Origin of the sequence: Cellulophaga sp. RHA19 (assembly GCF_002813425.1) — a bacterium.
In the GTDB taxonomy this organism is placed as follows: Bacteria; Bacteroidota; Bacteroidia; order Flavobacteriales; family Flavobacteriaceae; genus Cellulophaga.
On the sequence record NZ_PHUL01000001.1, the window covers coordinates 692060 to 749730 of the forward strand.

At 31.0% G+C, this 57671-nt stretch carries 60 protein-coding genes (1 of these 60 cut by a window edge); 43 read left to right on the forward strand and 17 right to left on the reverse strand.

Going from position 1 to position 57671, the window contains the following annotated elements:
• The 14 genes from AX016_RS03015 to AX016_RS03085 all read left to right on the forward strand — a co-directional run.
• A protein-coding gene (locus AX016_RS03015; RefSeq protein ID WP_100894202.1) for a VPS10 domain-containing protein crosses the window boundary here: on the forward strand, window positions 1–2959 show its 3' portion. The gene continues 176 nt to the left of window position 1, outside the view; 2959 of the gene's 3135 nt are visible here — the last part of the coding sequence; the start codon falls outside the window, past its left edge; its stop codon occupies window positions 2957–2959.
• A gap of 291 nt (window positions 2960–3250) precedes the next feature.
• Entirely contained in the window at window positions 3251–3898 is a 648-nt protein-coding gene (locus tag AX016_RS03020) for a DUF5710 domain-containing protein (RefSeq protein ID WP_100894203.1), read from the forward strand.
• 211 nt (window positions 3899–4109) lie between these two features.
• On the forward strand, window positions 4110–4940 hold the full coding sequence (locus AX016_RS03025) for a hypothetical protein (protein ID WP_157811068.1): 831 nt from the start codon (window positions 4110–4112) through the stop codon (window positions 4938–4940).
• Between the two features lie 203 nt (window positions 4941–5143).
• Entirely contained in the window at window positions 5144–5941 is a 798-nt protein-coding gene (locus AX016_RS03035) for a hypothetical protein (protein ID WP_100894206.1), read from the forward strand.
• Window positions 5942–6245: 304 nt separating this feature from the next.
• Entirely contained in the window at window positions 6246–6863 is a 618-nt protein-coding gene (locus AX016_RS03040; RefSeq protein ID WP_157811069.1) for a hypothetical protein, read from the forward strand.
• A 524-nt stretch (window positions 6864–7387) separates the two neighbouring features.
• Window positions 7388–7936 (forward strand): hypothetical protein, encoded by a 549-nt coding sequence (locus tag AX016_RS03045; RefSeq protein WP_157811070.1) that lies wholly within the window; start codon window positions 7388–7390, stop codon window positions 7934–7936.
• A gap of 156 nt (window positions 7937–8092) precedes the next feature.
• Window positions 8093–8944 carry a hypothetical protein gene (locus tag AX016_RS03050; protein WP_100894209.1) on the forward strand — a complete coding sequence of 284 codons (852 nt, stop codon included), beginning with the start codon at window positions 8093–8095 and terminating at the stop codon, window positions 8942–8944.
• A gap of 177 nt (window positions 8945–9121) precedes the next feature.
• Window positions 9122–9958 carry an SH3 domain-containing protein gene (locus AX016_RS03055; RefSeq protein WP_100894210.1) on the forward strand — a complete coding sequence of 279 codons (837 nt, stop codon included), beginning with the start codon at window positions 9122–9124 and terminating at the stop codon, window positions 9956–9958.
• Between the two features lie 45 nt (window positions 9959–10003).
• Entirely contained in the window at window positions 10004–10909 is a 906-nt protein-coding gene (locus AX016_RS03060; RefSeq protein ID WP_100894211.1) for a hypothetical protein, read from the forward strand.
• An 84-nt stretch (window positions 10910–10993) separates the two neighbouring features.
• Window positions 10994–11647 carry a hypothetical protein gene (locus tag AX016_RS03065; RefSeq protein ID WP_157811071.1) on the forward strand — a complete coding sequence of 218 codons (654 nt, stop codon included), beginning with the start codon at window positions 10994–10996 and terminating at the stop codon, window positions 11645–11647.
• Window positions 11648–11790: 143 nt separating this feature from the next.
• A complete protein-coding gene (locus tag AX016_RS03070; protein ID WP_100894213.1) occupies window positions 11791–12045 on the forward strand; it encodes a hypothetical protein in 255 nt (84 codons plus the stop codon).
• Window positions 12046–12130: 85 nt separating this feature from the next.
• A complete protein-coding gene (locus AX016_RS03075; protein ID WP_100894214.1) occupies window positions 12131–12682 on the forward strand; it encodes a hypothetical protein in 552 nt (183 codons plus the stop codon).
• Window positions 12679–13248, forward strand: coding sequence for a pentapeptide repeat-containing protein (locus tag AX016_RS03080; RefSeq protein WP_100894215.1), 570 nt, complete (start codon window positions 12679–12681; stop codon window positions 13246–13248). The genes AX016_RS03075 and AX016_RS03080 overlap by 4 nt, the downstream gene beginning before the upstream one ends.
• 65 nt (window positions 13249–13313) lie before the next feature.
• A complete protein-coding gene (locus AX016_RS03085; RefSeq protein WP_100894216.1) occupies window positions 13314–13664 on the forward strand; it encodes a hypothetical protein in 351 nt (116 codons plus the stop codon).
• A gap of 79 nt (window positions 13665–13743) precedes the next feature.
• On the opposite strand, the gene AX016_RS03090 is transcribed toward AX016_RS03085, so the two are convergent.
• From AX016_RS03090 to AX016_RS03110, 5 genes are all read right to left on the reverse strand, one after another.
• Complete coding sequence (locus AX016_RS03090) at window positions 13744–15174, reverse strand: DUF3526 domain-containing protein (RefSeq protein ID WP_100894217.1); 1431 nt, start codon at window positions 15172–15174, stop codon at window positions 13744–13746.
• Window position 15175: 1 nt separating this feature from the next.
• The gene (locus AX016_RS03095; protein ID WP_100894218.1) at window positions 15176–16579 is read right to left on the reverse strand and encodes a DUF3526 domain-containing protein; all 1404 of its coding nucleotides are present in this window, start codon (window positions 16577–16579) and stop codon (window positions 15176–15178) included.
• A gap of 5 nt (window positions 16580–16584) precedes the next feature.
• Window positions 16585–17292 (reverse strand): ABC transporter ATP-binding protein, encoded by a 708-nt coding sequence (locus AX016_RS03100; RefSeq protein ID WP_100894219.1) that lies wholly within the window; start codon window positions 17290–17292, stop codon window positions 16585–16587.
• A gap of 186 nt (window positions 17293–17478) precedes the next feature.
• A complete protein-coding gene (locus tag AX016_RS03105; protein WP_157811072.1) occupies window positions 17479–17853 on the reverse strand; it encodes a hypothetical protein in 375 nt (124 codons plus the stop codon).
• A gap of 262 nt (window positions 17854–18115) precedes the next feature.
• Complete coding sequence (locus AX016_RS03110) at window positions 18116–18580, reverse strand: CBS domain-containing protein (protein WP_100896789.1); 465 nt, start codon at window positions 18578–18580, stop codon at window positions 18116–18118.
• Between the two features lie 120 nt (window positions 18581–18700).
• Between AX016_RS03110 and AX016_RS03115 the strand changes: the two genes are divergently transcribed.
• The 3 genes from AX016_RS03115 (at window position 18701) to AX016_RS03125 (ending at window position 22290) form a co-directional block, all read left to right on the forward strand.
• Window positions 18701–20980: a M28 family peptidase gene (locus AX016_RS03115; RefSeq protein WP_100894221.1), complete on the forward strand. Its 2280-nt coding sequence runs from the start codon at window positions 18701–18703 to the stop codon at window positions 20978–20980.
• Complete coding sequence (locus AX016_RS03120; RefSeq protein WP_100894222.1) at window positions 20977–21780, forward strand: NAD(P)H-binding protein; 804 nt, start codon at window positions 20977–20979, stop codon at window positions 21778–21780. Before AX016_RS03115 ends, AX016_RS03120 begins: the two co-directional genes overlap by 4 nt.
• A 129-nt stretch (window positions 21781–21909) precedes the next feature.
• Window positions 21910–22290: a hypothetical protein gene (locus AX016_RS03125; RefSeq protein ID WP_100894223.1), complete on the forward strand. Its 381-nt coding sequence runs from the start codon at window positions 21910–21912 to the stop codon at window positions 22288–22290.
• 57 nt (window positions 22291–22347) lie between these two features.
• Here the strand turns inward: AX016_RS03125 and AX016_RS03130 are convergent, their stop codons facing one another.
• The 9 genes from AX016_RS03130 to AX016_RS03170 all read right to left on the reverse strand — a co-directional run bounded on the left by AX016_RS03130 (window position 22348) and on the right by AX016_RS03170 (window position 30109).
• Complete coding sequence (locus AX016_RS03130; protein ID WP_100894224.1) at window positions 22348–23274, reverse strand: DUF3078 domain-containing protein; 927 nt, start codon at window positions 23272–23274, stop codon at window positions 22348–22350.
• Window positions 23275–23343: 69 nt separating this feature from the next.
• Window positions 23344–23856: a DUF2480 family protein gene (locus AX016_RS03135; RefSeq protein WP_100894225.1), complete on the reverse strand. Its 513-nt coding sequence runs from the start codon at window positions 23854–23856 to the stop codon at window positions 23344–23346.
• A 36-nt stretch (window positions 23857–23892) separates the two neighbouring features.
• Window positions 23893–24216 carry a DUF59 domain-containing protein gene (locus AX016_RS03140; RefSeq protein ID WP_100894226.1) on the reverse strand — a complete coding sequence of 108 codons (324 nt, stop codon included), beginning with the start codon at window positions 24214–24216 and terminating at the stop codon, window positions 23893–23895.
• Window positions 24217–24239: 23 nt separating this feature from the next.
• Window positions 24240–24662, reverse strand: a complete 423-nt coding sequence (locus tag AX016_RS03145) for a SufE family protein (protein WP_100894227.1) — start codon at window positions 24660–24662, stop codon at window positions 24240–24242.
• Window positions 24663–24759: 97 nt separating this feature from the next.
• Entirely contained in the window at window positions 24760–25986 is a 1227-nt protein-coding gene (locus AX016_RS03150; RefSeq protein WP_100894228.1) for an aminotransferase class V-fold PLP-dependent enzyme, read from the reverse strand.
• 25 nt (window positions 25987–26011) lie between these two features.
• Window positions 26012–27328, reverse strand: a complete 1317-nt coding sequence (gene sufD, locus AX016_RS03155; RefSeq protein WP_100894229.1) for a Fe-S cluster assembly protein SufD — start codon at window positions 27326–27328, stop codon at window positions 26012–26014.
• Window positions 27329–27402: 74 nt separating this feature from the next.
• Entirely contained in the window at window positions 27403–28155 is a 753-nt protein-coding gene (sufC, locus tag AX016_RS03160; RefSeq protein WP_100894230.1) for a Fe-S cluster assembly ATPase SufC, read from the reverse strand.
• 100 nt (window positions 28156–28255) lie between these two features.
• The gene (gene sufB / locus AX016_RS03165; protein WP_100894231.1) at window positions 28256–29701 is read right to left on the reverse strand and encodes a Fe-S cluster assembly protein SufB; all 1446 of its coding nucleotides are present in this window, start codon (window positions 29699–29701) and stop codon (window positions 28256–28258) included.
• 78 nt (window positions 29702–29779) lie between these two features.
• Window positions 29780–30109, reverse strand: coding sequence for a HesB/IscA family protein (locus AX016_RS03170; RefSeq protein ID WP_100894232.1), 330 nt, complete (start codon window positions 30107–30109; stop codon window positions 29780–29782).
• A 222-nt stretch (window positions 30110–30331) separates the two neighbouring features.
• Here AX016_RS03170 and thiL point away from each other — a divergent pair, with 222 nt between their 5' ends.
• Complete coding sequence (gene thiL / locus AX016_RS03175) at window positions 30332–31384, forward strand: thiamine-phosphate kinase (protein WP_100894233.1); 1053 nt, start codon at window positions 30332–30334, stop codon at window positions 31382–31384.
• A 2-nt stretch (window positions 31385–31386) separates the two neighbouring features.
• On the opposite strand, the gene AX016_RS03180 is transcribed toward thiL, so the two are convergent.
• On the reverse strand, window positions 31387–31641 hold the full coding sequence (locus AX016_RS03180; RefSeq protein ID WP_100894234.1) for a hypothetical protein: 255 nt from the start codon (window positions 31639–31641) through the stop codon (window positions 31387–31389).
• A gap of 252 nt (window positions 31642–31893) precedes the next feature.
• Between AX016_RS03180 and brnQ the strand changes: the two genes are divergently transcribed.
• The 4 genes from brnQ to AX016_RS03200 all read left to right on the forward strand — a co-directional run bounded on the left by brnQ (window position 31894) and on the right by AX016_RS03200 (window position 36255).
• A complete protein-coding gene (gene brnQ / locus AX016_RS03185) occupies window positions 31894–33174 on the forward strand; it encodes a branched-chain amino acid transport system II carrier protein (protein ID WP_100894235.1) in 1281 nt (426 codons plus the stop codon).
• 74 nt (window positions 33175–33248) lie between these two features.
• Window positions 33249–34220, forward strand: coding sequence for a tetratricopeptide repeat protein (locus AX016_RS03190; RefSeq protein WP_100894236.1), 972 nt, complete (start codon window positions 33249–33251; stop codon window positions 34218–34220).
• A gap of 3 nt (window positions 34221–34223) precedes the next feature.
• The gene (locus AX016_RS03195; protein WP_100894237.1) at window positions 34224–35012 is read left to right on the forward strand and encodes a DUF4292 domain-containing protein; all 789 of its coding nucleotides are present in this window, start codon (window positions 34224–34226) and stop codon (window positions 35010–35012) included.
• A gap of 13 nt (window positions 35013–35025) precedes the next feature.
• On the forward strand, window positions 35026–36255 hold the full coding sequence (locus tag AX016_RS03200) for a murein hydrolase activator EnvC family protein (RefSeq protein WP_100894238.1): 1230 nt from the start codon (window positions 35026–35028) through the stop codon (window positions 36253–36255).
• A gap of 48 nt (window positions 36256–36303) precedes the next feature.
• Here the strand turns inward: AX016_RS03200 and AX016_RS03205 are convergent, their stop codons facing one another.
• Window positions 36304–36711 carry a hypothetical protein gene (locus tag AX016_RS03205; protein WP_100894239.1) on the reverse strand — a complete coding sequence of 136 codons (408 nt, stop codon included), beginning with the start codon at window positions 36709–36711 and terminating at the stop codon, window positions 36304–36306.
• Window positions 36712–36793: 82 nt separating this feature from the next.
• Here AX016_RS03205 and AX016_RS17260 point away from each other — a divergent pair, with 82 nt between their 5' ends.
• The 3 genes from AX016_RS17260 to AX016_RS03215 all read left to right on the forward strand — a co-directional run bounded on the left by AX016_RS17260 (window position 36794) and on the right by AX016_RS03215 (window position 39002).
• On the forward strand, window positions 36794–37222 hold the full coding sequence (locus AX016_RS17260; RefSeq protein WP_198519399.1) for a phage integrase N-terminal SAM-like domain-containing protein: 429 nt from the start codon (window positions 36794–36796) through the stop codon (window positions 37220–37222).
• Window positions 37219–37680, forward strand: a complete 462-nt coding sequence (locus tag AX016_RS17265) for a tyrosine-type recombinase/integrase (RefSeq protein WP_198519400.1) — start codon at window positions 37219–37221, stop codon at window positions 37678–37680. Before AX016_RS17260 ends, AX016_RS17265 begins: the two co-directional genes overlap by 4 nt.
• Before the next feature lie 407 nt (window positions 37681–38087).
• Window positions 38088–39002, forward strand: coding sequence for a hypothetical protein (locus AX016_RS03215; RefSeq protein WP_100896790.1), 915 nt, complete (start codon window positions 38088–38090; stop codon window positions 39000–39002).
• A gap of 72 nt (window positions 39003–39074) precedes the next feature.
• Here the strand turns inward: AX016_RS03215 and AX016_RS03220 are convergent, their stop codons facing one another.
• Entirely contained in the window at window positions 39075–40046 is a 972-nt protein-coding gene (locus tag AX016_RS03220) for an IS110 family transposase (protein WP_100894240.1), read from the reverse strand.
• Window positions 40047–40556: 510 nt separating this feature from the next.
• Between AX016_RS03220 and AX016_RS03225 the strand changes: the two genes are divergently transcribed.
• The 18 genes from AX016_RS03225 to AX016_RS03315 all read left to right on the forward strand — a co-directional run bounded on the left by AX016_RS03225 (window position 40557) and on the right by AX016_RS03315 (window position 57605).
• Window positions 40557–41186 carry a hypothetical protein gene (locus AX016_RS03225; RefSeq protein WP_100894241.1) on the forward strand — a complete coding sequence of 210 codons (630 nt, stop codon included), beginning with the start codon at window positions 40557–40559 and terminating at the stop codon, window positions 41184–41186.
• A 152-nt stretch (window positions 41187–41338) separates the two neighbouring features.
• On the forward strand, window positions 41339–41905 hold the full coding sequence (locus AX016_RS03230) for a hypothetical protein (RefSeq protein ID WP_100894242.1): 567 nt from the start codon (window positions 41339–41341) through the stop codon (window positions 41903–41905).
• Between the two features lie 540 nt (window positions 41906–42445).
• Window positions 42446–42922, forward strand: coding sequence for a hypothetical protein (locus AX016_RS03235; RefSeq protein ID WP_157811073.1), 477 nt, complete (start codon window positions 42446–42448; stop codon window positions 42920–42922).
• Between the two features lie 268 nt (window positions 42923–43190).
• Window positions 43191–43895 carry a DUF6985 domain-containing protein gene (locus tag AX016_RS03240; protein ID WP_157811074.1) on the forward strand — a complete coding sequence of 235 codons (705 nt, stop codon included), beginning with the start codon at window positions 43191–43193 and terminating at the stop codon, window positions 43893–43895.
• 228 nt (window positions 43896–44123) lie between these two features.
• The gene (locus tag AX016_RS03245) at window positions 44124–44990 is read left to right on the forward strand and encodes a hypothetical protein (protein ID WP_100894245.1); all 867 of its coding nucleotides are present in this window, start codon (window positions 44124–44126) and stop codon (window positions 44988–44990) included.
• 235 nt (window positions 44991–45225) lie between these two features.
• Window positions 45226–45810: a hypothetical protein gene (locus AX016_RS03250; RefSeq protein WP_100894246.1), complete on the forward strand. Its 585-nt coding sequence runs from the start codon at window positions 45226–45228 to the stop codon at window positions 45808–45810.
• Between the two features lie 229 nt (window positions 45811–46039).
• Window positions 46040–46483 (forward strand): hypothetical protein, encoded by a 444-nt coding sequence (locus tag AX016_RS03255; RefSeq protein WP_100894247.1) that lies wholly within the window; start codon window positions 46040–46042, stop codon window positions 46481–46483.
• Window positions 46484–46638: 155 nt separating this feature from the next.
• Window positions 46639–47259: a hypothetical protein gene (locus AX016_RS03260; RefSeq protein ID WP_100894248.1), complete on the forward strand. Its 621-nt coding sequence runs from the start codon at window positions 46639–46641 to the stop codon at window positions 47257–47259.
• A 206-nt stretch (window positions 47260–47465) separates the two neighbouring features.
• Complete coding sequence (locus AX016_RS03265) at window positions 47466–48983, forward strand: hypothetical protein (RefSeq protein WP_100894249.1); 1518 nt, start codon at window positions 47466–47468, stop codon at window positions 48981–48983.
• Window positions 48984–49214: 231 nt separating this feature from the next.
• A complete protein-coding gene (locus AX016_RS03270) occupies window positions 49215–49853 on the forward strand; it encodes a hypothetical protein (protein WP_100894250.1) in 639 nt (212 codons plus the stop codon).
• A 151-nt stretch (window positions 49854–50004) separates the two neighbouring features.
• A complete protein-coding gene (locus AX016_RS03280) occupies window positions 50005–50586 on the forward strand; it encodes a hypothetical protein (RefSeq protein WP_157811075.1) in 582 nt (193 codons plus the stop codon).
• Between the two features lie 149 nt (window positions 50587–50735).
• Window positions 50736–51725 (forward strand): hypothetical protein, encoded by a 990-nt coding sequence (locus AX016_RS03285; RefSeq protein WP_100894253.1) that lies wholly within the window; start codon window positions 50736–50738, stop codon window positions 51723–51725.
• A gap of 230 nt (window positions 51726–51955) precedes the next feature.
• Window positions 51956–52552, forward strand: coding sequence for an RDD family protein (locus AX016_RS03290; RefSeq protein ID WP_100894254.1), 597 nt, complete (start codon window positions 51956–51958; stop codon window positions 52550–52552).
• A 166-nt stretch (window positions 52553–52718) separates the two neighbouring features.
• Window positions 52719–53759: a serine hydrolase domain-containing protein gene (locus tag AX016_RS03295; protein WP_100894255.1), complete on the forward strand. Its 1041-nt coding sequence runs from the start codon at window positions 52719–52721 to the stop codon at window positions 53757–53759.
• Window positions 53760–53944: 185 nt separating this feature from the next.
• Window positions 53945–54322: a hypothetical protein gene (locus AX016_RS03300; RefSeq protein WP_100894256.1), complete on the forward strand. Its 378-nt coding sequence runs from the start codon at window positions 53945–53947 to the stop codon at window positions 54320–54322.
• Between the two features lie 144 nt (window positions 54323–54466).
• Window positions 54467–55123, forward strand: coding sequence for a hypothetical protein (locus AX016_RS03305; RefSeq protein ID WP_100894257.1), 657 nt, complete (start codon window positions 54467–54469; stop codon window positions 55121–55123).
• A gap of 229 nt (window positions 55124–55352) precedes the next feature.
• Entirely contained in the window at window positions 55353–56954 is a 1602-nt protein-coding gene (locus tag AX016_RS03310) for a hypothetical protein (RefSeq protein ID WP_100894258.1), read from the forward strand.
• A 153-nt stretch (window positions 56955–57107) separates the two neighbouring features.
• A complete protein-coding gene (locus tag AX016_RS03315; RefSeq protein WP_100894259.1) occupies window positions 57108–57605 on the forward strand; it encodes a hypothetical protein in 498 nt (165 codons plus the stop codon).
• Window positions 57606–57671: the final 66 nt, after the last annotated feature.

A 57671-nucleotide genomic window follows, 5' to 3' on the forward strand; every position in this document is an offset into this window, starting at 1 on the left:
TGTAACTGGTGTACCAAATAAACCAAACTTATTTTATTTTGGTGCCACAGGTGGTGGTGTTTGGAAAACCGAAGATGGTGGCAGAAGCTGGGGCAATATCTCTGACGGATTTTTTGGTGGTAGTATTGGCGCTATAGAAGTTGCACAAAGTGATCCTAATATTATTTACGTAGGTGGTGGCGAAAAAACATTACGCGGTAATGTATCTTCAGGTTATGGTGTTTGGAAAACCGAAGACGGCGGTAAAACTTGGAGCTCTGCTGGCTTAAGTAAAAGTAGGCATATACCACGTATAAAAATTCACCCTAAAGACCCTAACATTGTTTACGCAGCAGTTTTAGGTAACATATACAAACCTACAGAAGAACGTGGTGTTTACAAAAGTACAGATGGCGGTAAAACTTGGCGCAAAACCCTATTTGTTAATAGCAATGCAGGCGCAGTAGATTTAACGCTAGATCCTAATAACCCACGTGTTTTGTACGCATCTACGTGGCGTGCAAAAAGAACACCATATAGCTTAAGCAGTGGCGGAGATGGTTCTGCTTTATGGAAAAGTACAGATAGCGGAGAAAGCTGGACAGAGATCTCTAAAAACGAAGGTTTTCCAAAAGACACATTAGGTATTATTGGTGTTACTGTTTCACCTAAAAACTCAGAACGTGTATGGGCAATTGTAGAAAACAAAAATAAAGGTGGCCTGTACCGTAGTGATGATGGTGGCAAAAAATGGACTCAGGTAAATGCTGAGCGTAAATTACGCCAACGTGCTTGGTATTATACGCGTTTGTATGCAGACACAGAAGATGTAAACACTGTTTATGTACTAAATGTACAATACCACAAATCTACAAATGGCGGTAAAACATTTAGCACTTTTAATGCACCACACGGAGACCATCATGATTTATGGATAGCTCCAGAAAACCCAAAGAGAATGATTATTGGTGATGATGGTGGTGCGCAAATTACTTATGATGGTGGCGCTACTTGGAGCACATACAGCAACCAACCTACTGCACAGTTTTACAGAGTAACTACAGATAATGCTTTTCCGTACAGAATTTATGCTGCCCAGCAAGACAATTCTACTATACGTATAAACCACAGAAGTGACGGGCGTTCTATTAGTGATAACGACTGGGAGGAAACCGCTGGTGGCGAGTCTGCACATATTGCGGTAGACCCAACAAATAATGATATTGTTTATGGTGGTAGTTATGGCGGATTTTTAACTAGAAAAAACCATAAAACAGGTACTACAAGAGCTATAAATGTATGGCCAGACAACCCAATGGGTTATGGTGCAGATGGTATGAAATATCGTTTTCAATGGAACTTTCCTATACTATTTAGCAGACACAACCCTAAAAAACTATACACCTTCTCTAACCACGTACACGTTACAGAAAATGAAGGTCAGTCTTGGAAATTATTAAGTGATGATTTAACTCGTAATGATGCTGATAAGCTAGTTTCTAGTGGCGGACCAATTACACAAGACAATACAAGTGTAGAATACTACTGTACTATTTTTGCAGCTAATGAGAGTCCGCTTAAAGAAGGTTTGCTTTGGGTTGGTAGTGATGATGGTTTAATACACGTATCTAAAAACGGAGGTGAAACTTGGGAGAATGTTACACCTAAAAATATGCCCGAATGGTCTATGGTAAACAGTATAGAACCTTCTGCTTTTAATGAAGGTACCTGTTATGTAGCTGCTACAAAATATAAGTTGGGCGACTTTGCACCTTACCTATACAAAACTACAGATTATGGACAAACTTGGACAAAAATTACCAACGGTATAAATAATGAGCATTTTACACGTGTGGTGCGCGAAGATCCTAAACAAAAAGGATTATTGTACGCTGGTACAGAAACAGGAATGTATATTTCTTTTAATGATGGCGGCAGTTGGAAACCTTTTCAGTTAAACCTACCAATTGTACCAATAACAGATTTAACAATTAAAAACAACAATTTAATTGTTGCTACACAAGGTAGAAGTTTATGGATTTTAGATGATTTGTCTGTATTGCATCAATTAAATGAAAATGCAAAAAATGCAACATCAATATTATACAAACCAAAAGATACTTATAGAACAAAAGGTGGTAGCAGTAGCAGATCTTCTAAATTAGCCGGAAGCAACCATCCAAACGGTGTAATTACACATTTTTACTTAAATAAAGTAGAAGAAAAAGACAGTGTTAAGCTTATCTACTTTAATAAAAAAGGAGATACTTTAGCTACGTATAGCAACAAAGCCAAAGAAAAAAACAAAAAACTAAAAGTTAAAGAAGGTGGCAATACATTTGTTTGGGATACTCGTGGTAAAGGTGCAGAAAAATTAAAAGGAATGATATTTTGGTGGGCTAGTTTTAACGGGCCAAAAGCAGTACCTGGAGATTACAACGTACAATTAGTGGTTAATGGCGCTACACAAAGCAAAGATTTTACTATTGTGCCAGACCCAAGAGCAGAAGCTAGTGTTGCAGATATGCAAAAACAATACAATTTTATAACTGAAGTAAATGAAACGGTAAATAAAGCACATACTTCTATTAAAAAAATGCGCAAAATTACGGCACAACTTGCTGCTTTTGAAAAACAATACAAAGATACTGAAGTAACAAAAGAACTGGTAAAAAAAGCCAAGGCAATGCGAGAAAAGTTAGAAAATATAGAGAAAAAGCTGTACCAAACAAAAAACAGAAGTAACCAAGATCCACTTAATTTTCCTATAAAACTCACCAACAAATTAGCGCACATAAATAGTTTAATTGGTTTGGACGATTTTCCGCCAACAGACCAAGATATTGCTGTTAAAAATGAACTAACAGCAAAAATAAACACACAACTAACTGCTTTTAACAAGGTGTTAGATGATGAAATTACTGCTTTTAATACTGCCTTTAACAACCTAAAATTAAATTATTTGTTTGTTGAAGAGTAATGCGTTGTAAGAACAATTTAAAAATTATGAACCTAAACGAATAACCCACAATAGAGAATAATAAGTAATATAAAGAAGCCTCTTTTTAGAGGCTTTTTTTTGGTTATAGATTTGTTTAATAAAAATTAGAAATTAGACAAATACGTATTTCTGTAATTATAGTACAAAAAATGTTTTTATATTGTAAGAAAAATAGTAGCCCAAAATGCAAAACGTGCGTTTATACCACCAATATGGCCGAATAAACGCAATAAATTGCGTTTATTAACTAGTTATGCAAAATTAAAATCAATGCCTTTAAAAATCAATGTTTCATATAGCGAAAAAGAAGAAGCTAAATCCAAAGGAGCTTTTTGGGATACGGATTCTAAAACTTGGTATGTACCAAAGCATAAAAACTATAATGATTTTATACAGTGGATTGACAATGAAAAATTCTCAATTATTGCAAAAAAACCATTTCATATAGCTCTTAATAAGCGAGGTTGCTGGAAATGTAATGAAATAACAGATGTAGTTGCATTAGCTTCTAATAATTTTTATGAGTTTGATTACATAAATGAAGATGATGACGATAATATGACTAAAGAATGGTTGAAACAGGATTACTTCACCTTTTTTAGTATACCAGAATATATAGACAAAGAAATTATTGATTTGATACAAGAAAGATTTCCCTTTTACAAATATGGATATTCAAAAACAATCGATGGAAAATATTGGGCAAATCATTGTCAAAATTGTAATGCTCTTCAAGGTGATTTTTTTAATCATAATGAACCCGGAGGTGCTTTTTCTCCAATGTCAATTGAGGAGTGTAAAGAAATAACACTTATTGAGGTTCCTTCAAAATTTGATTTAACCCTTAGCGCGGGTACTGGTTGGAGCAGTATTGAGGATATGATTCTGAAGTATTGTAAAAAGAAAGAGTGGAAATAAACTTTGCATAACAGTACCTATACGTAATGCGGGTTTTGGCTTAATCGTAAGGTCGTTTTGTATTTGGTTTGTCGCCAAAGATTTAAATTTAGTATTTTAGAAAAAATAAACACAAAACATAAACTTTGGCTAAGTGCTAGTTCGGAAAATCAGTTCCTTTTAATCCCGCACTACGCATAGCTAAACGTTACCACACATTAAAACCAACTAATTGAAATTTTTTAATTCATCAAGACTAAGAGAAAGAAAAGAAGGACTCGAACTACTGAACGAGTTGCTTAAAGAAAAAGTAAAGTGTAATGTAATACATTACTCTTGCGAATCTTTTGTTACGAATCACGGAAGAACACCTAGAGTAACATCAATTTGCGTGATGAATTTAAGGACTGCTCAAACTAAATCTTTTTCAATTCATCTCCAGGCACAAATTACAGGACTTGACTTCAACAATTTGACAGATTCTGAATATGATGATTTAGAAAAAGAAATGCTAAATGATTTCTCTTCTTTCGTTTCTCAAAATGGAACACATAAGTGGATACATTGGAATATGCGCGACTCAAACTATGGATTTGAAGCAATTAACAATAGAATCAAAATCTTAAAAGGAACTACTTTTCAAATTCCAGATGATTTTAAATACGATTTCCCACGAATCCTAGGTCGAATTTACACTTATGGTTATGAAAAAAATAAACCTAGTGGAAGGTTACTAAATTTAGCAAATAGAAATAATATTTCGACTGTTAATGCAATGACTGGAAAAGAAGAAGCTGATGCGTTTGATAACAAAGAATATTTGAAATTACATATGTCTACTTTACGAAAAGTCGATATAATTGAAAGCATAATACATCGGGTTGAGAACCAAGAATTAAAGGTAAATGCAAAGAAAAAGCATATTTACGGATTGACATTTAATGGAATTATTGCAATAATAAGGGAAACACCTTGGCTACTGTTAATTATGTCAATAATTGGATATTTAATAGGTAGTGCTCTCGAACCAATCGTTCAAAATTTATTTGGAACAAACGGATAAAAAAACGTGTATAAAACATAGCTAATAAGTGATATACCGAAAATTTTGTGTATACTTACTAAGTCCGCCAAATTTTCAATTTGGCTTTTAAAAAGAGAAAAATTAAAAACAAAATATAAAAATTCGGCTCTGTGTTTAACCGAAAAGTTAGTGCCTTTTTGCACGCTACGTTCCATACACAAGTCCGTTGTAAAAAATTAAAAATGAAATCAATAAACATAATAATCTTATTTTTAATCATTTTATTTTTTTCTTGTAATCAAGATAAGACTGAGAAAGATAATTTAATAAACAAGTTACACAAACAAACGCTTACTAATGACTCATTGGTAAGTGTACTAAAAGAAAGAGAAAAGAAAAGAATTATTCTTGAAGAAAAAAATGAGTATTTATCTATGTTATCTGGGCAATTTTCAGACTATTTCCCCAATAAAATAACTCTTTTTGAATTTATTTTCAATCGATTAACAAAAGACGAAGACACATATCGTTCTATTGCTTCTAATAGAGATTTATTACTTAGAGATGCTTCGTTTGATATTAGTAATTATAATTTTGGATTTAAAACTTATACCAAAGAAAAGGCTTTTACTCATATTTTCAAAACGATGAGAAGAGATCCTGAATTTTTAAAAAACTTACTCTCGCCAGAAGAAAAAAAACAGATATTTAAAACAATTAAAAGTAGTGATTGGTATAAAACCTCTGACTTAGATAAATTTCTCAAAACACTTATATTATCTTATGAAGACATAGAACGACAAAATGTAAATGGTGAAATTTATGATTCTATAGCAAAACCTAATTATGACATTTGGGCTGTAGCAAGTGATGAAGTGCAAAGCCTTTTAGAATTTGACAATGGTAAAGGACATACATTTTGTTGTGGTGACATTTTACCTTATTCTCACTCTTTTTGGTTTAGAAGAAACTCCGAGGGAAATAAAGAGGTAGTATATGAACTTTTAAATCAATTAAATGATTTTGTAATTACTGAATAACCACAATCGCAGATAAACTTTTTACAACAATATATTCATTATTGAGAATATTAAAACACCTTACAACCTCATACTTTTCTACAATAGAAAAAAATTGCTAACAAGGTTTATAAAACATAGCTAGTAAGTGCTAAACCGAAAGGTTAAAACTTATTTACAAAGAACGCCAAATTTTTAAATTTGGCTTTTAGAATAGAAAAATTAAAAACAAAATATAAAAATTCGGTTCTGTGTTTATCCGAAAAATTAGTGTCTTTTTGCACGCTACGTTTCATACACAAAACCGTTATAGCACATTTGAGAAATGAAGAAGCGAAGTCCATATTTCACCTACATTCTGATAATTGGGATAGTCTTTTTAATGACATTTATTGACAGAATTGAATTCTTGAAACCATTAAAAAATATTGTATTTCTGATTTGGATTCCATTCATTATTTGGGATATAATAGAAAGACTAAAATACAGAAACGGAAAAAAAACGAACATCTTAAGAATAAGAACAAACAACGATGATTACAACCGAATATTCCCTTTTATTTTCGGAACTATTTTAATTGTTGCCAGCTACTTTGGTTTAAAAAATATTGAATCTGAAAAAATTCTTTCATACTCAATACTTATCACTGGAATTCTATATTTAATAACCGGGTTTCTGTTTGTTCCGACTGGAATAATTGAATATAAAAATGATAAATTAAGTTTCGCGAATGGAAATAATAAACACACTATCGGAATTGATAATATTGAAAGTATTGAATTAAAAGCAAGTGACATAATAATAGCGGACAGAAACCAAAAGAAATATAATGTGAATTTTATGAATTTAATTGAATCTGATTATCAAGAAATATCTGAATTTATAAAAAATAGAATAGGAAATAATATAGAAATAAAAAACGTACCACAACAAATTATATAATTTATTGCTAGGTTTAGTCTACTTACCAAAGTACTTGCGGACTCTTTTGGCTGGTAATTATTTACTAAATTGAGTGCTTAAACACACCACTAACCATATACATACACGTTGCGCTTAATTCTAAGTATAGTAACCAAAAAGAACTAAATGATGAAAATTGGAATAAAATCAATACTTATGTTTCTGTAAGAATTTTCATTTTTAAAAACCAATGGACAAAATATAATTGAAGAATATCTAAAGGTTAAAAAAGACAGTATAAGAATCAGAAAACCGGACAGTGATTTTCTAAAGTATATTGAAAAAGGGTATACACATACGAAACCAGTGACGGCTTAAAACACATAACAGAGAAAAACTTTAGAAGATATTTAACAAACGCTATAAAGGCAAAATATCAAAGTAAACCTTATTTAAGTTCTAGCCAAAAAAAATGAAATGTTCAATAGATATGAGAGACTCACAGGGAAGACTTTGTTTTGGGTGCCAAGTTTCCAAACCGTTATCGAAAAAAAATAATTATAATGTATAAATACGCTTTTGTTCTATTAATACTCATTCTTGGGTGTAAATCAAATAAAAACAGCATAGAGATAAAAAGTAATGAATTGATATATTATGAATACACACAGAAATATGTTCAGCAAGTTAAGACGCATTTATTAAGTAATATTGCCTTTAACATTAAAATAAAAAATAATAGTGATAGTACCATTATCATAGGAAACAAAAATAGTTTTGAATATTACAATAATGAAGCAAATAATGATTTTCTTGCTATAAATGATACCTTATTTGAATTAACTCCTTACAAAAGAGACTATATTAAATCGTTTAAACAATCCTATCATATTTTGCCTAAACACTCAATGAATATTTCATTTAGTATGGACATTCCGTTAATTCCTGGAAATATTAATAGAATAAAAAAATACTTAAAAAATAAGGGAGGAATTTTAAAAATATCATCCTTAATAATTAATAAAAAAGACACAATACTAAATATCCCCTTTAGGATAAATAATCTAAAAGAAGTTTTTATTAAAAACAATGAATTGATAGAAACAAGATAAACACAAAGTTCAGTTACCAAAATCGGATAAAACAATGCGTAATTTAGTGCTTAATCAAAGGTTAGTGCAATTTTGTAACGTCTAAATTTCCTTCAGAAATTCCTTGCATACAAACCCGTACTGTTCATACACAAAACCGTTAGCAAAAATTATAAAATGACTCTAAAAAAAACGTTTCTAATTTCAATACTAATTCTAGTCTTTCAAAACATATTCAGTCAGGAAAAAATTAGCACACATTTAATTACTAAATACATATTTTCAAACGACTACAGAAATGTCAAAAAGTATTCTCAATTTCAAAATAAAAAAATAAAAAACTTAAAACAAAAACTTGACAGTATTGAGCATTACAAAGAAATATATAAAATAAATACAGATAGTCTTGTTATAATTAAAAACGTAAGTAAATCTATTACAAGTGACTCAATTAAAATGACAAAAAAATCTAGTACTATTAGATATAAGTTTAGTCCAAAATATTCAGATTACTTTAAAGCTGGGCATATTATAGAATTATCATATGAAACTTATTTGGATAAAGATTGTAATACATGGAATTCCTCAAAGTGTATAGAATATGATTCCAAAATAAAAGATATTACAATAATCAATAACTATCTTAAAAAGGATTTCAGTTTAAATAATTATTTTAATTCCTATTTTAAGGAAAATGAATCTACACAAGCTAACATTATAATAACCGATAAATTTAAAACTTTAATTTCTAGCTCTTATTATAAAGAAAAAAGAGCTCCAAAATTTGTTGAAAATCTCAAAGAGTTAAAATATCAAACTGAAAAAGGTTATGTTTTAAATGAAAGTTCTAATATTTACATTATTTATTTTATAAAAGGAAAAAATGAAGATTCAAATTATTTTAAAATAATTTTTAATCCAAACGAGGATAAAATAATAATTAATATCAATGAAAAATTTTATATCGCGAAAAACCCTAAGATTGAATTACTTAAAAAGTGGATTTCAGACCAATTTAAAATAAAATAACATTTACTTACAAAACCTACAAACAATACTAACCTCAGACCTACTCCCTCACTCTACTATCAGTTAATTTTTTAACACCGAATATAAATTGAAAAACCACGAATATATATTGGTGGTTACTTTAGTATTAAATAATCTTAATATTTAGACTATTAAAAATTTGAAAAGATTACAGTTATGATTAAGAGTACTCACATATTAAGCCTAGTGTTCTTATTTGCTTGTTTTTCTTGTAAAAAAGCCATTAGCCCACAGAAAGACCAAAGTAGTAATGAAAAAAAAATATTAGCAAACGATGAAGCTTCTATAATTAGTGCGGCCAAAACAGCAACAAAAAACACTGTAGATTTAGACATAATATCTTCAAAAGGAGTATCTATTATGAGCAAGCATATAGTTACATTTGATTTTGGTCATGATAATTTTTTAGATGCGCTAGTGTTTTGGGGGTTTAAAAATAACTCAGACAATTCATTTTATAAGTCAAAAATTTTATTCTTAAGAAATAATGGAAAAGAACTAATAGCTACAGATTCTTTAACTTCTACAAGCAAATACATAATACCTTCCCAAAGCAAAACCTTTTACTCTAATAGAGGTGATGGTATTATAATTGAAAAATACTCTTCTGATGCTTACGGAAAACTATCAGATACTATTAGCAGTAGAGGAATAGTTATTTATCTTAAAAATTCATTAAATCTTGATTATATATCAACCAACGATATCAAGTTCAACTTTACAAGAACAAACCATTGGAAATACGTATCAGCAAAAAAAGGTCTTTATTGTAGAGATCAACCTGGAAAAAAAGGAAAAGTAATTCATACATTAAGTTACGGAGAAACTGTTAACGTTATCCGAAGAACAAATAAAGAATTAACAATTTATAATGAGGATATAAATGAATACATTACTGGAAACTGGGTGTGTATAAAATTAAATACAAACAGTACATATGCTACTGAAGGTTATGTTTTTAATGGTTATTTAACAGACGACAATCCTAATTAAAACACAGTAATTAATAAAAGTTAGAACAATTTAAAAGCTAAAAATATGAATTTTAGAAAACACATATTAAGACTATATTTAATAGTTCTTTTATTTGCTTTATACTCTTGCAATAATAAAACTGAAGAACAACAACTTCAAATTAATAATTTACAAAGACAATTAACAGCTAAAGACTCTATTATTAATGTTATATCTGGGGATTTAGACAAATCGAACCATAAAATTGAAAATAGTAGCGCTGAAATTTTAACTTTAGAAAACCAAATTAATGCAGAAACTCTAATTAGTTTTACTGATGAATCTACTCCAATTATAAATACCAAAAACTTTATAAAATTTGCTTTTAAATCTCATGACCTTGATAATATAAATATTATGACAAGTATATGGAGCAGTCAAGCGTTGGTAAATAGAAAAATTCTTGGAAAAGTAAACCCCACCCTAGATCAGTTTTCTGTTGTAAATCATATCTGGAGCAGTATAGATAGGAGTCCAGAGAACTTAGAGAAACTTATAACACCTAAGGAAAAACAAGTACTTTATTTATTATTTAAAAACAACAATTTATACAAAGACTCAGGTGCGTCGTCAATAGTAAAAGCCTTATTAACTGCTTATACTGAAATAGAAAATAATGAATCTATTAGGTACAAAAACGACTTAACCAATAAAATGTATTCTCAAGACCCAGACGCAGATAACTATTGGGATGTATATGAAGAAATTGAGAATACAATTAATGATTTTGCTAGCGAAGAGGTTAAAGGTATTTTGTCTGATGAAAATTACTCTCCTAAAAAAGACCAAGGCAGTAAATTAAGCAACAGAGTGTTTTTTGTTTATTCATTTTGGATAAGAAGGTATAAAGAAAAGAATCAAACACTAGTTTATAAATTACTAAAAGAACTTCATGAAAACGTATCTAAGGAAAGCTCTAATTCTTTTTAAAATATTCCATTGTATTCATGTCCTACATTAGGCGCTTAACCTCTCTACTAACCATATACGAATAGGTTAGCAAATATTAAAAAAATGAAAAAAAGAAGATTAAACATACTTACATTATTTCTATTATGTAGTTTTTGTTCGTATAGCCAAAATATAGTAGACCTATTTTATATGTTACCTGAAGAATATACAATTATAGGCAAACAAGAACGAAAATCTTTAGTGAAAAATAAAAAAATATCGGATGGTGAGATGAATCAAAATATCTTTATTGATAAAAAAAATGGTTATTTATCAATAAAGACTTCTTTCGATTCCAATATTAATACAGAAATTAGATTTGAAATGTGTTACTGGAATTTTGAAAATAAAAAACTGATTGCTATCTCTACTTATGGTGGAAATACAAGAACATATAGTTATGGTCAAAGTGATTTTAAATTTTTTATCTATGATAATGACCTAAAAATTTCAGACAAACCTATATTCAAAGAGTATTATCCAAATTTAGAGGTAACAAAAAGGTTAATAATTACTGATTTTTATTCTAAAATGACTCGTAAACAAATTTTAGAATACGAATCTCTTCATCCTTCACTTACTTTTTCATTACCCAGAAAAGGAAAAAATATAGAAATCAAATATGAAAATCAAAAATCAGAAAGTGATTCTGGACCATTCTTTGATACACCTACAAAAATTTTAAAATGGAATGGAGATGGAACATTTAGCGAATAACGTTTGCTAATACCGTATGTAATTAATTACTAGTGCTCCCCTCCTTTAGAATCCCGAAGCGTAGGGACTTGCGGATTTTTTGCATATTATTTATTTGTTAACTTTAGTGCTTAAACTATATAAATACGTTAACACACATAAATATGAGTGAAAAACTTAACAAAATTAAATTAGAAATTGATAACTACGCAAAGGATTCTAATTTAACTGAATTACAAATAGTTGAAAAATTAGAAAAATATTACTTTAATAAAAAAGTAAACGATAATTTAAAACTGTATAAAAAACGAAAGAAAAAAGTAAGTGAAATTACAAAAGACCTAAAAATATCTCCCCGAAAATTTTATGCAATTTTAGAAAAAAAGAAAATAGAGCATAAAAAATATAAAAAAGACTAAAGCAACAAGAGCAAAAGTATTCCTAAAAATTCTTCGTTTTAGTACACTTACAATGGCAATAGTTTTAAAAAGTGAGTAACAATATATGAAGTCAGAAAACGCATCTGTTTTTTATCAGTCTAAAAAAGAAAAAGCTATATTAATACTTGTGTTAACTGTTCTTCTTCTTATTTTTATAGGGCTATCTACACTGTCAGTAACTATGTTTTTGAGTTTTTTTGACGGCAAAACTATAACTGATGCAAAATCTATATTTTTCTTGGTATTTATGTCTGTAATATTACTTTCTCCTGTAATAATTTCAATTTATTTAGTGCTAATGATTTACAATCAGTTTAAACAAAATAAAATAATATGTACAATTAACAATAACAATGTATACTTTACTGACTACACTATCTGGATAAGAAAAACAACAACCATTCTTAATAAAAAGACAATTCCTATCTCTGATATAAAAAGTGTAGAAACTAAAAAAGTACTTTTTATAACCATTATAAAGTTAAATTTTACTTTAGATAAATACAAAATGCTTAAAGGAGGAATAAACTCATCTTTAAATAGAATATCTGATAAAGACAAAGAACTCTTTAAAAACAAAGTTGAAACTATACATAATAACAACCAAAACCTATGAATGCACTTGTTATTGACAAAACCTTTACTAAGGAAGACTACAAAACAAACAGGCTGGCTCTTGCAGAGTATGATAACTGTACTTTTGTAGACTGTAATTTTACGGAAGCCTACCTGTCTGATGTTAATTTTATAGAATGTACATTTACAGAGTGTAACTTTACCAACGCAAAAACTAAAAACACTTCTTTTAACACCGTTACATTTAACAATTGCAAGTTACTAGGTGTACAGTTTACTAGCTGTAATCCGTTTTTATTGTCTTTTACTTTTAATGATTGTAATTTACAACTAGCATCTTTTTATCAGCTAATTATAAAAAAAATGCTTTTTAAAAACTGTAATTTAGAACAGGCAGATTTTTCTAAAGCAACATTAACAGAGTCCGTTTTTGATAATTGTAACTTAAAAAACACTGCTTTTAGCAACACTATATTACTTAAAACCGACTTTACCACCGCCTATAACTTTAGTATAGACCCAGAAGATAATGCAATTAAAGGGGCTAAGTTTTCTAAAGACAGTTTGTTTGGCTTACTCACAAAATATAAAATTAGCATTAGCTAAATTTAACATAACAGTTTTATTTGTAACTTGTTAAGCATAAAAACATTAAAAAGTTACTTTTAAATTTGGAGACTACTTGCCTAGAATGCGGAAAAAAACTTGTTGGCAGAGCAGATAAAAAATTCTGTGAAGACTATTGCCGTAATGCCTACAATAACAAAATTAACAAAGACAGTAAAAACCTAATTAGAAACATAAACAATAGGCTGCGTAAAAACTACCGAATTTTAGATAGTTTTACTTTAACCGAGGGCAAAACTAAAACTACACGTACCAGGCTAATAGATAAAGGTTTTGACTTTGAGTTTATAACTAGCAATTACACCACCAAAAAAGGAACTACTTACTTTTTTGTGTATGACCTTGGGTATTTACCCTTAGATAATGATTATTATATGATTGTGAAACGCGAGTAGCTCTACTCCTTTTTAAACAAAAAAAATAGGTATGCATTAAAATACACACCTATTTTTATAAAAGCAATATTGTAACTTGTTATGAAATTACTGTTCCTTTTTTTATTTTATTGATATATACTTGCCTACCAATTAAAATAAATATCACAGAAAAAACAAGCAATACTATCACCTTAAATAAAACTAAGTTATTTTTAGGAGCCTTGTATTTAAAACTAGGAAGCTCTTTATAATCTTTAGTTGTAAAATTCTTATTTCCGTACAACATAGGTTTAAAAAAGTTACGCCACTCTTTAGAAAATTTAAAAACCTGATTTCTGTAACTTTGATAGTGACTTGTAGAGGTATGCGCTAAATTATTAAAACTTTGCTGCATAAGTATTGCTGGTGAACTATACTGCCACAATCTAACCCAGTCTTGCTGTTTTGTTAGCTGATCTTCATAAGAGCTTATTAAAGGCTTTAATTCCTCTTCTACGAGCTCTTGAGATGCAATATATTTATGCCAAAAAGAATAATTGTTATTCCCGTCTTTTGATGCATACTCAGTATGGTCTCTTAAAAAGTTATCTAGTATTTTATCTTGTTTACTAGATAATTCTTCTTTTAACTCCCTCACTTCTGTAATCATTTTAGTTCTAGATGGTATTGGGTAAAACGAGTTTGCCAACTGCCCCACTACTGCCGGAACAATTAAAATTACAAACACCCATATTGCCAATAAACTAACTGCATTTTTAGCCGAGTTATTTATTACTAAATTAACAAGCAGCACAATGGTAAACCAAAAAAGTATGTAAGCACAGACTAAGGACACTAGCTGTAAAAACGCTAAAAAATTAGCACTAAAATTATACCCAAAAATTAACAGTGTAATTGTAATAACAGCCATAGTTATTAAGGTTAACCAAAAGAACCTTAGTGCTGTTTTTTGCAATATCCATTGGTAAATAGATATTGGTTGTGACGCCAATAATTTTAAAGATCCATACTCTTTTTCTTCAGACAAAATATTGTAACTAAACGCTATAATAATTAAGGGCAAAATGTAAATAATTACAAAAGACAAATCAAAAGATCCAAAAAGCAACTGTATAGGATTTGCAAGTTCAGAGTAATCTAAACTAAAACTATCTCCATACGCACTTGGCTTTATAAAATGCGTAAAAAGATCACTTTGTCCTGTAGATATAAATGTTAAAGGTGCTGCCGGTATTGCTGCTACCCTAGGGTAATTATAAGCAACATTCATTGGAGCATTAGGCATTCTCCTTGGGTTAATACTTACCTGCAATCCTTTTTCTATAGAGTCTAACACTTTTGCCATTGTAGCATCATTAGTATTTGCCTCTAAAACAACTTTATCTAACTGTTTTACGCGTTCATTTACTTTCTCTTTACCATTATAGCCTGCAAATAAAACTACAATTAAAAGTAGTAATGATAATAGTAAAAGCCACCTACTACGTAGTAATGACTTTAGTTCATATTTAAAATTATATCTAAACATTTTAATATTTTTTATTAGTGAAAAATAATAGTGCAGCTGTAAGCACAAACCAAATTACAAGCACAGAAAAAACACCTGTATTTTGCTTGTAGACTTCTGTAAAAGTTGGACTCTCATAACTAAACTCTTCCAACTTACTCCAAGTGTCTGCTGGTGCAACATAACGCTCGTTATATTTCGCATTTTTTTCTGTAGTACCATTTAAAAATCGTTGTACACCTACTCTATACTCTTCTGCTGCTTCTGTAAAAGCCCAGTGAGACTCATAATCTGTATTGGCAATTGCCATAGATAAAAAACGAGTTGGTAAAAAAGGTGATATAGAAGATAAAGATTTGTACACTCCTCCTTGCTTTTTAGCTTTTTCTTTTAAAAGACCATAATGTTTAGCATACACCTGCGCTTGGTATTCTTCTCCTTTTTGCATTAAAAATGCATTAAAATTAAAAGGCAATTTATGTACACTATCTACTTTATACTCTTTTAGTATTTGTAGGCGTAACTTTTGCGATTCCTCATTCCAAGGATTATGTCCGTCTAAACCTTGCTTGCTTTCATTCGCAATTTGCTCATTAAACTCTTGGTGAGAAGGATAGGGATACTTAGCATCTGCCAAATTACTAGCTACTTTAGGCGCTACAAAACAAGCTAAAACCCAAAATACCAAGTTAATTACAAGCGCAATACCAGATTTTTTTACTTTTGATGATATAAATAATACCACATTAATAAAAATTAAATAGTAAAGTAAATACACAAAATACAGTGCAAAAATTTCTTTCCACTCAAACAAACCAAAATCATTTAAGCTAGTTAATGCAATAGCAGCTACGGCAAATAAAACGGTTGCAATGACCATAGTAGGTATTAGAGCTGCAAGCCATTTACCAACAAACAATTTCCAGCCTACCACACCTTGACTTTTTAGAATAAAGAAAGTATTCCCTTCAACCTCTTTTGAAAAAATATTATAACCAATTAAAATAATTATTAATGGTATAATATAAAGCAGAATAAAATCTGGTGTTAATGCTCCAAACCTAGACAATGCTGTTTGGTCTGCTGCATCACTAAAAGCAGCTTCGTTTCTATTATGTGCTTCTAAAAATACAGAAACACCTGTATATTTATCTACACCTTGGTCTATTAAAGATAAAGGAGATTTTGGTTTAAAAACATAATTGCCATAATGTGCAGCAGAATGCGGATTTTTAGCTCCTTGTGACTCCCAAACTTTACGCTCGTTTACTTTAGCTTCGTTATACTGTGCTGCTGTATTTTTATACTGTTTAAAAGTGACAAAAAACGCCACTAATGCCAATAAAAATACTATTGCTGCAGAAATTTTAAAACGTCCGTCTCTAAAAATTTCTTTTAGTTCTTTTTTAATTATATACCGTATCATATAGCTTAGTTAGTTAAAGTCATTGTTTCTAAATACACTTTTTCTAGATCTTGTAGTGTAATTTCATCATTAGAAAAATGATGCTTTAAAACGCCTTGTTTCATAATACCAATATGCGTACCTATTTCCTTGGCTCTAAAAATGTCGTGTGTAGCCATAAGTATAGCTACTTTGGCATTTTTCATACTTTTTAGCAATTCACCAAACTCATTACTAGATTTAGGATCCAAGCCAGAGGTTGGTTCATCTAACAACAATACTTTAGCGCCTTTTGCAATTGCTAGCGCAATACCTACTTTTTGCCTCATTCCCTTAGAAAAAAACTGCACACGCTTATTAAAAGCTTCTTGTTGTAAACCTGCCTCATCTAAAAAGTTTTTTAGCTCTGCTTTTGAAAAACTTTTACCACCTATCCCAAGAAAATAATCTAAATTCTCTATAGCTGTTAGTGTAGGATAAAGCATTAGATTTTCTGGTATGTATGTTAAAAACGGCTTAGTCTTTTTGGGATTTTTTACCACATCTAAACCATTAATAAAAGCGTTACCAGACGTTGGTGTTATAAAGTTAAGTAGTAAATTAATAGTGGTAGATTTTCCTGCTCCGTTAGCACCAAGCAGACATAAAATTTCGCCTTCTTTTATTTCTATATTTAAATTATCTAAAGCGGTAAAATCACCGTATTTCTTAGTTAAATTAGTTGTTTTAATCATTTTGAATATTGTTGGTTTTATAATTTTTATTTGTGTGTTTTTTCAAGAAAATGGGATAAGAAAATAGCAATGCAGTTACTTTAGTGAATACTATAGCATATATAAATACTAGGTGTTTAGATACAACACATACCTATGCTAGCTATGTATTGTATCTAAGACACTTAATTAATTCTTTTAAAAAAATTACGCTGCTAAACTTACAGTAGGAGGTGCTCTAAGAGAGCTGTTGCTTAATAAATAGAAAAATGTATACGGTTCTACATATTCTATTTTTAAGTAGTGAGTTGCAATAGGCTCTTTTACTTTTAGCTTATTTTTATAAGCTATAATTACTTTTGTTAACTTAAATTGATGACATAAAAGACAGTCATAAATAGCGGTACTAAATTCTGCTGTCTCTACAGCCAAAGGTGTAAAATCTACCGTACTAAATTCTAATGCATTATTTGTGTGGGTATGATTATGTGGCTCTAAATATGTATGAAATACATAGCTTGCCTGACTTACCAAAAATAGCAAGCAAAAGAACAACGCAATATGTTTTTTAAAGAATTTCAAGAAATACACAAATTAGACCTAACTATAAATTTGCGTGCCAAAATAGACAATTAAACAAAGGGCATTTTTTAAATCTTGTTAATATTTTCTAAAAATTTGAGAAAATGACAACAAAAAAGAAGAATAGTAATTTATCTGCTAAATAACAGAGGTATATTTTGTAATATTATGTTAAAAATAAAGCAATAGCAAAAAATGAAACAAAAAAAATGGTTTCTGGGGACAGAAACCATTCATAAATTAAGAGAAATCATAAGGTATGCTATTTATAATTTTGTCCATTTAATTTTAAAGCTGCTATTACCACATCTTTACGGCTCAATTGCCCTACTAAAATATCGTTTTTAAGCACAGGAAGCCTACGCCTGTTATGACGCACAAAAATACCTGCAGCATCAAAAATACTTATGTCCGGAGAAATAAACTCTACATCTCTAGTCATAAAATTTTCTACACTTTTGTTTAGTATTGGCTGGTTAAAATAACGACTTTCAGATATTTGTTTCATACAATCTGCCTCAGAAATAATACCAACTAAAAATCCGTTATTATCTAATACTGGTCCACCAGAAATATTGTGCTTGGTAAACAGCTCCATTACTTCTAAAATAGATTGGTCTGGACTAAAAGTTATTAACTTTTTAGTCATATAATCTTCTACTAATATTGGCGCCTCAAATTCTTTTTTTAAGGTCTTCCGCACTCCTTGAAAGCTTTTAATTCCCATAATATTTGGTTTTAGGTTAATTTTAAACTTAGTGATTTTTAATGAATTATCTAAATAAATTGCGTTAAAAGCATCAAATTTGTATAATTTTAAGGCATACAACCAGAAATACGCAACAAAATGAGCAAAATAGCAAGAATTTTAACTCTAATACTTTTACTACTAGCCATTTACTTTAGTTTTATAGCTATAATGCCAACCTATTCTGCTGATAAAGACTCGGCTCTCACAAATTTTTCTACAGACAGAGCATTAAAACACGTTGCAGAAATTGGCAAAGAACCACATGCAGTTGGTTTTAAAGCACACGCAGATGTTAAAAATTATATTGTAGCAGAACTACAAAAATTAGGATTAAAAACCACCGTACAAGAAGGCTATACTGCTGGCGATTGGGGTAACTTATCTTATGCCAGCAATATTTTAGCAAAAATTAAAGGCAAAACAAGCAATAAGGCTTTGCTATTACTATCTCATTATGACAGTAACCCACATTCATCTCTTGGGGCTAGTGATGCAGGCAGTGGCGTTGCTACTATTTTAGAAAGTATACGTGCATACCTAGAGGAAAATAAAACACCTACAAACGATATTATAATTTTACTTTCTGATGGCGAAGAACTTGGCCTTAACGGAGCCGAACTGTTTGTAAATAAACATCCGTGGGCAAAAGACGTTGGTTTGGTATTAAACTTTGAGGCTCGTGGTAGTGGTGGACCTAGCTATATGCTTATTGAGACCAACCAAGGTAACGGTAAACTTATTGAAGAATTTACCGCTGCTAACCCAGAATATCCTGTGGCAAATTCTTTAGCTTATAGTATTTATAAAATGCTTCCTAATGATACAGATTTAACTGTTTTTAGAGAAGATGCAGATATACAGGGTTTCAATTTTGCTTTTATAGACGATCACTTTGACTATCATACCGAAAAAGATAATTATGAACGTTTAGATAAAAAGACTTTAGCGCACCAAGGAAGCTATTTAATGCCGTTGTTACGCCACTTTGCAGATACAGACTTATCAGCCTTAAAAACTAATGAAGATGCAATTTATTTTACTGCTCCAGTATTTAAAACAGTGTCTTACCCTTTTAGTTGGATATGGCCAATGTTTGCCATTGCTGTAGTCCTGTTTATTGTTATTACTGTACTTGGTTTAAAAAACAAAACACTAGATGCTAAAGAAATCATAGTTGGGTTTGCACCTTTACTTATTTCCATACTTATTACTGGTGTTGCAGGTTATTTTAGTTGGACTCTTTTAAAAGTTATGTATCCGCAATACAAAGATATTTTACACGGATTTACCTATAACGGGTACACATACATTGCAGCATTTACCCTATTAGCACTTGCTATTTGTTTTTATATTTACCATAAGTTTAAAAAACTTAAAACACCCAATTTAGTAGTTGCACCACTTTTTATTTGGCTGGTAATTTCTGGTTTAGCTGCAGTATATTTAAAAGGAGCTAGCTATACTATTGTACCAGTGTTTGCGCTATTGGTTTCTTTTGTAATTGTTAGTAACCAAAAAAAGCCAAACCCATATCTATTGTTCTTTTTAACCCTACCCGTGATAACTATATTTGCACCTTTTGTAAAAATGTTTCCTGTAGGACTAGGTTTAAAAATGTTAGTTGCCAGCACAGTTTTAACAACACTTTTATTTGTTGCTATTACTCCAATATTTGGCTTTTACAAACATAAAAATAGATTGGCGTTACTATTATTTATACTAAGTTTAGGTGGTTTTGCAATGGCGCATTTTAATTCGGGCTTTACTAAAGACAACGCAAAACCAAGCAGTTTACTTTATGTTTTAGATGCAAACACCAACACTGCTAAATGGGCAACTTATGACAGTTATTTAACAGAGTGGACTGCACAATATGTAGACGATACCAAAACAAGTCCAAAAGAGTTGGCTAACACAACAATTAGCAGCAAATACAATTCTAGTTTTAATTATGTTGCCAATGCTGCCATAAAAAAAGTAGCTGTTCCAAAAATTGAAAAAACGCAAGACACGTTAATAAATAACAAAAGACATTTAAAAATTTGCATTACGCCACAACGCAATGTAAACCGTTTGGATATTTACAAAAACAATGTTGCATTAGAGCAAGCAGTTGTAAACGGTGTAGCATTACCAGACTATTCTTTATTAGATAGTACTAGCAAATTTATGACGCATTATATTAGCAATAATAATTATACAGAAATTAGCCTAATTTTAGAACCTAACACTCCTTTAGAACTTACTTTTTTTGAAGCTTCTAATGATTTGTTAACTAATGAACATTTTAGCATACCAGCAAGACCAGAAAATGAAATACCAATGCCTTTTGTTTTAAACGATGCTATACTAATTATAAAAACAGTGAAATTTTGAAAAATAAAATAGCAGTATTTGGCTGCGGATGGCTAGGCTTACCTTTAGCCACTACATTACAAAAGCAGGGATATACAATTAACGGTAGCACAACCTCTAAAGATAAATTGGCTCTCCTAGAGGAGCAGTCTATACACCCTTTTTTGGTCAATTTAAATGATGAAGATTTTACAACACAATTAGATTTGTTTTTAAGTGATGTAGAGGTGCTTGTTATTAATATTCCTCCAAGAATGAAAACTGGCGATGCAAGTAACTACCTTAACAAGATGCAAATTGTGCACAAACAATGCAATATTGCAAACGTTAAAAAAGTAATTTTTGTAAGTAGCACATCCGTATACGGTAATTTAAATGGCGAAATAACCGAAAAAACAACCCCTAAACCTGCTACAAGCGCCGCAAAACAATTAGTTACTATAGAACAGTTGTTTTTAAATGATAGCAGCTTAAAAGCTACCATAATACGTTTTGGAGGTTTAATTGGTAATGGCAGACACCCTATTTATCATTTGGTAAAAAAAGACGAAGTAAGCAATGGTAATTATCCTATTAACCTAATAGATATTACAGACTGTATATCAATAATTAGTCTAATAATTGAAAAAAATTACTGGAACGAAATCTTTAATGCCGTATATCCTTTTTATCCTACAAAAGAAGAATATTATACTCAAATAGCTAACAATAAAAGACTTAAACCACCTGTATTTACTAGAAACAAGAGTGAAACTGGAAAGAAAGTAATTTCTCACAACCTTATTTCTGTTAAATTTTATGAATTTAACACATCAATATAAATAACTTTCACAACACTTTTTTGACGTTTCACAACAAAGCCATAGACCAAATGTTAATTACAGTCGTTGATTAACAGGTATTTGACGATTATTTGGTAATTTAGGAGTATCAATTAATCAAAAAATAGAATGAAAGATTCAGATATTAAATCGAAGATAGAGAATAACATCTATAGTTTAATTTCTTCTACTTGCTCACAAAGAATAGACGATCAATCTAGAGCATTACATATAGCAATTATTAAAAAACATTATAATGCTACAGATGTTACTATAGATTACTTTAGAAAAAGATTAGTGATGGATTTGGTTATAGACGATACTGTTTACAATCCCAACACTATAAATATGCACATACCTACTTTTAAAGCTAATTTTTACTATTTAGACTTACAAGATTTTTTAAAGTCGTGCATACAAAGAGATGATAGGAGCATTGCTTTTTACGCAAGCTTGTTACGGTCCTTAAATTTTTTGGACGAACATCATAAACTCCTAAAGAGTGCTTAAGTATAAAAACAAAAAAGACCGCAATTGCGGTCTTTTTTTATATTGTTACTTTAGGTATTAAAATGCGTAGTTTAAACCTAACATCCAAAAAGATTGTAATTTGTTATCTACATCATCAAAAGAAGTTGCTGTAGCTGGTGTTTGAGCTAAAGAGTAGTTTAAAGCTTCTTGCTTATTACTTCTTAATCCAAAATCAAAACCAACACCAATCATTTTCCAAAGTGTGTACCCAAAAGAGTTTGTCCAAGTTACGTTAGACAAATCTGAGCTCTTGTAGCTTTGAAACATAGATAAGTTAGACTTAAAGTTTACTGCACCAATTTTTTTAGTATAATCTGCAACTATTTTAGCACCTAAAGATGACTCAAAAACAGCATCGTTATCTGCAAATACAAAGTTGTAGTTTAATGGGTGTATAACTACTACTAAATCTTGTATTGGAGTCCAAGTAGCACCAACACCTAAATCTAAATAACCAGGATTATTAAAGTTATTTAAAATTGTAGTTCTGTATTCTGCTAAACCAGAAATTGCAAATTTCTCTGATAATTTACGCCCGTACAAAGATGTTAATGTAAATACATCTGTAGTTCCTTCAAACTTATCACTATCAGCTGGGTTATCTTTATTATCTAACTTTACCCAAGCAAGGTTTACGTTAGCAGAGTTTCTCCAGAAAAATTTATCTTGTTTTAGGTTAGCAAAAGCATTTACTGTAAAACCTATGTTACCAGAGTTGTTGTTTGGTGTTCCTTGCGCATACCAGTTGTCAAAACTAGAGATAGTACCACCAATAGTACCAAAAGCTCCTATTTTCCAACCTGGCATAGCATCTAACTTAGCCTGTATAGCTCCAATTCTTGCTTGTATAGCCGCTACAGAATCTTTTTTTACAGCTTGTTCTGCTTTTAACTCTTCTTCTGTTTGCGCAAAAGATACAGTTGCAACAAATAATAGCGCAGCTGTTAAAATAATTTTCTTCATTTTATAGTTTATTTTATGGTTTAATGAATGGCAAATGTAAGCATAGTTCTTTAAAATAAAAACCAACTTCTATTTTCTCTTGTACAACGGTACAGAAGAACAAGCCTCACCATACATAATGCTTTTTGCAAAAGATTGCATTTTAGCAGTAGCCCATAAGTATGCATTTGGTGGTACAGGTTTATTGCTACACCCTTTTATAATTACTGGTTTATCTTTATAAACAGAAAAATCTAATTCTGATATAATAGATTGATAAACAGAAGAGTATAGCTGCTCCAAATTTCCCTGAACAATGTATTTTGCATGTGGTTGTAAATAAGCGGTAACCAACATATATGCCCAACCTGGAACTATGGCATCTGTAGAGCAATATACAGCTACATAAGCGTTGTTGTATTGCTCCCAATTATGATTTGTTATGTGCTCCCTAAAGTCTTTTTCTTTTAAAATAAAGCCCTCAAAAAGCCAATTTTTTATATCTAAAAGCACTTTTTCTCCTTTTGGAAAGTAGTCTTCCAAGTCAAAAGTAACCAGTTTAGAACTAGCTACTCTATTAATTATTTCGTTGGATTGTGCCATAAACTATAATTTAAAACTACTTAAAACCAGTACTAATTATAAAAGGCCAAGCTCTAACTTAGCTTCTTCACTCATTAATTCTTGTGTCCAAGGCGGATCAAAAGTAATCTCTACTTCTGCACCTTTTACCATATCTAAAGACTTCACTTTTTCTTCAATCTCTACAGGTAAAGATTCTGCAACAGGACAGTTAGGAGACGTTAATGTCATTAATATTTTAACATCGTTATCTTCATTTACAAAAACATCGTAAATTAAACCTAACTCATATATATCTACAGGAATTTCTGGATCATAAATAGTTTTTAAAACCTTTACAATTTCCTCTCCTAAATTGTGTGTATCTAATGCTTCACTCATAACTTGTATAACTATACTTATTGTTATTTTAATTGTGTTTGGTATGCAATGGCGTACATTTTTATTTGCTTTATCATACTTACCAAACCATTTGCTCTAGTAGGAGACAAATGTTCTTTTAAACCAATTTCATCTATAAAACTGGTGTCTGCCTCTAAAATATCTTTTGGATGCTGACCGCTATAAACTCTAATTAAAATAGCTATAATTCCTTTGGTAATAATAGCGTCACTATCTGCTGTAAATGTAAGAGTATCACCTTCTAAATCTGCGTGTACCCATACCTTACTCTGGCAACCTTTTATAATATTATCATCAGTTTTATACTGCTCATCTATTAAAGGTAACGACTTTCCAAGATCTATCATGTACTCGTAGCGTTGCATCCAATCATCAAACATAGAAAACTCGTCTACTATTTCTTCTTGTATTTCTTTAATTGTCATAGTTACTTTTTAATCTTCACAAAAACCGAAGAATTTATTTAAAAACAAAAATACGATAACAAAGGTGCTTATCAAATTAGCGTGTAGTAATTAATTTTTATTGCAGCATTGCTACAGCTCTTTTCACACCTGCAACTAGGGCATCTACCTCTGCTGTAGTATTGTAAAAGCTAAAACTAGCTCTTACGGTACCAGGAATGCCGTAAAAATCCATAATAGGTTGTGCACAATGGTGACCTGTACGTACTGCAATACCTAATTTGTCTAAAATAGAACCAATATCATAAGGGTGTATACTACCTACGTTAAAAGATATAACCGATGTTTTATTTGCCGCTGTACCGTAAATTTTAAGTCCGTCCACAGTTAATAATTGCGCTGTTGCATATTCTAGCAGCTCATGCTCATAATCTGCAATAGCGTCAAAACCAATTGTATTCATATAATCTAGTGCAGCACCAAAAGCTATACCTCCGCAAATGTTAGGCGTACCAGCCTCAAACTTATGTGGTAAATCTGCATAGGTTGTTTTATCAAAAGTAACCTCAGCAATCATTTCTCCACCACCTTGGTAAGGCGGCAATTTATTTAACCACTCCTCTTTACCATATAGCATACCTGCACCAGTTGGACCACACACTTTATGAGCAGAAACTACGTAGAAATCTACATCTAACTCCTGTACATCTGCTTTTATATGCGGTGCAGCCTGTGCGCCATCTATTAAAGCTGCTGCACCCACTTTGTGTGCAGCATTTATAATTTCTTTTATTGGATTAACCGTACCTAAAGCATTAGAAACGTGATTACAAAAAACAAGCTTTGTTTTGTTAGACAGTAACTCGTAATAAGCATCTAGCTCCAACTCTCCATTTAGGTTCATTGGTATTACTTTTAAAACCGCACCAGTACGCTCACACAACATTTGCCAAGGCACAATATTAGAGTGGTGTTCTAATGCAGAAACAATAACCTCATCTCCTTTTTTTAAGAGTGATGAAAAACCGTTTGCTACAAGGTTAATACCGTGTGTTGTACCAGCAGTAAAAATTACTTCATGCGCAAATTTAGCATTAAAATGATGCTGAATTGTTGCTCTTGCCTGCTCGTATTTATCTGTAGCTTCTTGAGAAAGTGTGTGTACACCTCTGTGAATATTTGCATTGTAACCACTGTAATAGTCTACAATAACATCTAACACCTGTTTTGGTGTTTGCGATGTTGCTGCATTGTCTAAATACACTAAAGGTTGCCCATTTACAGTTCTACTTAAAATAGGAAAGTCTTTACGTATTGTTTGAATATCTAGGGTTGTTTTCTGCATAATTTTTAAGCTAACAGATTTATTTTTACAAATCGAATCCTAAATTAACACCTAATTTATTAGCTATTAATTTATTAATTCTAACTTTTAATTCTGGTATACGTACACTTTCTAAAACGTTGTTTGCAAAAGCATACATTAGTAATGCTCTTGCTTCTTTTTTAGGTATACCTCTAGATTGTAAGTAAAATAAAGCTTCTTCATCTAACTGACCAATAGTACAACCGTGAGAACATTTTACATCATCTGCAAAAATCTCTAATTGTGGTTTTGTGTTAATAGTAGCTTTATCACTTATTAATATGTTGTTGTTTTGCTGAAAAGCATTTGTTTTCTGAGCAATTTTATCAACTATAATTTTACCATTAAATACACCTGTAGCGCTATCTGCGTATATACCTTTATAATCTTGGTGACTTTCGCAGTTTGGCTCTATGTGGTGCACTAGTGTATGGTGATCTACGTGTTGTTTATCTCCAATAATAGTAATACCCTTCATGGTAGAATCTATACGCTCACCATTTTGATAAAAATTAAGGTTGTTACGCAATAACTTACCACCAAAAGAGAATGTATGTATTTTTACGTGACTACCATCTTTTTGGTCTATATATGTATTGTCTACTAAAGAAGCAGAATCTACATCATTCTGAACTTTGTAATAATCTACAATTGCATTTTTAGCTGCAAAAATTTCAGTAACACAGTTTGTTAATACCGCATTGCTAGTTAAACTCTGGTGACGCTCTATAATTTGCATTTCAGAATTTTCTTCAGCAATAATTAAGTTACGTGGTTGTAACATTAAAGCGGCATCATTACCTGTAGAAAAGTGTATAATTTCTATAGGCTTTTTAGGCACTTTATTTTTAGGTATGTAAATGTATGCACCTTCTCTACTAAACGCAGTATTTAATGTAGTTAAAGACTCGTCTTTAGAGGCTACTTTGTTAAAGTAAACATCTATAACAGCTTTGTACATTGGCTTAGTTAAAGCAGAGCTCATTAAACAAATATCTACACCATCATGGGTAGTTTCAGATAAGTTAGAGCTAAACACACCATCTATAAATACTATTTTGTAAGTATCTATTTGGTGAATAAAGTACTTTTTAACATCCTTATATTCTAAAGAACTTTCTTTTTTAGGAAAGATGCTAAAGTCTATTTTTTGTAAGCTGTTTAATGAAGTGTATTTCCAAGCTTCCTCTTTTTTTGAAGGAAAACCTTTAGTTTCAAAATTTTTAATAGCCTCTGTACGTACATCATGCACAGGGTTGTGCACGTCTACGTTGTTCTCGAACGCTAAAAATGAAGAAACTAATTTATCTTTTAAATCCATATTCTTTAATATTGAGTAGTAAGTAATAAATAATGTATGTGTTACATTATCCTAAAAATTAACTTAATACTTTTTTAAACTGCCGCTTCTTGCTTAATCCAATCATATCCTTTCTCCTCTAGCTCTAAAGCAAGCTCTTTAGTTCCAGATTTTACAATTTTACCATTATAAAGTACGTGTACATAATCTGGCACTATATAATCTAACAAACGTTGGTAGTGTGTAATAACAACAATAGCGTTGTCTTTGCTCTTTAGTTTGTTTACACCGTTAGCTACAATACGTAAAGCATCAATATCTAAACCAGAATCTGTTTCATCTAAAATAGCTAGTTTAGGCTCTAACATTGCCATTTGAAAAATCTCGTTACGTTTTTTTTCACCACCAGAAAAACCTTCGTTTAAAGAACGAGATAAGAACTTACGGTCTATCTCTAACAACTCAGACTTATCTCTAATAAGCTTAAGCATATCTTTGGCAGGCATATCCTCTAGACCTTTAGCTTTACGAGACTCGTTAATAGCTGTTTTCATAAAGTTAGTTACAGAAACACCAGGAATTTCTACAGGGTACTGAAATGATAAGAAAACACCATTATGAGCTCTTTCTTCAGGAGAAAGGTCTTCAATATTTTCTCCATTTAAAAAGATGTCTCCTGCAGTAACCTCGTAAGTTTCATTACCAGCTATAACAGAAGCCAATGTACTTTTACCAGAACCGTTTGGTCCCATGATAGCATGTACCTCACCAGCACCAACCTCTAAATTAATTCCTCTTAGTATTTCTTTGCCATCAACATTGGCGTGTAAATCTTTAATTTTAAGCATTTTATCGCTACTTTAATGTTCTTTATTTTTCTTTTCTTTTTTAGGGCGATTTTTTTATCAATCTAAAAACACCCAGCGTTTCTTTATTAGAGAAACAAGTTTATCCTACAGAGCCTTCTAAACTAATTTCTAGTAATTTTTGAGCTTCTACAGCAAATTCCATTGGCAACTTATTTAGTACTTCTTTACTAAATCCGTTTACAATTAATGCAATTGCTTTTTCTGTATCTATACCACGTTGGTTACAGTAAAAAATTTGGTCTTCACCAATTTTACTTGTTGTAGCCTCATGCTCTATCATTGCAGATTTGTTTTTAGCCTCTATGTATGGGAACGTATGTGCACCACACTCATTACCCATTAAAAGAGAATCGCACTGAGAAAAGTTACGTGCATTGTCTGCACGGCTACTAACTTGTACTAAACCACGGTAGCTGTTTTGAGATTTACCTGCAGATATACCTTTAGAAATAATAGTACTTCTAGTGTTTTTACCTAAGTGAATCATTTTTGTACCTGTATCTGCTTGCTGGTAGTTGTTTGTTACAGCAATAGAATAAAATTCTCCAATAGAATTATCTCCTTTTAAAATACAAGAAGGATATTTCCATGTTACTGCAGAACCAGTTTCTACTTGTGTCCAAGATACTTTTGCGTTTTTCTCACATAAAGCTCTTTTAGTTACAAAATTATAAACACCACCTTTACCCTCTTTGTTCCCAGGGAACCAGTTTTGTACGGTAGAGTATTTAATTTCTGCATCATCCATTGCAATTAACTCTACAACGGCTGCGTGTAATTGGTTTTCATCTCTAGATGGTGCAGTACAACCCTCTAAGTAACTTACATAACTACCTTCATCTGCAACAACCAAAGTACGCTCAAACTGACCTGTACCTGCTTGGTTAATTCTAAAATAAGTAGATAGCTCCATTGGGCAACGTACACCTTTAGGAATGTAACAGAAAGACCCATCTGTAAAAACAGCTGAGTTTAGTGCAGCATAAAAATTATCTGTAGTTGGCACTACAGTACCCATATACTTACGCACCAATTCTGGATGTTCCTGTATAGCTTCAGAAATTGGCATAAAAATAATACCTTTTTCTGCTAATGTTTTTTGAAAAGTAGTAGCAACAGAAACAGAATCTACAACAATATCTACAGCAACATTTTGCAGTTTCTTTTGTTCGTCTACAGAAATACCTAATTTCTTGTACATTTCTAACAACTCTGGATCTACATCCTCTAGCGTTTTGTTAGGATCTGCCTTTTTAGGAGCAGAGTAATAGCTAATAGCCTGAAAATCTGGTTTCTCATAATGAACATTTGCCCAATCTGGTTCTTCCATTTTTTCCCAAACACGATACGCTTCAATTCGCCAGTCTGTCATCCATTGTGGCTCATTTTTCTTTTTAGAAATAGCTATCACAATTTCTTCACTTAATCCTATAGGAAAAGTATCAGATTCTATGTCTGTATAAAAACCGTATTCGTATTCTTTGGTTTCTAGCTCTTTCTTTAACTCTTCTTCTGTATATGCCATTTTCTTCAATTTACCAATGGTGTAATTTTGCTAAAGCAACTTTACCTCATTGTTTCATTTTTTCTATTTTCAGTTTCGTTATAGCGAAAAACTTTCACCACAACCACATGTTCTTTGTGCATTTGGGTTATTAAACACAAAACCTTTTCCGTTTAATCCTCCAGAATACTCCAAAGTAGTTCCTACTAGATATAAAAAACTTTTTTTATCTACTACAATTCGTACTGCGTTATCTTCAAAAACTTTATCTGTTTCTCCGGTAGTTTTATCAAAATCTAACTCGTAAGATAAACCACTGCATCCACCGCTTTTTACGCCAACACGTACAAAATCTTTTTCAGCATCAAAGCCACCTTCGGTCATTAAATCTACGACCCTCTTCTTTGCTGTTTCTGAGACTTTTATCATACTAATCTTAATTTAAATTAGACCTCCACTCAAATTTTATTTGGTTTAGTTCTAAACAATTTACAAATATAGTGTATAAGTAGGGTTTTACCATACTTCCTAACATTATTATAACGAATGATAATATAAGATTTCTCTATTTACTATAAAAGTTAAAGTATATTAAGATTCTTTTATGTGTAAAAAACACATTTTGTACAATATCCTTATTATTTTTGCAGCATGTTAGACGATAAAAATCCAAAGAGAACATCTCTTGAAGAATTAGGCGAGTTTGGTTTAATTAATCACCTTACTAAGGACTTTGCCATAAAGCAAAAATCTACCCTAAAAGGTATTGGTGATGATGCTGCTGTTTTAGACCTTGAAGATAAAAAAATGGTAGTTTCTACAGATTTATTGGTAGAAGGCGTACATTTTGATCTTAGCTACGTACCCTTAAAACACTTGGGCTACAAGGCGGTTATGGTAAACTTATCAGACATATATGCAATGAATGCTACCGCTACACAAATTACAGTTTCTATTGCTGTATCTAACAGGTTTCCGTTAGAGGCTTTAGAGGAGTTATACAGTGGTATTGCATTAGCTGCAAAAACGTACAATGTAGATTTAATTGGTGGCGACACTACCTCATCTACTAAAGGAATGCTTATTAGTGTTACCGCAATTGGACAAGCTAATGAAGAAAACTTAGTATACAGAAACGGAGCAAAACCAAACGATTTACTTGTTGTTACAGGAGATTTAGGTGCTGCATATATGGGGTTACAGGTTTTAGAACGCGAAAAAGAGGTTTTTAAAGTAAACCCAAACAGCAACCCAGACCTATCTATGTATACATATATTGTAGAAAGACAATTAAAACCAGAGGCTCGTAAAGATATTGTTCCTTTACTAGATGCCTTAGGTGTTAAACCAACATCTATGATAGATATTAGCGATGGTTTATCTTCAGAAATTTTACATTTATGCGACCAGAGTAATGTTGGTTGTAATTTGTACGAAGACAAAATACCGTTAGACCCAACTGTAATTAGCTCTTGCGAAGAGTTTAAAGTAAACAGTACAACTGTTGCATTAGGCGGTGGCGAAGATTACGAGTTATTGTTTACTATAGACCAAAAAGAATTCCCAAAAATAAAAGGTAACCCTAACTTAACTGTCGTAGGGCATATGACAGATAAGAATGAAGGAGTTCACTTAATTTCTAGGAATAATACTAAAATTCCGATTACCGCACAGGGCTGGAATTCACTTACTGAAGAACAATAACACTAAGCTGCGCGCTGCGGTGCGTGTTGGTGTTTTTTTCTGTATACTTTTTGTAATGTATTGTTAATGTCTTCTAACTCTGGGGTTAGCTCAGACAAATTACCGGTTACGTCTGTAGTTACTTGTTTTTTGCAATGTATGCACTCGTACTCATTTATATGAGATGTTACTTTTTTTGTTACCGTATAATAATGACCAAAAATTCCGCAACATAACGCGTTAAATACTGAGCCAAGAGTGGCTAAAACTTTTTTCATAGCTTGTAGGATTTAAACAATGTTTGGTGGGGACCAGGCACTGTAATTATTTTTTAAAATTTGATGAAAAACAACTTTTATTTGTCATCAGTTTTTATTTAACGTTGACTTGTTAAAAATATTGAGTCTCTGTAAATTTATTTTACCAAAAACCATTTTTTTCGATGAAATGCTTAAAAATTTATGAACAATTAGCCGTTTGACGGTAATTTATAATATCCTATCTTTCCATCATAATACAACATATACCCAATGAATAATACCAAAGAAACTCTAGTATCTGCCTTTGCATTGTTTTCGCTCTTTTTTGGTGCAGGAAATTTAATATTACCACCGTTTATCGGTTTTAATGCTGGCGATTGGTGGTGGCTTATGGCAATAGGCTTTTGTTTGTCTGCTATTTTAATTCCTATTTTAGGCATTTTTGCACACGCAAAATTACAAGGCACTATTTTTGACTTTGGCAAAAAAGTATCTACCTCCTTTGGTTTAATTTACTCTTTACTAATTTATGCCATTGCAGTTGCACTACCCTCTCCCAGAACAGCATCTGTTACCCATGAAATTGGCATTGCTCCTTTTTTTGATATACCACCTATATACACCAGTATTATATATTTTGGTTTGGTACTGGTTTTTGCATTAAACAGATCTAAGATTTTAAATATACTAGGTAAGTTTTTAACTCCCGCTATACTGTTAATACTACTAGCTATTATTGGTATTAGTATATTTTCTTTTGATTTTAATTTTGGAGTATCAACCATAAGCAATCCTTTTACGGATGGTATTTTAGAAGGCTACCAAACTTTTGATGCTATTGCAGCTGTTGTAGTTGGGGGTGTTTTAATTATATCAATTAACATAAAAAATAAAGATATTTCTTATACAGACCGCAAAGCTCTAATTAGAAATGCAGGTATTTTTGCTGGCGTAGGTCTATTGTTTGTTTACGGAGGTTTAATTTTAACTGGCGCTCTAATGCACGGTAATTTTGAAACTGGTATTAACCGTACAGATTTGCTTAATGGAATTAGCAGAACTCTTTTAGGTAATGAAGGAAATAAATTTTTAAGTATTTTGGTAAGTTTAGCGTGTTTCACAACAGCTATTGGTATAGTTACAGGTACAGCAGATTTTATAAAAGACAGGTTTAACAACTCTAACAAAGCCTATACAATTACAGCCATTATTAGTTGTTTGTTGGGTATAGCTATGGGACAATTTAATGTAGACCATATAATTGTGGTTGCCATACCTGCTTTAATGTTTATTTACCCTATTACAATAATTTTAATAGTGCTTAATGTGCTACCAGATAAATATACAGAACCTAAGGTCTTTAGAGCAGTTGTATTTACTACTATTTTATTTAGTGTACCAGACTTTTTAAACAGTATTGGCATTACAAGTGTTGCTAATTTTACAGCAGCATACCTACCATTAAGCAAATATAGCCTTGCCTGGGTTTTACCAGCTGTTATTGCATTAATTGTTGGAAATTTAACTCACAAAAAAACCACAACGGTATAATTTTTGAATTTTATTAAATATTGATAGACATCTGGTTACCATACCATTTGTTTTTTTAATAATTTTACAAACGTATGAAGAGTACTTGCAACTATTTTTTAAGAACTACCACCTTACTTACTTTTTTAGTGGTAAGTTTTAGCTATGCACAAGAAATAGAAAACAGTGCAGATGTTTTTTTAGAAGACTACTCAGACAATTTTCAGGAAGCTTTTTTTGAAGGATTAAAGCAAAAAGGAATAGAAAATTATGACCGTGCCGTTAATAGCTTTTTAACCTGCCAAAAATTAGAACCTAAAAATGCCGCTGTAGCTAATGAACTAGCCAAGGCATACATACAAGGCAAACAATATAGCTTAGCACAAGAACAGGCAGAGTTGGCTCTTAAAGTAAACCCAGACAACATGTGGTATTTACAGAGCTTGTATACCTCTTTAAAAAAGCAATATAAAAACCTAAGCCACTTAAAAGAAATAGTGCCTTATGACAACGAAAAATTAAAAGAGAATTTAGCACACATTTTATATTTAGAGCGTAATTACAACGAGGCAAAAAATGTACTTACCGAGGTAAAAGATAGTCCGTTTAAAACCGATTTAAGTACAAAGGTGCAAGCTGCAATAGACCAAAGAGGAGCTAGTAGCAGTAGTTTTACTTTTACAAGCACCACAACAACCAACAACACAACAAAAAACACTACTGCTAAGCAAACAACTAACAGCAATAGTAACTCTGCTTTTAATTATAAAAGCAGGCTAAAATTTACCTTAAAGCAAAAAAACTTTGTTTTTTTAGAAACAACGGCAAAAGAAGCCTTAGAAGCTTACCCTTCACAACCTTACTTTTACTATGCTTTAGGAGCAGCATATAATGGCAGAAAAAAACACAGAGCAGCTATAGAAACTTTAAAAACAGGTTTAGACTATGTGTTAGATGATATTAGACTTGCAGATGATTTTTATAGAGAAATTGCAGCAGCATATACAGCAATGGGTAATCCTGCTAAAGCAAATATGTACTTAATTAAAGTAAAATTTAAAAAATAAAAAATGATTAAAAATCTTCAAATAACACCAAAATTAGGACTTGCATTTGTTATTGCGGTGTTTTTTGTATCGTGTAAATCTAAAAAAGTTATTGCAGATGGTACATCAACCTTAAAAAAACTAAACACAAAAACTATAGTTAAAAACCACTATGCAAATGCCTTAGATTTTAAAACTCTACGTGGTAGGTTAAAAATAGATTATACAGACGGTGAAGATGAACAAGGGTACACAGTTAGTTTTAGAATGGAAAAAGACAAAGCTATATGGATTAGTGCCACACTTGGCGTAGTAAAAGCATATATTACACCAACAAGAGTTAGCTTTTACAACAGGCTACAAAACGAGTATTTTGATGGCGATTTTACCTATTTAAGTAATTTATTAGGCACAGAGTTGGATTACAACAAAGTACAAAACTTGTTATTAGGACAAGCTTTGTTTGATTTACGAAAAGAAAAGTACAACACAGTAGAGTTAAATAACAAATACCAATTAGCTCCTAAAAAAGCAAACGAGCTTTTTAAAACACTTTTACAAATAGAGCCTACAAATTATAAAATTGCTGGTATGCAATTAACCCAGCCAGAAAAAAACAGAGTATTAGATGTGCAGTACAAAAACTACCAAGTAGTAGATAAAAAATTAGTACCTAACATTATAGACATACATGTAAAAGACAAAAAAAAGACAGACATTATTGCTTTAACTTTTAAGAATATAGAGCTAAACAAAAAATTTAGTTTTCCTTATAAAATACCAAATGGTTTTAAAGAAATTGTTTTAGAATAATTAAAAATATAGAATGCGCCAATTTAAGCTAATTACATTACTTTTAGTAGTACTATCTACCAGTTTTTTGTTTGCACAAACAAACGAGCAAAAAGCGTTAGAAAAAAAGCGTGCGCAATTACAAAAAGACATTAGGGCTATAAACAGACTTTTATTTGCCGAAACAAAGCAAAAAGGTAATGTACTAGACCAAATGGAGAGTTTAGAACAAAAAATAAATGCCCAACAGCAATTGGTTAGAATAACCAACCAACAGAGCAACTTGTTAAACCGACAAATAAATGCCAATGTTCGTAATATTGGTACGCTAAAAAAAGATTTATTGACTTTAAAAGATGATTATGCGCAGATGATACAAAAATCGTATCAGAATAAATCTAGGCAAAGTAGGTTGTTATTTTTACTGTCTTCTGAAAATTTTTTACAGGCGTACAAACGCCTTCAATATATAAAACAATACACCAATTACAGGCAAGAGCAAGGCTTAGCTATTGTTGCCAAAACAGACACCTTAAAACTAAAAAACCAAGCTTTAATAGACCAACGTAAATTAAAAGAACAATTACTTAAAGAAAACGTTGCCACTAGAAAAGAACTAGAGAAAGAAAAAAAGGCTAAAGACATACTCTTAAGCACTATAAAAAAGAACGAAAGCAAATACACTGCCAGTATTAACAAAAAGAAATCTGAGGCTCGTAAAATAGATCAGCAAATAGAAAAACTAATACGTTCTGCCATTGTAGCCACCAATAAAAAAACTACAGGAAAAACCACTACAAAAACCAGTAGCACTAAATTTGTTTTAACACCAGAGGCTAAAATTGTTGCCAACAACTTTACCGCTAACAAGGGCAAGCTAATTTGGCCTGTAGCAAAAGGTTTTAAAAGTAAAGGCTTTGGCGTATATAAAGATGCTGTGTACCCAGGAATTAAACACCAAAACAACGGTGTAATTATAGCTACAGACAAAGGCTCTAAAGCACGTTCTATTTTTGAAGGTGAAGTAATAGCAGTACTTGCTGTACCCGGCGGAAACAAGGGTGTGCAAATAAAACACGGTAATTACATAACTACATACTACAACCTATCTGCAACCTATGTAGAAAAAGGAGATAAAGTAACTGCCAAGCAAGAAATAGGAGAAGTTGCAACCAATAAGTTTAGCGACCAAACATTACTAAAGTTTTATTTATACAAAAACGTTAGCAAGTTAAACCCAGAAGAATGGATTTACCAATTATAGTATTTTAGTTTTTATTTGTTTAACTTGATAAAAAAACTAACATTAAAATTATTTTACAATTTTAATATTCCAAGGACTATACGCTAATTTACTCATATACTCTTGCTTGTGCACAATAAGCATTTTATCTACTCCGTTTTCTTTAATAGGAAGGTACCCAAACTCATAACAAAAAAAATAGGCTCCTGTTTTAAACGGATACATATGCGTAAACAAGTCTATACGGTACCCTAATTTTAGCAATACCTCTTTTTTAACTGTGCTTTTTCCGCTTGGACAAAAATGAGCTAGCAGACTTCGGTTTTTTCTTAAGGCACTATTTATCTTCTGTATACCTATTTCATGTACTGGCCTGTTTGTATTGTGGTAAGTACTTCTGCATTCTGTATCACAAAATTTTTTATCAGACCTACCCGCAAGCTCTTTATTACAAGACAAACAAAATTTCATTTTCATAATTCGTATTATTAGACGTTTATACACGTATATAAACGCTTAAATATAAGCTTTTTAACTCTGTTTTATTCATTTTTACACAATGAAACCTAATACAATAGTTACTAAATTACAGGAGACCGAAGAAACAAAACCAGATTATGCATTGGCTATATCCTTGATGCATGAAAAATTACTACTTAAAAACTATAGTAAAAACACCACTAAGACTTACATACATATGTTTAAGCAGTTTTTAAGGTATACTTACCCAATGCCTTTATACAAAGTAAGCACTGCACACATAACGCATTACCACAAAGAGCTTATTACCAAGCAAAATATTTCTGCGTCATACCAAAACCAAAGTATTAATGCTATAAAATTTTATATTGAAAAAGTACTAAACTTACCAAAAGTACAGTACGATTTTTGTAGACCCCGAAAAGCTAAAAAATTACCTAAAGTATTATCATTAAATGAAGTTGATAGCCTACTTAAATGCACTTACAATATAAAACTATTTTTATGATTATATATAGTTGTGGCTTACGCATATCTGAATGTTTAAACTTAAAAATTGAAGATATAGACTCTAAAAATATGCGGGTATGGATAAGAAATGCAAAAGGTAATAAAGATAGAATTACATTATTATCTCCCACTATGCTACTACAACTAAGGGCGTACTACAAGCTATATAAGCCTAAAGATTGGTTATTTGAAGGCGTAGAAGGCAAACAATATAGTGCATCTAGCATTAGGCAAGTTTTTAACAGATCTAAAAGAAAAGCAAACATAAATATACCCGCAACTGTACATACTTTAAGACATTCTTTTGCAACACATTTACTAGATGCAGGTACTAATTTAAGATTTATACAGCAATTACTTGGCCATAACAGCTCTAAAACTACAGAAATTTACACGCACGTAAGTACAACAAATCTTATAAATATTACAAGTCCTTTAGAAATGTTACCTAAATAATATTATATTTGAAAGAGAAATAAACGCAATAAACTGCGTTTACTAACAAGTTATATTTAATAGCTCGGCATTGTTTGATACAATGCATCACTCAGACGCAAGTAATACGCAGATGGACTCCGACTCGGTTGAATAAAAAAAATTGAAGTTGATTACGGAGGGTTATAATGATGGATTTTTAAAAAAAACTTTTCTACCTAATTAAAGCTTTAGAACTTGGCTTTATTTTCTTTTTGCCGCTAAGCTGCTCGTCTCGCCAAAAAATATAACACCGTATAAATTTAATTGCTAAATTTAAACATTAATTAAGGTCATTGCTCATTTGCTAAGCCCGAATTTTCTTCGGAAACTCTTTGCTCGCAAACACGCAACTAACCTTATACGAACCGTTAGCAATAATTAAAAAAATGAAAATTACCTATAATAACAAAGCTTACATAATTATTATCCTAGGACTATTTCACATTGTATCATGTTCAAATGACAATGAAATCCAAAACCCGATAAATGATATTTATTTAAGTATTCCAGATATTCATTTTGAAACAAAATTAATTGAGCAAGGCATAGATTCAGACGGTATCATTAACCAACAAATATTAAAATCAGATGCTGAAGCAGTAAGTCAATTGAATTTAAACCTTTCTGCCAATTTTGGTGAAATAATCGATTTGACAGGAATTCAGGGGTTTGTGAACATAACATTATTGTCTGCGGCTATGCAGGAAATTAAAAGTGTTGACTTAAGCTTTAACACTAAGTTAGATACTTTATTTCTTTATGGAAACCATCTTACCAATATTGATATTGGTAACAACTCAAATCTAATTTTATTGGATATTCATTCAAATAAACTTAGTTCAATTAATGGGGTATCAAAATTGTTAAATTTGAAAAAGATGAATTTATCCTATAATAACTTTGAAGAAATTAGTATTAAAAATGAATCTATTGAAGATTTACTTATTAGTGATAACCTATTGATATCTATTGACACTAGTGATGCTTTAAATCTGAAAAATGTGTTATTAACACTTAATCAGCTTACAACAGTAGACTTTAGCTCTAATACATTGTTAGAAAGTTTGTTAATTTCTGGCAACAAGCTTCAAGACATAAATATAGAAAATAATACTAGTTTAACACACCTTTATAGTTCAAGTAACTTACTTACCAGTCTCGATGTTAGTAACAATCAAAAATTAATAGATTTGAGGGTAGATAGAAATTCAAATTTAACCTGTATTAAAATTTCAAGTAGTCAGGAAATCTCAACTGTATCAATATCTGAGTATCAAGAATTAAATACAATTTGTAATTAGGATAAAAGACATTTTAAAGAAACCAAACATATTGCTAACAAAGTACTGTGGTAAAAACCAAGTAAAAATTCACTAATTTTTAGCTAAAGTACTTCTATAAGAATCATCATATATTAATCCTGATTTTGCAATAGCAAAAGCTTGCTTTAATAGTTTATTACATACAGCTATTAGCGCTAACTTTTTACTCTTTCCTTTGGCAACGATACGCTCATAAATATCACGACAAGCTTTATTGTATTTACAGGCATTAAAACTGCACATAAATAAGAGATTACGCAGTTTTTGATTTCCTATCTTACTAATTCTACTTCGTCCATTTACGCTTGTTCCACTCTTTCTTATCAAGGGTGTTAACCCAGCATAACTGCATAATTCACCACCACTATTAAAACGCTCAAAACCGTCTGTTAAAACTACTAACATTAAGGCTGTTTTAGCTCCTATTCCTGGTATAGTTTTTAATCGTGTTAAAACATCTTGGTGCGCCTCTTTTACCAATAACAACAATTTAACTTCTAAGTTGTTTATTTCTTTTTCTAACTGTTTTAAACTTCGATTTAAAGAACCTAAAACCGTTTTACTTGGGTTTCCTAAAACTGCTTCGCCGTGTAGCTTGTTTTTTAACATTGTGCTTTGTTTTGTATACACAGAAAGGAGTCTGGTCATTTGTAAGCATTCTATTTGATGTTTAGAACTACCTTTCCACAACTTTAAATCTACCTGACTGGCATACTCACAAATAAGTTTAGAATCACTCTTATCTGTCTTTATTTTAGACAGCTTCATTTGTATAAATCGCTTTACCGCTAATGGATTTTCTACAGATACTTTAATACCAGATTCAAGCAAATAATAAGCTAATTGATAGTGATAATATCCTGTAGCTTCCATTACACAATGGCTCGAGAGATCTAATAATTTTTCGAACTTTTTAAAGCCTGAAATAGTGTTTTTAAACTGATAGTATTTACCATCTGAATCTGTGACATCAAAAACCAAATGACTAATGTCTATTCCAAAATATTTAATATCTTTATTCATAAGAAAATGTTTTTTTTGAAAGGACAACCTACGCGAGTTTCAACGACTTAAAATCGAGGTCTAATTGCCTCATAGAACTGTACGAAATCTGTGTAGAAAAGAGAGGGGATTTTCAATGTTGACGAGATCTGTAGTCTCTCCGTATATAATAACCTTATTCCTCTCTTTTGTCTTTTCTGATTAATACTCTAATTTAATGAATTACAAACTTAAGCCGTGTATAATTAATTGCTTGGTTTTAGCCAATTTACGAAAGTCCTCGCGGAATTTCTATCTGTGATTTATTTACTAAATTTAGTGCTTAAACCACGCAACGAAATCATACACTAGACCGTTCTACGCAATTTGAAAAAAACAGTACCAAACTTAATACGAATTGAATCGAGCTATGAACCAATAGCATCCGAAAGATTATTACTTTGGAGATATAATCGTATAATCGATGAAGGATATACTTTTCCAATATTTGACTTTTATTGCTACTGCGCTCTTCTAATAAGACACGCTAAATTGGAACATTATCCTGAAATAATGTTAAACGGAACTGAACTCAAACCGGAAATAAAATTTCAACTAATAAACTTTCAAATTAACAACGATGAAGAAGTTTCAAAAACTGACAAGGAATTTCATCTTGTAGAAATGAAAAAAATGCTAGTTGAACGAAAAAAGTTTATAAAAAAAGAAATTCGTCAAACTAAAATTGACAGAAGTGAAATAGAATCAATAAGTCCTAAAAACTCTGAATTTTACCGAACTCTGTTAATTCTGACAAGGGAATTTACCGACATAACACTTATGGATTGGTTCATTCCAATTGTTTTGACTTATGAGCGACTTATACATATTTTTATTAGACACGTAGAAGAAACCAAATTTGCAGACGGAAAAAAGAAACGACAAACATTTTTCAATTATGAACCGAAAGAAATTTGGACTCTTTTAAAAACATTAATAAAATATGACAAAGAAAACATAGAAAATCATTTTCTAGAAAATAGTGTTCATCACCAACTGGAAAGGAAAGATTTAATGACAGATTATCTTAGGAATTATGAAAATCCAATAGTTTTTAATGGAGATAGTTTTGTAATACGAATTGACAAGAATGGATTTATTAAGCAATTTTATCAGTTATAAAAACTGCGTAGAACACCGTATATAATTTATTGCTTGGTTATAGCCTACTTACGAAAATCCTCGCGGATTTTCTATTCGGTTTTTATTTGCTAAATTAGGTGCTTAAAACACGCAACAAACCATATACAACAACTTTGTGTGCAATTTAAGAAATGACGAACCAAGAATTTGAAATAAAGATTTTAAGACAGCATTGGATAAATGATGATGGAATTGACGATAAAGCCGATTTATGTTCTCACGGAGTCTTATTTATAAAAATCGGAGACGAAATATTGTCGGATTTGGAATCGGATTCTTGGGCTTTGACAGCAACTGGATTATATCTACTGAGAACTCTTAAAATTGATTATATGATTGAGGATTTCGGAAGTCAATTAGTTCCTTGTTGTGGACATTTTATGATACCAGACGAGAAAAAAAATCACGTTTCGATTTTAGGTTGTAATGAAGGTGTTGATTGGAATATTAAACACGAAAATGGTAACGTAAAATTGTCGACTGAAAAAGGAACAGTTGCAATAATCTCATTTGAAATTTATAAGAATATCGTTCTTGATTTTACAGATAAAGTTGAATCCTTTTACGGAGACCCAAATGAAAAAGAAGTTCCCAATGAAGAATTTGACCAAAACGGATTTCGACAATTTTGGGCGGAATGGACTGAATTAAAAACTGAATGGAGAAAAACTGCACACAACACGGTGTATAAAACATAGCTAATAAGTATTTAACCGAAAGGTTTGTGTATATTTAGAAAGTCCGCCAAATTTTTAATTTGGCTTTTAAAAAGAGAAAAATTAAAAACAAAATATAAAAATTCGGCTCTGTGTTATACCGAAAATTAGTGTCTTTTTGCACGCTACGTTTCATACACAAACCGTTATATTTAATAGCTCGGCATTGTTTGATACAATGCATCACTCAGATGCAAGTAATACGTAGATGGACTCCGACTCGGTTGAATAAAAAAATTGAAGTTGATTACGGAGGGTTACAATGATGGATTTTTAAAAAAAACTTTTCTACCTAATCAAAGCTTTAGAACTTGGCTTTATTTTCTTTTTGCCGCTAAGCTGATCGTCTCACCAAAAAATATAACAACGTATAAATTTAATTGCTAAATTTAAACCTTAATTAAGGTCATTGCTCATTTGCTAAGCCCGAATTTTCTTCGGAAACTCTTTGCTCGCAAACATGCAACTAACCTTATACGAACCGTTGTACATAATGCCACCAAACCAAAAAGAAAATTGATTTTGGAACAGATACCTGACAATCTAAAAAAACAAATTCTTGGAATTTCTGGACTGATTTTTCTAATTCTAACTTTTGGAATTGGACCAACTAATATTTTTGGATTAGAGCAGATTATTCAAGATAAAACGGATTACTTTTTTGGTGTAACTATCTACTTTTTGGATTATGGATTATTATCGTTAATTCCTTTTTTCGGAATAATGTTGAACTCTAAACGAACTGAATTCAAATACTCTGAACTGATAATAGATATTTTGAAAATTCTTTTTTGGACAATTTTTTTGTTTATAATTGGACTCTACCTCTTGACATTTATTGGAAAACCATCGAGTCCATTAATACCACAATATTTAATTACAGAACCGATTTTCTTATACTCGACTATAATTATCGGAATTGGAATATCAATACCATTTTTATTCGCAAAACCTAAAAAGAAAAGTGATGAAATAAATGAAATTGGAACTGAAAAATAAAGCACTATGTACAACAATGGCTAAACGTAATACGGGCTTTGGGGCTAAATCGAATGGTCTGTGTATATTTATGAAGTCGCTAAATCTTATGGATTTAGCTTTGTACAATAAAAAATAAAGCAAAACAATAAGCTTTAGCTTCGTCGGCAGACGGAAACGAAAAGTTTCCTTGCCTCCGCACTACGCTTAGCCCAACCGTTGTGTGTAATTAAGAAAATAACTGATGAATTTTAAGAAAAATGAGATTTGGGAAGATTATTGGTGTTTTGTGCCCACTGAAAATATCTTATTCAATGAATTTGAAAAACTTGACTACCGATGTTGGCACGACAATAAGAAACACGATATTAAAGTAGAAATAGAACTTTCTGACAATGAAAACTCTGTTGAACCTTCTAAAAAGCAAATAGAGACTTTAAACTTCATCAAACAAAATCAAAAGTTAATAATTCAAAATATTTGGAAATATTATAACGATTTAATGATTCCAATTTATGACGAAGCTGTTGGGTTAGAAAACGATAGAATAGCTAAAAATATAACCGAAATATCTAAAATTTTTGGCATTAAAAAAATTGAAATACCACAATACAATCAATACGAGTCTAATTATTTCTCAATAGTGTTTGACTTTGATTATGATTGTGAACACGGTTTATACATTCTATTCAAAAATAATGTACCAATAGACTTTTTTGATTTTGGAACAAAATCTGATGACGCAGTAATTCTTTATGAAAATGGTTTGCAGAATAAAGACAAGTCTAAAATCAAAATTAAGGTTAACAGACTAAATGGGGAAAGAGTTTTTGAGGGCAATTATTATGATAATGAAGAGATTAATGTTCAACTGAAAAAAGGCGCTTATAGAGCTTATTACATAATCAATTCATCAAGTAGAATAAGAAATATAATTATAGATTCTGATAAGGAAATATTTAACTTGAATCATATACTTAAAAACTGTATTTAATAATAAAAACTACACACAACAATGTATAAAAAACATAGGGCTTTTGTGTTAACTCCAAAGGTCTGTGCTTATTTAAAAAGTCCGCCAAATATAAAATTTGGCATTTCAACAAAAAAGATAAATACAAAATATTTATATTTAGCTAAGTAATAAACCGAAACGTAAGTGCTTATCAACTGCCCTACGTTTCTTATACTAGACCGTTGTGCACAATAAAAACCAATCTCTATGGGAACATTTGGAACAGGAATTTTAGATAATGATACTTCTAGAGAAGTGTATAATAAATTCGTTGAACATTTAGAAAATGGACTTGCAATTCCTAAAGTAGTTGATGAAATTAATTCTCAATTTAAAGAGTATAAAAAAGGAGACTCTAAAACTGATTTCATTTTCGCACTTGGTTTAGCTTTATGGGAAAATTGTTCGCTTGACCAAAAGACTTTAACTGAAATAAAGAAATACATTGAATTAGGTGTTGATATTGATATTTGGGGAAAATTAGAAGGTTCCGAAGAAGATATCAAACAACGAAAAAAAGAATTAAAAAAATTTCTAAAAAAAATAGAGGTTCCAAGAAAAAACCCTCTAAAAAAGCAAAAAAAAATAACGATATACAAACCACCGATTTTCAAAACAGGAGATTGCGTTTGTTTCAAACTATCTAATGGAAATTATAGCGGAGGAATAGTTCTTGGAGAACATAAAATTGACAAAAAAGAAATGGGAAGTAATGTGATTATTTCCACCGATATTAATCAATTGAATAAGCCAATAAAAGAGGATTTTTTTAAATCAAATGTACTCATCACAAATTTCGGAGATTTAAAAAACTGGGTCGAAGTTAGTGAATATTCATCCGATTTTTTTATAGACTTTAATGGAGAAATTGAGGTCGTTAATAGCATCGAAATAAAAGAAGAAATACAAAACTATTTTAGTGATAATTTTTGTGGTTATTCACATTGGAATTTTTTGATTACGAATATAGAAAATGAATTATCGAGAAAACCTGTGAGGAGAAAAATTAAAACTTTGTCAATTAAAGATATTTTGATTGACTTAAAGTTAAAGGAAACAAGAAACAGAATATAATTACTGTGCACAACAATGTGTATAAAACATAGCTATTAAATGCTTTACCAAAGATTTATGCTTATTTTCCAAGTCCACCAAATTTTTATAATTTGGTTTTTAAGAAAATTAAGATAAAACAAAATTATAAAAATTCGGCTAAGTGTTAATCCGAAAATTTAGCGTTTATTTATAAGCTACGTTTCATACACCAACCATTAGCATTCATTAAAAAAAACAGAACAAAAATTAAAATATGGGATTCAATATATCAGGTTTAGCCATAAACAAAAATTACGAAAACGACTTTGAAAAACTCCAAGAAGAATTAGGTTGGAACTTAGAAAAACAATCTGAAATTGATTTTGAAACAGCTTCTTCAAATTGGACAGAAGATGGTATTTGTGATGTATACTTTTCAGAAAAAGGAACTTTATTGTTTATTAGTATGGATATGTGTGCTGAGTCCTGGGTCTTAAAAAATAATAATACACTGACTTTTGCTCTCTCTGAAACCTCAATGGCTTTTAATATTAATTATTGTGAGAATGGAATTGAGAGACGTTCAATTATGGAGGTTAATGATGAAAGAATGCAAGATGAAGGAGAAAAACTTAGTATAGAAGACAAGTCTGAAGATACTTCTGAAATTATTTGGAATCAAATAGAGGTTGTAATCGGAAAAAGATTTTGGGATATTGAACCTGATGAAAAAGCAATAAGATATGTTTTTGGTAAAGCGAAAGTAGCAGAACCAAAAACTGAATCTCAGTCTGGAAAAGAAAAGGTGCAAAAAGCAGTTGTTTTAGAACCAAAAAGATGGTGGGAGTTTTGGAAATAAATAACGAAATGCTAACAATGGCTAAAATTAATACGGGTTTTGGTGCTTAATCCAAAGTTTAGTGTATTTTTATAATGTCCGCCAAATCTTTTGATTTGGCTTTAGAACAGAAAAAGATAAAATAAAAAGTTTTGGCTAATAGCTTAATCCGAAATTAATTACTTTTAATCCCCGTACTAACCATAGCCGAGACGTTAGCTTTAATTTGAAAAATCGTTGAAGGAAGAGGATGAAACGAAGTGAAATTTTAATCATATCCATGACTTTTATTGGATTTGCCTCATTATTAGTATGGTTTGGACACCTATCTTTTGGAATTTTTCAAAACTCGAAACCAATTATCTTGGAAACTCCAATTACTGGAGTTATCAACGACCTAAACCAGTACAAAGGCTTCACTTATATTCAGCTCGAACATGAAAATGAGTATTGGAAAATAGATGGTAGCAAAAATTATGACTATTCAGAGCCTTTTATTGCCGATTTTTTACTGAAAGGAGATTTTTTGGAAAAAAATAAATGCTCGGACACACTTTTTGTTAAAAGGGATAATCAAAAATTTCATTTCTTGATTGGCGACGTACTTTATAATAGCAAAACGCGTTCGAAAGAATTCATTGAATATTGGCGAAATCAAAGACGAATTATAACGGAAAAAAGTGATTGTAAATAAAAAAACTAAAGCTAACATTACCTATAATTCAGTCTTACCTTTTTCTAAAAATAAAATTTAGTACTTTTAATCCGGCTCGATTCCAATCTTGAAAAATCCTAACGGATTTCCCAGACCGAAATCATAGCCTAACCGTTGGCAGTAATTAGAAAAAAATGGGATTTAGAGCAATTTTTAATAATAATTCAGAATTCAGTTTATATGACAGTAGTTATTTTAATGACAAGGCTATATTTAACCTACAGCATCAATCAAATCTAATTTCATTTAGTGTAAAAATTGCTGAATATGGAATACCGAAATCAGTAATTGATGACTCGGATAATACAATTGAATTTAAGAACTCTGAAAGTTTTGAGACTTGGTTTAAACGAAATCAGTCAGTAAGTTTTGACTTTGGATTTGCCGATAAAGTTGACAAAAAAGAAATATCAGCTGAATGTAAAAAGAGAAACGATTTAATTATTGAATTGCTGACTAATGAAATTAAGGAATTAAAAAAAGAACAGAAATTTAACCCTTGGAGATTAAACGGAGGTTATAAAAATATTGAAAAATTAGTATTGGTTACTAACAAATCAATTGAGCAACTTGAAAACAAAAAAGTTGGATATTTAAAAACCACAAAATTGATTTTCAAAATAGTTGAGGAAAGTAATATAATAAGCCATAGTAAAAAACACAATGAAATTGAACCCGAAAAACTATTGACTCAAATTGAGAATACATTGAAAAAAATCGAGAAGACTAATATTAAAAAATGGTCGTCAATATAAACTACTGCCAACACGGTATAAAAAACATAGGGCATTTGTGCTAAACCGAAAGGTCTGTGTCTATTAAGAAAGTCCGCTAAATATAAAATTTGGCGTTTATAGTAGAAAAGATAAAAGCAAAATATTTATATTTAGCTAAGTAATAAACCGAAACGAAAGTGCTTATCACCTGCCCTACGATTTCTTATACTTAACGTTAGCAATAATTGAAAAATAAAAAGCTGTACAAAATAATTATAATAACATTACTATTTCTATCAACTATCAGTTGGGCACAACCTGGACTAGGTGGTGGTGGGCTTACAATTTCTAAAATTACAGACAAACACGGTAATGAAATTAATATTTCAAAAGATACTCTTTTAAACATTAGAACCTTTGATATCATAAATGGCACTATCTACTGGGAAAGATTTCCTCTGGAGGATATAAAAAGAGACAAATCAGATTTATCGCACAGAAAGTTCATTGAAATTCCTCCAAGTAATTATTCTCTAGATAGAAATATTAATAATTATCGTAATTCACAAAGTTTAATTTACATTATCTATAAAAAAGATACTATGATTATTAAAGCTAATATAATGGCTGAAAATCATCTTTGGGAGAGAGATTCTATATCAAAGCTAAAAATTCGACAAGGTTATTTTAATTATAAATATACATTAGAGAAAATATCCTCTGAAATAAGTTTGGACTTTTTAAAAGAAGAAAACCTTTCCTATCAGTATTATCTAAGTCATTTTTATAAATATTATGCAAATGAGAAACTGACTTTAGCAGAAGAATACCTTAATAAAGCAGTAAGAAAAAATGATAACAAAAAAAATTGTGAAATGTTAAAGGCCTTTTCTGATTTAAATCAGAAAAAAAACAACTTTAATAAAGCTCTAAATTACATAAGTAAAGTTCTAGATAGAAAATGCACTCCTCCCTTTGAAGATAGTCAATACAAATATTATTTAAATAGAATTGATTTATTTAAAAAAAATAAAGATTATCATAACACTTTAAAAGATTATGATACTATAGCAATTAAATATCCAATTGATAATGAATATTATACTAAAAGAGAAATTGAACGTGCTTATTTTAAACTAATTTATTTAAAAAATTATGATGAAATAATCAAAGAAATGAATTCTTTTATCAAAAAGAATATAGATAAAAACAAACTAAAAGGAAGGAATCCAGAATATTATGGAATGGGCTTAGCAGATGGACTTTTTGTTATTGGAGCCTCTGAATATTTTAAAGGAAATAAAGATAAAGCCTTTAAACATTGGTTTAATTTTATAGATTATGTGAATTTTAACACCAACTCTATAGATAATATAAAATATTTTTTTAGCAATTTGATTGATAAAAACCCACAAGAACCCGAACTATATCTATTAAGAGCATTATGCTATGATGAATATGTTAGTGGTTATTACAAAAATGAAAGTAATTTAAAATTGTACAAAATTGCACTAAAAGATATTGCAAAATCAGAAGAATTAGGTTTTAAGGACTATAAAATTAATTATCATCGGTCCTCTCTCTTATTTGATTTAGATAAAAAAAGAAAAGCATTTGATGAAATTGAAAAAGCTTTAAATAAAAAACCTAATAACTTGAGATGTCTTTATTTAAAGGCACGGTTTAAAGATGATGAAAAATTAAAAGATAAATACCGAGAATTATTAAAGCAAATTGATTTAAAAAAACTTTGGTTTGATTAGCTTTTAAAAAAGAACTATTGCTAACAGTGTATAAAAAACATAGGGCATTCGTGCTAAACCGAAAGGTCTGTGAGTATTTACCAAGTCCGCTAAATATAAAATTTGGCGTTTATAGTAGAAAAGATAAAAGCAAAATATTTATATTTAGCTAAGTAATAAACCGAAACGTAAGTGCTTATCTCCTGCCCTACGTTTCTTATACTGAACGTTGTGCGTCATTTAAGAAAAACCGTGAAATACAAGAAAATAAGAGGATTAAAACGAAAGGTTGCTAATATTCAGAATTGGATAAATGAATATTTGGACTTAAATGTTGAGCATTTGAATGAGCATAAATACGAATACACCAAAGTTTATGTTGAACCTTGGGACAATCTGTCTTTGACTGACAGTCTGATTCCTGAACCGAAAGGAAAAGCCAAAAAGGATATTCTAAACGGACTTGAAAAAATCTATGATAGTTGGAAAATTGAATTAGAGAAATTAAACAAACCGTATTATTTGAAAATATGGTTGTACGAACCAAGGATTTCTAAATCTCAAGTCGTTTGTGCAATTGACGAAAAGATTGAGTATTACGAAAACATATTTGAAAAAGCCGATTTCAAGCCGAATGACTCGTCATTCACTAATCAATTGAGTTCTGAATTTAAATGGCAACCGAATATTGACGAAGAACCTTATTGGGAAAGTGATTTACTTTGGCCAATTGACCAATACGAAAGAATAGAAGACAGTTATTCGGACAGAAGACTTTTGAGTAAACTGAAAAAAGGGAATTTTAAGAATAAGAAAATAGACAGTTCAAATGGAAATAAAGACACAATTTATTTCTTACCAAAGGGGAAAATTTGGGTTGGAGAAAAATAAAAAACGAACGCACAACAATGGCTATAAGTAATTGCTTGTTCTCGCCTACTTCTGAAAATCCTCGCGGATTTTCAGTTTGGTGTGTACTTGCTAAGTTTCGTACTAAACCACGCAACTACTCATAGCCGAGACCGTTGCCAGTAATTTAAAAATGAACGGACATTACTTCTTTTTTGGAATATTAATGATTTTTCTAATTTCAATGCCAATCTTTTTGCTTTGGGATTGGAACAAAAATCGACAGGCCTCAATCAAAGAATTATTTAAAAATTATTGGAAAAAGAATAAAGTTTATTTTGGAGCTTTTTTAGGTATTATAATTGTAGATTTTTTTATTCCTTTAAATACAAATCACGGAATTGAATTTAATATTGAACGTGAGAAAATAGGAATCCCAAAATTAGAAACTGACTGGAAAAAAGACAAAACTGAATCTGAAAAATATACAACATATTGGCGGAAACCTGAACCAAGAAATGGTCATTTTAAGAAAGTAATTGATTATGGAATTTTAGGTGCTAAATCTGAAACAGATTATTATCATAACGAAAATCAAAAAGGAACATTTGCGTGGTCGAAATATGATTTTGGAAATAACTCTTTCGAATATTTTATTGAGAAACCGAATGACAAAAGCGTTTCTGTAACTGAATCTGGAAAACTGAAAGTGGAAAAACTAACTATCGTCGAAAAAGTAGATAAATCGGAATTTGAAAAATATTTAGTGGAATAAAAACTACTGGCAACACCGTGTATAATTAATTGCTTGGTTCTAGCCTACTTGCGAAAATTCCTGCGGAATTTTCACGGATTCGTAAAAGTTTGCTAATTTAGTTGCTTAACCACGCAACTAACCATACACAAACACGTTACCTGTAATTTATGAAAAACTTTGTGCCAATTGTAATTCTCTTATTTACTGGAGCGATTTCCTGCTCGAATGAACTTGAATTGAATGGCAACTGGATAAACACTTATTATTCAGATGAAAATAGGCAAATACAGAATATTGATTTGGAATCAAGAATATTGTTAAACATCAAGAATAATAAAATAAGAATAAAAGAATTCCCAAACCATCAAGACCAATTCGAACAATTGGACACAATATTAGATTTTCAACCAAAAAAGCAAAAACTAATATTTAAGGATCAAATTGGAAAAATAAGTGGTCAATTTATCTTTGCGAAAGATAGTATCATTTTTAATAGCCTTAACTCATCAAAATCATATTCTGTTTTTAAAAAAATACCTGACCAACCTAAAAAAGCAACTTGGAATCCAATAAATAAATCATATCGATATAGCGGCAATAAGTCAATTATGTATGCCGATTTTGTCAATGATACTTTGATGATTCATTACAACGGAAATAATGAAAAAGTTTCGAAAAATGAATGGTCCATCGAAGACATCGGGAATTTAAATTTTCTACTATTAAATAATAATCTTTATAAAATTCAAATAAAAATTGACTCTGTAATTAATGAGAAAATCTACTTAACATCTTATGACAATAGAACTCAGAAATATGTCTTTGAAGAGCAAACCAAAATAAATTTGGAAAATTTACTTGGTAAATGGCAAATCAAAAACAAAAATGATTTAAAAAAGCCTACACCAATCATTGACCCATATTGGAGAAATTATATTGAAAATCTTACTGTATTCAAGGATTCGATTAAAATTTCAAGTACTGGACAAAACTTAACTGGTAAGTGGGAACTTAGTGGGTCGGGAGGGCTTATTTTTTTTTATGGTAAGAGCTTCAGGACATTTCGAATCTTGAGTTTGACGGAACAGGAAATGGAATTAGAAACTGGAAGTGAAAATTGGGATGGAAAAATGCGTTTGATTTACCGGCGGAAATAAAAACTACAGGTAACAATACCTATAGCAAATAGGGCATAAAGTGCTATATTTAAAGGGCTGGATGTGTTTGCTGAGTCCGCCAAATCTTTTGGATTTGGCAATTAAAAAAATAAAACTAATTACAAAACAAAAGCTCTGGCTAGCAGACCAGACGGAAACGAAAAGTTTCCTTGCCTCCGCACTACGCTTAGCCCAACCGTTGGCATTAATATATACCTACCATCAAACTAATGGAAAACGAATTTGCGAAAGTAATGTCCGAAAGGACGGATGAAGAATTAATAAAAATTATAACAGTAGAAAGAGGAAGCTATAATCCGACTGCAATCGAAGCAGCGGATGCAGAAGTTGAAAAGCGGAATATCGACACATCTGAATTCGAAAAAATCCGAGAAAAAACAACAGCGGAAAAAGAACAAAAAGAAAAAGTGGACTCGAATGTTGTTGGTTCGGGAATACGCTTTGTGAATTTCCTAATCGACTTTATAGTTTGGTTGATTTTAGCATTTATCATTAGTTTTATAATCGGACTTTTTGTACAACCGACTGACCAAGGAATGATTTCTCTAATTGGTTATATTTTAATTTTTGGAACTTTTATAGCTTACTATGCGATAATGGAAATTAAATTTAAAAAAACAATCGGAAAGTTTGTAACCAAAACAAAAGTTGTGAAAATGAACGGAGAAAAACCGACTGATGGAGATATAATAACTCGTACTTTTTGTCGACTAATTCCATTTGACCGACTTTCGTTTCTATTTGTTAAAAACGGAATTCACGACTTTTTATCGAAAACCAAAGTTGTAAAAGACAATGTGGAATAAAATACTAATGCCAACAATGTATAACCGCAATTACGGCGGATTCGACTACGTTCGAATCCACTCCCAATTGCTAATGGCTGTGATAAGTCGAAAAATAGTAACTTTAATCCCGTAACTGACGGTTATACGAGACCGTTGGGCGTCATTTGAAAAAACAGTACAATTAATGAAAATCAGTTTAATAATTTTGACTTTTATCCTTTTAACTTCTTGCCAAACAAATGGACAAGGAAAAATGGAAAACCACGCGAAATTGACTTCAAAAATCGACTCAATAATTAGCGAAAATAAATTTAACGGTGTTATTTCTATTTCAACCGATTCAATTGACATTTATTCGAAATCGTTTGGATTTTCGGATTTAGAAAATAAAACAAAGATTGATATAAAGGACCAGTTCGTCATTGGCTCAATAAGTAAACAAATTACTGCTGTTTTGATTTTAAGAGAATACGAGAAAGGTAAAATTGGATTAAATGACACGATTGGTAAGTATCTGACCGAAATCAGTCAACCTTGGGCTAAACTCGTAACAATTCACCAGCTTCTCACTCATACGCACGGAATTACGGATTTAGATAAACCTTTGGAATTTAAAGAAGGTTCACAATTTCACTACTCGCAATTGGGATATGAATTACTCGCACAAATTCTTCAAAAAGTTACAAGAAAGACTTTTAGAGGTTTATCTACAGAGTTATTTGATAAATATGGATTAAAAAACACTTTTCACCCCAAAAATAAAGTATATAAGAACCTTGTTAAAGGCTACGAAGAAAATGAAAATGGGATTTTAGAATTTACCAAAAATAGCTTGTACAACTTTGTGGCGGCAGGTTCATTTATCTCAAATCTTGAGGACTTAAAAAGATGGAATCAATTACTATTCTCTGAGAAACTGGTCAAAAAAGAAACATTGGAGTTAATGAAAACTAAATATGCCACTCGAATTCATCCTATTTTTGAAACTGTAGAATATGGATATGGCTTATTATTTAAAGATGGCGAACAAAACATTCAGATTGGAGCATTAGGTTATGCACCAGGGTTTGTTTCCGCTTGCTACTATTATCCTCAAACAAATCTAAATCTCGTTGTATTGGAAAATACTGCAAATAACTTGAACGATTTCAAAAAGACATTTATAGTGCATACTGAAATAATGGAATTAATAAGAAAACGAACGCCCAACAATGGCTATAATTAATACGGGTTTTGGTGCTTAATCCAAAGTTTAGTGCTTTTAACCAAGTCCGCCAAATCTTTTGATTTGGCTTTAAAGTAAAAAAAGATAAAACAAAATAAAAAGTTTTGGCTAAGTGCTTAATCGAAAGTTCATTACTTTTAATTCCCGTACTAATCATAGCCGAGACGTTGTAACCAATTTGACAAATGAAACCCATACTATTCGGAATCGGAATAATTTTAATCATCGGAATTGTAGTATTGCGATGTAATATTCCTATGACGAAAAATAGTGTAGTCGGAATTTATGGAAATACCAATTACGGAAATGAACCTTGCTGTGTAGAATCACCTCACAAAGCGGACACGCTGAATTTAAAATCTGACGGAACATTTTCGAGCGAATTTTATGGAGAAGGAACCTATGATGTGAATTACGGAATACTAAACTCTGAAATTGAATTACATTACGAATACGAAATGGGAAAAGCAGGATATTATACTTACTTCAGTAATAAGGTTTTTGAGCAACCGAAAATTATTTTGAATTACGATTTGAATCATTACTATGAAAAAGTGGAATAAAAAACTGGTTACAACAATGTATAACCGCAATTACGGCGGATTCGACTACGTCCGAATCCACTCCCAATTGCTAATGTTTGTGATAAGCCGAAAAACATTAACTTTAATCCCGTAACTTTGGTTATACCTACCATTGTAGTGCATATGAAAAAAAGAATCCTGTTGATATTAACACTTATGATTTTTAAAACAACTTACGGACAAGGATTGGATGGAAAATGGATTCTGAAAGAAGTTGGCTATAAGGAATTCAAAAAAAATCCTGGGCTTCAAATTCTAAACTTTGAAAATAATAAGGTGGGACTTTTTACAGAATTGCGATTGACAAAACCTCAATTGGATTTAAAAGTAAAAGATAATTCTCTAGTTCTCGAGAATGGAGAAAAGTATGGGAATTTAAAGTTACTCAATGAAAATTTTTTGAGAATCCTAGTTGATGGAACTTTTAACGATGATAAAGTTATTATGGAAATGGACTTCGTCAGAATTCTACCCACTAATACGGACTTAAGCCGAGAAGAAATTAAAAGCTTAAGTTTTGAATTTCAGGAAAAAGGAAAATCAAAAACTAAAATAGCTTTTAATAGAGAACTCTGGGATAAGAAAAGATTGGAGGAATTCGAAATTAAAGAGGGTTCCAAATGGGTTTTAGAAAAATTAGACGAAACTTATTTAATAACCATTTTCAATCGCGGTAGAAAAGGCGTTACCTTACCTATCAGCGAAGTAAATGAACAGTTTTTAAAATTTTATTGTGTTCCAAATGAAACTGGAGAAGTTATTGCAACTCGGACGGAATAAATACGCACTACAACAAAACCTAAACGTAATGCGGACTTTAGGGCAAATCAAATGGTCTGTGTATATTTATAATGTCTCTAAATCTTATGGATTTAGCTTTGAACAAAACAAAAAAGAAAAAGCAAAACAATAAGCTTTAGCTGCGTCGCCAGACGGAAACGAAAAAGTTTCCTTGCCTCCGCACTACGCTTAGCCGCACCGTTGTGCTTCATACAAGAAAAAACTGAAAATGATAGATTGGATTAAAAATTTATTGAAAAACGAAGAACCAAAGGAAATTCTTGAATGGGAAACGGAGCAATCAATACTTCAACACTTAAAAAGAAACATTAATGAAGATGGTTCTTTAAAAGAATCTGCTGAAACTCTTCCTGACGAAAAAAAATCTGATGATGAAATAAAATTTGCACCAGGTTTAATGGATGCAATGTTTGGAGCAGACGAATCGGAAGAATCTAAATCTAGAATAAAAAAACTCTCTAACTTAATTAGTAAAATTGCCAAAAATGGAGATAATCAAAGTAAATCAGACTTTTATAGAGAAATCACAGAAAATGAAAGTGTAATTGGCATTATAGATGAGTTTTTGCAGAAATTAGTTCAAAGTTCATTGCCAGTTGAACCTTATCTATTTAACTATGCAAACAATTTAGCTTCTAAAACAAATAATCGAAATGCAGTAAAATTTGGAATTGCTATTCTTGGATTATGCCAAAATAAGAAACCAATTAACAACATTAAAATATTAGGACTTCACGATGAGTTTACGGTTTTTTCAACTATTGCACTTTCAAATTTATCAGACAACTTAGTTAATGACTTATGGGAACTTGCCAAACAAGTTGATGGTTGGGGAAAAATTCAGTTAGTTGATAGATTATCTGAAATGGAGTTGAATAGTGAGATTAAAGATTGGATTGTACTTGAAGGTTATAAAAACAATATTATGTATGAGTATTTAGCTCTAACCTGTGCTAAAAATGGAATGCTCAACGAGAAACTAACTGTAGAATCTATTGACAACAATCTTTATTCTTCTGCTAGTAATATAATTATAGCATTAATCGATGAAGGTCCTGCTGTTGGAATGTCAGGTTATGACGATTCTTGCGAAACCATTGAAAACTTTATTAGGCATTCAAAAACACGCAACCTCAATATTTCAAATTATATAACGCTTCATAGAATCAAAGAATACCTAGAAGAATCAGCAGAAGAAAATGAAACCTTAAAGAATTGGAATCAGAATGATTTATCCAATTGTTTAATTGACATAACAAAATTATTAAATTCAAAAGATTGGACAGAAGAAGTCAAAATTGCTCTAAAAAGTTCTGACAATATTGAATATTGGAATGGTAAACAGGCTGCTCAAAAACTTGGGATTGACATTTGGAATACAGTTTGGCAAAAACTAAAACAAAACCCAGTAGATAGTTCGGCTTGGTATGATGTAACCGCTAATGCAAAAGAAAATAATGTTGAAGAAATCATAGACTTTGCAGTTAAAAATCTTCCACTAGAATTTTTAGGCTCTGGACCAAAAGATTCGACTGGAATTGGAGATGACTATCAAAAGCATTCTTCATTGGATAGTGTGATAACGTTTTTAGAAAATTACCCAAAAAAAGGAGAGAAACTGATTCTAGTCGGTTTAGATAGTCCTGTAACTCGAAACAGAAATATGGCTATCAGAGTATTGGATAAATGGAAAATGGAGAATTGGTCGAATGAAATAACTGAAAAGATAAAAGAACTAAAAGACATTGAACCAAATGAAGACACCAAAAAGAACATTGAACGACTTCTAAAAGGAGAAGAATTGGAATAAAGCACGAAAGCACAACAATGTGTATAAGTAATAGCGATTTGAGTGCTAAATGAAAGTATAAATATATAATAAATGTCAGTGAAAAACTGAAAGGTTTGTGAGTAGAAATCCGCTACTATTCATACACGAGACCGTTGTAGCACATTTAAAAAAATGAAAAAGAATCAAATCGAAATAAGTGGTTTAAGATTGACCATATTTACTAAAAAAACTCCTGTTTTCATTAGAATCGTTTTGACTTTATTTCTGACCATTCTGACATTAATTCCGCTTGCTGCGACATTTTTCGTTTTGACCTATGGAGACGGACCTCATATCGGAATCGTATTTTCATTCATACTTTGTTGGGGAGTTGGATTTTACCTACTTCGAATAACACTATGGAACTCGGTCGGACGAGAAGTTCTGAATTTAGAAGCAAAAAGGATTTCATATATGACTGACTACCGACTCTTCAAAGACAGAAGACAAGAAATCTCGACCACTGATTTAGAGACTGAAATAATTTATGAAGACGAACCCAATAATCCAGTTGATCGACTAAGACTGAAAAACAATACAGCTGTCATCGAAACCGTGATTCAGGTGAAAATTGCAGAATTGGAAGAATTGAAAAAAGAAATAAAAACGCGCTACAACAAGGGGGGATAGCCAATAGGGCGTTTAGAGATAAATTGAAAGTCCTGTTCGTTAAGCAGGCAACGCCAAAACAAAGTT

Bases quoted from the DNA above. Each gene is read 5' to 3' on its own strand.
- AX016_RS03065 (WP_157811071.1), top strand. From the start codon at position 10,994: ATGAAAAAAAGAAGATTAAACATACTTACATTATTTCTATTATGTAGT.
- AX016_RS03205 (WP_100894239.1), bottom strand. From the start codon at position 36,711: ATGAAAATGAAATTTTGTTTGTCTTGTAATAAAGAGCTTGCGGGTAGG.
- AX016_RS03220 (WP_100894240.1), bottom strand. From the start codon at position 40,046: ATGAATAAAGATATTAAATATTTTGGAATAGACATTAGTCATTTGGTT.
- AX016_RS17260 (WP_198519399.1), top strand. From the start codon at position 36,794: ATGAAACCTAATACAATAGTTACTAAATTACAGGAGACCGAAGAAACA.
- sufC (WP_100894230.1), bottom strand. From the start codon at position 28,155: ATGCTTAAAATTAAAGATTTACACGCCAATGTTGATGGCAAAGAAATA.
- AX016_RS03245 (WP_100894245.1), top strand. From the start codon at position 44,124: ATGGGAACATTTGGAACAGGAATTTTAGATAATGATACTTCTAGAGAA.
- AX016_RS03115 (WP_100894221.1), top strand. From the start codon at position 18,701: ATGAGCAAAATAGCAAGAATTTTAACTCTAATACTTTTACTACTAGCC.
- sufB (WP_100894231.1), bottom strand. From the start codon at position 29,701: ATGGCATATACAGAAGAAGAGTTAAAGAAAGAGCTAGAAACCAAAGAA.
- AX016_RS03035 (WP_100894206.1), top strand. From the start codon at position 5,144: ATGAAATCAATAAACATAATAATCTTATTTTTAATCATTTTATTTTTT.
- AX016_RS03095 (WP_100894218.1), bottom strand. From the start codon at position 16,579: ATGATACGGTATATAATTAAAAAAGAACTAAAAGAAATTTTTAGAGAC.
- AX016_RS03295 (WP_100894255.1), top strand. From the start codon at position 52,719: ATGAAAATCAGTTTAATAATTTTGACTTTTATCCTTTTAACTTCTTGC.
- AX016_RS03250 (WP_100894246.1), top strand. From the start codon at position 45,226: ATGGGATTCAATATATCAGGTTTAGCCATAAACAAAAATTACGAAAAC.
- sufD (WP_100894229.1), bottom strand. From the start codon at position 27,328: ATGGATTTAAAAGATAAATTAGTTTCTTCATTTTTAGCGTTCGAGAAC.
- AX016_RS03180 (WP_100894234.1), bottom strand. From the start codon at position 31,641: ATGAAAAAAGTTTTAGCCACTCTTGGCTCAGTATTTAACGCGTTATGT.
- AX016_RS03100 (WP_100894219.1), bottom strand. From the start codon at position 17,292: ATGATTAAAACAACTAATTTAACTAAGAAATACGGTGATTTTACCGCT.
- AX016_RS03310 (WP_100894258.1), top strand. From the start codon at position 55,353: ATGATAGATTGGATTAAAAATTTATTGAAAAACGAAGAACCAAAGGAA.
- AX016_RS03215 (WP_100896790.1), top strand. From the start codon at position 38,088: ATGAAAATTACCTATAATAACAAAGCTTACATAATTATTATCCTAGGA.
- AX016_RS03080 (WP_100894215.1), top strand. From the start codon at position 12,679: ATGAATGCACTTGTTATTGACAAAACCTTTACTAAGGAAGACTACAAA.
- AX016_RS03020 (WP_100894203.1), top strand. From the start codon at position 3,251: ATGCCTTTAAAAATCAATGTTTCATATAGCGAAAAAGAAGAAGCTAAA.
- AX016_RS03150 (WP_100894228.1), bottom strand. From the start codon at position 25,986: ATGCAGAAAACAACCCTAGATATTCAAACAATACGTAAAGACTTTCCT.
- AX016_RS03190 (WP_100894236.1), top strand. From the start codon at position 33,249: ATGAAGAGTACTTGCAACTATTTTTTAAGAACTACCACCTTACTTACT.
- AX016_RS03195 (WP_100894237.1), top strand. From the start codon at position 34,224: ATGATTAAAAATCTTCAAATAACACCAAAATTAGGACTTGCATTTGTT.
- AX016_RS03125 (WP_100894223.1), top strand. From the start codon at position 21,910: ATGAAAGATTCAGATATTAAATCGAAGATAGAGAATAACATCTATAGT.
- AX016_RS03040 (WP_157811069.1), top strand. From the start codon at position 6,246: ATGAAGAAGCGAAGTCCATATTTCACCTACATTCTGATAATTGGGATA.
- AX016_RS03255 (WP_100894247.1), top strand. From the start codon at position 46,040: ATGAAACGAAGTGAAATTTTAATCATATCCATGACTTTTATTGGATTT.
- AX016_RS03090 (WP_100894217.1), bottom strand. From the start codon at position 15,174: ATGTTTAGATATAATTTTAAATATGAACTAAAGTCATTACTACGTAGT.
- AX016_RS03045 (WP_157811070.1), top strand. From the start codon at position 7,388: ATGTATAAATACGCTTTTGTTCTATTAATACTCATTCTTGGGTGTAAA.
- AX016_RS03230 (WP_100894242.1), top strand. From the start codon at position 41,339: ATGACGAACCAAGAATTTGAAATAAAGATTTTAAGACAGCATTGGATA.
- AX016_RS03300 (WP_100894256.1), top strand. From the start codon at position 53,945: ATGAAACCCATACTATTCGGAATCGGAATAATTTTAATCATCGGAATT.
- AX016_RS03050 (WP_100894209.1), top strand. From the start codon at position 8,093: ATGACTCTAAAAAAAACGTTTCTAATTTCAATACTAATTCTAGTCTTT.
- AX016_RS03280 (WP_157811075.1), top strand. From the start codon at position 50,005: ATGAACGGACATTACTTCTTTTTTGGAATATTAATGATTTTTCTAATT.
- AX016_RS03055 (WP_100894210.1), top strand. From the start codon at position 9,122: ATGATTAAGAGTACTCACATATTAAGCCTAGTGTTCTTATTTGCTTGT.
- AX016_RS03110 (WP_100896789.1), bottom strand. From the start codon at position 18,580: ATGGGAATTAAAAGCTTTCAAGGAGTGCGGAAGACCTTAAAAAAAGAA.
- thiL (WP_100894233.1), top strand. From the start codon at position 30,332: ATGTTAGACGATAAAAATCCAAAGAGAACATCTCTTGAAGAATTAGGC.
- AX016_RS03290 (WP_100894254.1), top strand. From the start codon at position 51,956: ATGGAAAACGAATTTGCGAAAGTAATGTCCGAAAGGACGGATGAAGAA.
- brnQ (WP_100894235.1), top strand. From the start codon at position 31,894: ATGAATAATACCAAAGAAACTCTAGTATCTGCCTTTGCATTGTTTTCG.
- AX016_RS03315 (WP_100894259.1), top strand. From the start codon at position 57,108: ATGAAAAAGAATCAAATCGAAATAAGTGGTTTAAGATTGACCATATTT.
- AX016_RS17265 (WP_198519400.1), top strand. From the start codon at position 37,219: ATGATTATATATAGTTGTGGCTTACGCATATCTGAATGTTTAAACTTA.
- AX016_RS03130 (WP_100894224.1), bottom strand. From the start codon at position 23,274: ATGAAGAAAATTATTTTAACAGCTGCGCTATTATTTGTTGCAACTGTA.
- AX016_RS03135 (WP_100894225.1), bottom strand. From the start codon at position 23,856: ATGGCACAATCCAACGAAATAATTAATAGAGTAGCTAGTTCTAAACTG.
- AX016_RS03060 (WP_100894211.1), top strand. From the start codon at position 10,004: ATGAATTTTAGAAAACACATATTAAGACTATATTTAATAGTTCTTTTA.
- AX016_RS03075 (WP_100894214.1), top strand. From the start codon at position 12,131: ATGAAGTCAGAAAACGCATCTGTTTTTTATCAGTCTAAAAAAGAAAAA.
- AX016_RS03260 (WP_100894248.1), top strand. From the start codon at position 46,639: ATGGGATTTAGAGCAATTTTTAATAATAATTCAGAATTCAGTTTATAT.
- AX016_RS03070 (WP_100894213.1), top strand. From the start codon at position 11,791: ATGAGTGAAAAACTTAACAAAATTAAATTAGAAATTGATAACTACGCA.
- AX016_RS03285 (WP_100894253.1), top strand. From the start codon at position 50,736: ATGAAAAACTTTGTGCCAATTGTAATTCTCTTATTTACTGGAGCGATT.
- AX016_RS03200 (WP_100894238.1), top strand. From the start codon at position 35,026: ATGCGCCAATTTAAGCTAATTACATTACTTTTAGTAGTACTATCTACC.
- AX016_RS03145 (WP_100894227.1), bottom strand. From the start codon at position 24,662: ATGACAATTAAAGAAATACAAGAAGAAATAGTAGACGAGTTTTCTATG.
- AX016_RS03305 (WP_100894257.1), top strand. From the start codon at position 54,467: ATGAAAAAAAGAATCCTGTTGATATTAACACTTATGATTTTTAAAACA.
- AX016_RS03170 (WP_100894232.1), bottom strand. From the start codon at position 30,109: ATGATAAAAGTCTCAGAAACAGCAAAGAAGAGGGTCGTAGATTTAATG.
- AX016_RS03140 (WP_100894226.1), bottom strand. From the start codon at position 24,216: ATGAGTGAAGCATTAGATACACACAATTTAGGAGAGGAAATTGTAAAG.